This is a genomic window from Georgenia sp. AZ-5 (assembly GCF_043952095.1).
In the GTDB taxonomy this organism is placed as follows: Bacteria; Actinomycetota; Actinomycetes; order Actinomycetales; family Actinomycetaceae; genus Georgenia.
In genome coordinates, this window is record NZ_JBINOU010000001.1 from 782,343 (window position 1) to 836,578 (window position 54,236).

Genomic DNA, 54,236 nt, shown 5'->3' on the forward strand with positions numbered 1-54,236 from the left:
TTCTTCGGTTGCGCGGGGCAGAGGCCCAAGCGGCGCAGAGGGGTCAAAATTCACCCGGCGTTGACAGAGGCTGCGTGGTGGCGCAGCGATCCGGAAGCGCTGGCTGGCCTACCGCCACCGCGTTCGTTCACTCGGTCCGGTGACGGCAGTGCTGACGGTCCGGAACGAGGCCAGCTGGCTCTGCTCGGGGTTCTTCTCGGGGGAGCCGGGCTGGTCGTCGCCCTCCGGTAGGTTCGCTCAGCAATCTCGGTCGCTCCGTGCGTCAAGGAACGTAGCCGGCCCCTCGGCAGGGCCGGCACTGGGACTGCGCCTGGACGGTACCGAGCCCTCAAAGCCGAAGCATCCGGGCGCCGGCGGCCCGCGTGGGGGGCCGGCGGGCGCCCACAGGGTCAGTCGTGCTGAGAACGTGAGCCCTTGGCTTGCACGGTATGAGTCAGTGTCATGAGCAGGATGCCTCCGGTGAGATTGCCCGCGGCCGCGATCGCAACGTTGGCGGCCACGTCCCCGTACGCCACCGGCCCCCCCAGCCACACGCCGAAGAGGAGCTGCAGACCCGAGACGACGACGTGGTCGAACGGGCCCAGGGCGAGAAAGAAACCGACGAGGTAGGCCAGGACGATCCGGCTGCCGGCCGACCCGACCGCGTGCAGCAGGTAAGAAAGCAGGGTCAACAGGGTGCCCGCCGCGACGCCTCGGGTGAATGTCGCCAGGCCACCCTTCGCGGCGGTTTCCTGGGCCACGGTGACGAGCGTGTCATGGGCCCCGGCGGGCAGGGTGCCCGGCACGGTGAAGACGACCGCCATCACTGCTCCGCCGACGAAATTGAGCACCAGGACAAGGACCCACAGTCGCGCCAACCGACCCCATGCCGATGCCTGGCGGCGGTCGATCGCGCTGGCGACGGGGTCGAAGAAGTTCTCGGTGAACAGCTCCGACCGGCCGATCACCAGGAAGACAAGGCCGATGCCGAACGCCAGCGCTCCGGCCAGCTTGCCGGGCCCCGTGCCAAGAGCAGGCTCAATCAGTTCTCTGGCCATGGCCAGAGCGACGATGCCGAACACGATGGTGACCCCGGCGATGAAGCCGGTCGAGACCTGTTCCAGCGGAGACATGAACAGCCGGCGCGCGCCTTCGTCCTTGGCGCGCGCGTAGATCTCGTCCGGGGCGGGTGCGGAGGCCATGAGGGACTTGTACCCCAGGCGACGCGGCCACACATCCGGGGTCATCCAGGTAGGAGTGGGGTGGCCCCGGTACTGACATCCGTCGCTCCCGCGCCCATCTGGTGAGCCGCTCGATGCCCTGCGAGGCTGTCCTGTCCTGTCCTGTCCTGTCCTGTCCTGTGCTGTCCTGTCCTCAGCCCGTGGATCTTTCCCGCCGGTGTTCCCCCGGCGGCCCCACCGGAAATGTACGGGGGCGCCTGACCGTTGAATATACGATCGGCCCGGTTCGTGGCCCAGGGGCCGCTCGCAGCGGCCAGCCGTCGAGTGGCGGCTGTCGAGCCGGTCCCTGCGGCAAGGAGCGCCGCAGTTGGTGCCGCGCCGCCGCGGCACTTTCCCACTACCGCTCATCTCAACGCTGAGACCACACCACATCCGGAGGAACCGTGGCCATCGACTACGACGCCCCCCGCAAGCACGAAGAAGACCTCAACGAGGACTCCCTCGAGGAACTGACCACCACACCACCTGACACCGTGGCCTCGAGCACAATCGACGCCGAGGACGAGGCCAACGAGGGCTTCGAGCTGCCCGGTGCCGATCTCTCCGGTGAAGAACTCACCGTCAAGGTCATCCCCCGGCAGGACGACGAGTTCACCTGCTCGGCCTGTTTCCTCGTTCACCACCGCAGCCAGATCGCCTACCTGAACAACGGCCAACCGGTGTGCACCGAGTGCGCTGCCTGACCTCCCGCCCGGCCGTGGGACGCCAGGAGTGCCGGTTCGTTACCCCGGCCGTGGGACCCCGGTTGCCGGCTGGCTCCTGCACCCGCCGTCAGACCCGGGAGCGCCGTTTCCCGGCCAGCCGCTCGCCCGGCCGTCTTCCACCGGACACCTGTTCGGCTTACCGTCCCGGCGCCGTCGGCCCTACGGTCTGCACATACGCGCCTACGCGGCGCGCCGAGCGCGAGGGGGAACGATGGCCGACCGGGTCGACCCGTTCATCGGCACCGAGCCGGCCGCCCTGCCGGCCCCCACCGGGCTCGCGGCGACCTGGTGGTGGCCCAAGCCGCAGGTCGGCAACACCCACCCCGGCGCGTGCTATCCCCTCGGCATGGTCTCCGCGTGCGCCTACTCCGGCGCGTACCCAACGGGGTATGGGCGCTTCGACCTGAGCACCGAGGGCATCCCGACGGCGATGCACGAGCGGCAGGTCGCCTCCGGCTTCACCCACTTCCAGCAGTCCGGCACCGGCGCGATCCGCAAGTACTACAACTACTTCCGCGTCACCCCGATGCTCGAGCCGCTCGACGCGCTCGGGACCCTGTGGGAGCTGGACGCCGAGCGGGCCGAGCCGGGCTGGTACGCCGCCACGCTGGACTCGGGCATCCGCTGCGAGGTCACGGTCGGCCCCAAGAGCGCCGTCCACCGCTACACCTTCCCGCGGCACCGCGACGCCCGCCTCGTCGTCGACTTCTCCCTCGGCGGGCTCGCCATCCCTTTCGGCAGCACGGTCCCGCTTCGGGCCCACCTGCAGACCCTCGCCCCGGGGGTGGCGCAGGGCGAGGTGGTGGTCGAGGGCGCGCCGCTCGCCGTCCACGTCGAGTGCGACACCGAGCAGTGGCGCCAGCTGCTCTGGTACGACCGGCGGCTCATGCCGGGTGGCACGCGGCTCGACTTCGACTACATCCGCCCCACCACGCTGCGTCCGTTCGGGCTCATGTGGGCCGGCCCGACCGAGGCGGGCCAGGTGGTGGAGCTGCGCTTCGGCTTCTCGCTGCGCGGGGTGGAGCAGGCGCGCGCGAACCTCTACCGCGACTGCGGGGAGGGGCCGTCGAGCTTCGGGTCCCGCCGCGCCGCCACGGCCGGGGCCTGGCGCGAGGAGCTCGGGAAGGTCGAGGTCGACACCCCCTCGGCGGACCGCGAGACGGTCTTCTCCACCGCGCTGTACCACTCGCTGATCAAGCCGTGCCTGGCGCGCGGCGAGAGCCCCTTCTGGCCCGCCAGCGGCCCGTTCGCCTTCGACATCAGCACGATGTGGGACATCTACCGCACACAGCTGCCGCTGCTGACCACCCTCGTGCCGGAGCGGGCCGTCGAGCTCGCGCAGGCGCTGCTGTACATCTGCGAGGAGGAGGGGAACCTGCCGATCGGCTACCGCATGGCGCGCGGCGCCGACCGGTTCGAGCGCCAGGGCAGCGCCCTGGCCCACACGTTCCTCGCGGACCTGTGCCAGCTCGGGCTGCCGGGCATCGACTGGGACTGGGCGCTGGTGCACATGCACAACGACCTGCGTCGCACGTACGGCGAGGACTTCCTGCTGCGCGGCCTGGCGCACCCGATCAGCCACACCCTCGACCTGGCGTTCGGGTACTGGTGCACCGCGAAGGTCGCCCAGCACGTGGGCGACCGGGCGCTGGTGCAGGCGTTCGAGCCGCTGGCCGCGCGCTGGGCGAACGCGTTCGACCCGGCGACCGGCCTGCTGCGGGACTCGACCTTCTACGAGGGCGGCCCGTGGAACTACTCCTTCCGGCTCGTGCACGACATGGCTGCCCGGATCGCCCTGGCCGGCGGCGACGACGCCTTCGTGGAGCTGCTCGACAGGTTCTTCGGCTTCGGTGCGCCGCCGGTGGCGCAGCTCGGGGTGCGGCCGTCGGCCGAGGAAGTGGCGCGCGGCTACGCCCTGAACCGGTTCGAGGGGCTGAACAACGAGCCCGACATGGACGCGCCGTGGGCGTACCAGTACGCCGGCCGGCCGGACCGCACCGCCGAGGTCGTCCATGCCGCCGTGCACCACCAGTTCGGCACCGGGCGCGGCGGGCTGCCGGGCAACGACGACTCCGGGGCCCTGAGCTCCTGGTACGTCTGGGCGTCCCTGGGCCTGTTCCCCGTCGCCGGGCAGAACCTCTTCCTCCTCAACGCGCCGGCGTTCCGCGAGGCCCGCATCGCCGTGGCAGACTCCACGCTGGCGATCGAGACCGCCGGCTTCACCGAGCCCGGTCCCGGCGAGCCGGTCCAGCACGTCCAGTCCGTCCGACTCAACGGCGAGCCCCTCGAGCGGAGCTGGCTGAGCGGTGACGAACTGCACCGGGGCGGCCGGCTCGTCGTCGAGCTGGGGCCTGTTCCCGGCGGGTGGGGGACCGCGCAGCGGCCGCCGTCCGCCTCCGTCCGACCCCACGCCCGCACCCGCTGACCGCGCGCCACGCGCCGAACGACCCGAAGGGGACGCCATGACACCGCCACCCAACAACCGCCTGGTGATCGTCGTGCGGGCCGACCCGGTCATCTGCGGGCACTCCGGCGAGGCGCGCAACCTCGCCGAGGCGGCGCTGGACCGCGGCTTCGACGAGGTCCGCATCGTCACGTGGCCCATCGACCGGCTCCAGGCCAGCGGGCTGCCCCTCAAGCCGCTGGACAGCGTGCTGCCCTACCGCGGGGGCATCGTCGTGGAGCGCCCGGCGCCGGTGGGGGACTACAAGGTCCCGGACGGCCGCTACGTCGCCGGCCTGACCGGCCGGCTGGTGGAGCTGTTCACCGACGGCGTGCCGACCGTGTGCCTGTCGCTGTACCTGAGCCCGCACACCACCGCCGTCGCCGAGGCGGTGCGCGTGGCCACCAGCACCGGGCTGCCGGTGAAGGTGACGACGATCGCCGAGGCGGTCGGCTCCGACGTCACCAACGTGGTGCGCGCCTGCGTGGAGGAGGACCGGTTCGGCGCCGCGGCGCACGTGCTGTCCGCCTACCTCGGCAGCGACGTGTGCGTGGCGGTGTCGGAGTACACCCGTGACCTCATCGTCGCCGAGGCGGAGGCGATCGACGCGAAGCACGGCACGACCTTCGCCGAGCGCTGCCGCGAGCGGATCGGCGTCTCCTACCCGGCCATCGACACGAGCGCCTACCTCGACCTCGACGAGGCGGAGCTGGCCCGCGCGCTCGCCCGCCGCGGCCTCGAGCGGGACGGCTACGCGCTGTTCCTCTCGCGGCTCAGCGCCGCCAAGGGCGTCGACGACCTCATCGAGGGGTACGCGGCGAGCGGCGCCCGCGGGCGCGTGCGCCTGGTCATCGCCGGGGACGGGCCAGAGGCGGGCCGGCTGCGCGCGCAGGCGGCCGCCTCGCCCGTCGCTGACCGGATCACCTTCCTCGACGACGTCCCCGACGCCGAGAAGCCGTACCTCATGGCGGGCAGCGCCGCGTACGTGCTGCCCAGCAAGCCGCTGCCCGAGTTCGTCGAAACCTTCGGGATCGCCCTGGTGGAGAAGATGCTCGCCGGCGGCGGGCCGGTGATCACCACCGCGACCGGCGGCATCCCGGAGGCCGTCGGTGACTGCGCCCTGCTGGTGCCGGCCGAGGACCCGGCCGCCATCGCCGCAGCCCTGGACCGGGCCGTCGCCATGCCGCCCGAGGAGCGGCGTCGCTGGGAGGTGCGGGCCCGCGAGCACGCCCGGCAGTTCGACCGTGGGGTGGTCTTCGACCGGCTGTTCGAGCGGCTCGAGCCGGCGCCGGAGCCGGTGACGGCGGCCGAGCTGTCCTGAGCGTGGACGTCGGGTTCGCCCTGCCGGTCTCCGGCGCCTGGGCCACCCCCGCCAACGTCGCGGCGGTGGCGCGCCGCGCCGAGGCCCTCGGGTACGCCTCGCTGTGGACATTCCAGCGCCTGCTGTTCCCCGAGCCCGGCTCGCTGCCCCCCGTCTACGCGAGCGTGCTCGACCCCGTGGTCGCGCTGGGCTACGCCGCGGCGGTCACCGACCGGATCCGCCTGGGCACCGCGATCGTGAACATGCCGTACCTGGCGCCGGCGGTCCTGGCCAAGCAGATGGCGACGCTGGACGTGCTCTCGGGCGGCCGCCTCGACGTCGGGCTGGGCCTGGGCTGGTCGCGGGAGGAGTTCGCCGCCGTGGGGGTCTCGTACGAGCGGCGCGGGGCGCGGGCCGAGGAGTACCTCGCCTGCCTGCGCGCCCTGTGGGGGCCGGACCCGGTGGCCTTCGACGGCGAGTTCTATCGGGTGCCGCCCTCCCGAGCGCAGCCCAAGCCCGTGCAGAGACCCGGGCCGCCGGTCCTCCTCGGCGGGGACGCGCCGCGGGCGCTGCGCCGGGTGGGCCGGCTTGCCGACGGCTGGATCAGCAGCAGCCGGGCGGACCTGACAGCGCTCGCGGAACGGATCGGGACGGTGCGGGCCGCCGCCCGGGCCGCCGGCCGCGATCCCGACATCCTGCGCTTCGTGTGCCGCGGGGTGGTCCGGGGCGGAGACCGTACCGGGCCGCTGACCGGCTCGCTGGAGGAGGTGGCCGCCGACCTGGCGGGGCTCGCCGCGCAGGGGGTCACCGAGGTGTTCGTCGACCTCAACTTCGACCCTCTGGTGGGCCGCCCCGACGCCGACCCCGAGGCGGCGATGCGCCGCGCGTCGGCGGTCCTGGAGGCGCTCGCGCCCGCGTAGCGACTCACGCGGCACGGCGCGCGCGTCAGGCGCCGACGTGCTGGTCAGCCCCTTCTCTGCACGCGATGAGCGCCCGAGCGGAACAGGTGCCCGACGCTTCCGGTTGAGCCAGGCAGACTCAAGTTTCGTCTCCCGGGTTGAACATAGCCCGGGCGTAGCGCAGACTTGAGTGCATACGACTCAAGATGGAGCGGGCGGGAAGTCGGCTCCCGGCAGAGACGAAGGAGCACACAGCATGGCACGAGCAGTCGGGATCGACCTGGGCACCACCAACTCCGTGGTGGCCGTCCTGGAGGGCGGCGAGCCCACGGTCATCGCCAACGCCGAGGGTGCTCGCACCACCCCGTCGGTGGTGGCCTTCAGCAAGTCCGGCGAGGTCCTGGTCGGCGAGGTCGCCAAGCGGCAGGCCGTCACCAACGTGGACCGCACCATCACCTCCGTCAAGCGCCACATGGGCACTGACTGGAAGAAGCAGATCGACGACAAGACCTACACGCCGCAGGAGATCTCCGCGCGCGTGCTCGGCAAGCTGAAGAAGGACGCCGAGGCGTACCTGGGGGAGCCCGTCACCGACGCCGTCGTGACCGTCCCCGCCTACTTCAACGACGCCCAGCGCCAGGCGACCAAGGACGCCGGCCAGATCGCGGGCCTGAACGTCCTGCGCATCATCAACGAGCCGACCGCCGCCGCCCTCGCCTACGGCCTGGAGAAGGGCAGGGAGGACGAGCTCATCCTCGTCTTCGACCTCGGTGGCGGCACGTTCGACGTCTCCCTGCTCGAGGTGGGCAAGGACGACGACGGCTTCTCCACCATCCAGGTGCGCGCCACCAACGGCGACAACAAGCTGGGCGGTGACGACTGGGACCAGCGCATCGTCGACTGGCTGGTCAAGCAGGTGAAGAACAAGGACGGCGTCGACCTGTCCAAGGACCGCATCGCGCTGCAGCGGCTGCGTGAGGCCGCCGAGCAGGCCAAGAAGGAGCTGTCCTCGGCGACGACCACCAACATCTCGCTGCAGTACCTGTCGATGAGCGAGGCGGGCCCCATCCACCTGGACGAGAAGCTCACCCGGGCGGCGTTCGAGGACATGACCTCGGACCTGCTGGAGCGGACGAAGGCCCCGTTCCACAACGTCATCAAGGACGCCGGCATCCAGCTCAGCGAGATCGACCACGTCGTGCTCGTGGGTGGCTCCACCCGCATGCCCGCCGTGAGCGAGGTCGTGCGCGAGCTCACCGGCGGCAAGGAGCCCAACAAGGGCGTCAACCCGGACGAGGTCGTGGCGGTCGGCGCGGCGCTGCAGGCCGGCGTCATCAAGGGCGACCGCAAGGACGTCCTGCTGATCGACGTGACCCCGCTGTCCCTGGGCATCGAGACCAAGGGCGGCGTGATGACCAAGCTCATCGAGCGCAACACCGCCATCCCGACCAAGCGGTCCGAGGTGTTCTCCACCGCCGAGGACAACCAGCCGAGCGTGCTGATCCAGGTGTTCCAGGGCGAGCGTGAGTTCGCCCGGGACAACAAGCCGCTGGGCACCTTCGAGCTGACCGGCATCGCCCCGGCCCCGCGAGGCATGCCGCAGATCGAGGTCACCTTCGACATCGACGCGAACGGCATCGTGCACGTCTCCGCCAAGGACCGTGGCACGGGCAAGGAGCAGTCGATGACGATCACCGGCGGCTCGGCCCTGCCCAAGGACGAGATCGACCGCATGATCAAGGAGGCCGAGGCCCACGCCGCCGAGGACGCCAAGCGTCGCGAGGAGGCGGAGACCCGCAACACCGCCGAGCAGCAGGTGTACTCCACGGAGAAGCTGCTCACGGACAACGCGGACAAGCTGCCCGAGGCGGTGTCCTCCGAGGTGCGCGAGGCCGTCGACGCCCTGAAGAAGGCGCTCGAGGGCCAGGACATCGAGGCGGTCAAGTCCGCCCAGGCCGACCTCACCACCAAGAGCCAGAAGATCGGCGAGGCGCTCTACGCCCAGCAGTCGGCGGAGAGCACCAACCCCGGCCCGCAGGGTGCACCCGGCTTCGACGGCGCCACCCGTGGCTCGGCCGCCGACGACGACGTCGTCGACGCCGAGATCGTGGATGACGAGGAGTCCAAGTGACGGCCGGGGACAACCAGCGCGACGAGGAGGCGGGCGTCGAGAAGCCGGTGGTGACCGACAAGCGCCGGATCGATCCCGAGACCGGCAGGGCTCGCCACCGCGAGGAGGCCGCTCCGCAGGGCACGGCGGAAGCCGGTTCGGCGCAGGGCGAGCCGGCATCCGCCCCGGCCGACGCCACCGCCGCCGACGGTGCGCCCGCCGGCTCGGCGACGGCCGAGGCGCCGTCCGCGGCGCCGGCGGAGGGGGACGAGCTGGCCAAGGCCCAGGCCGAGGCGCTCGACCTCGCCGACCAGCTGGCCCGGCGCAACGCCGACGTCTACAACCTGCAGCAGGAGTACAACGCCTACGTCCGCCGGTCGAAGAACGACGCGGCGGGGCAGCGGCAGGCCGGGGCGTACGACGTCATCGAGGCGCTGCTGAGCGTGCTGGACGAGATCGAGCTCGCGCGCCAGCACGGCGACCTCACCGGCCCCTTCGCGTCGATCGCGGAGAAGCTCGAGGGGGCGCTTGCGCAGCGCTTCTCGGTGGAGCGCTACGGCACGCCGGGCGAGGAGTTCGACCCGGCGGTGCACGAGGCGCTCATGCACACCACGGACCCCGAGGCGACGGGCACGACGGTCAGCCAGGTGCTGCAGCCTGGCTACCGGGCCGGTGACCGGGTGCTGCGGGCCGCGCGTGTGGCGGTCACGAGCCCGGAATGACGGGCCGGGTGGACAACGGATGGTGCCGCGGCGGGTTTCCCGCCGCGGCACCGCACGATCGAGGAGGTGAGGCGTGATGACCGGCCAGGACTGGCTCGAGAAGGACTTCTACGCCACTCTCGGCGTCGCGAAGGACGCCGACGCCGACGCGATCAAGAAGGCGTACCGCAAGCTCGCCCGCAAGTACCACCCGGACCAGAACCCCGGTGACACCGCCGCGGAGGAGCGGTTCAAGTCCGTCGGGGAGGCCTACGCGGTCCTCTCCGACCCCGAGCAGCGCAAGCAGTACGACGCCCTGCGGGCCATGGCCGGCGGCGGCGCCCGGTTCTCCGCCGGGTCCGGGGCGGGCGGCACCGGGGGCTTCGAGGACCTCTTCGGAGGGATGTTCGGCCAGGGCGCGCCCGGCGGCACGCGGGTGCGCTACTCCACGCAGGGCCCGACGTCGACCGGGGCCGGCGGCTTCGAGGACATCCTCTCCGGCATGTTCGGCGGCGGCACGTTCGGCTCGCGGCGCCGGCCCCAGCGGGGCGCGGACATCGCGGCGACCACGCGGCTGCCGTTCCGCCAGGCCGTGACCGGGTCCACGGTGCAGCTGACGGTGGACGGGCGGACGGTGACCACCCGCATCCCGCCCGGGGTGCAGGACGGTCAGAAGATCCGCATCCGGGGCAAGGGGATGCCCGGCGCGAACGGGGGCGAGCCCGGCGACCTCATCGTCACCGTGCACGTCGAGCCTCACCCGGTGTTCTCGCTGGACGGAAAGAACCTGCGCATCACGGTGCCGATCACGTTCGACGAGGCGGCGCTGGGCGCCACCATCGACGTGCCGACGCTGGACGGGCGCACGGTGAAGGTGAAGATCCCGGCCGGTACGCCTTCGGGCCGCACCCTGCGGGTGCGGCGCAAGGGCCTGGACCTGCCGATGGCGCCCGACGGCGACCTGCTGGTCACCGTCAACGTGGTGGTCCCGAACCGGCTGTCCTCGGCGGCCAAGGCCGCGGTTAAGGCGTTCGCCGACGCCAACGCCGGCGCGAACCCCCGCGAGGGCCTCACGGAGCTCGCCGCGCAGTAGCACGTGGGGGGCGGCCGCCACGGCGGCCGCCCACCAGCAGCAGGGACGACGCAAGCGAAGGAGGGGACATGGGACAGGTGACCGGGCGGGAGGACGCGCCGATCCTCACCATCTCGGTGGCCGCCGAGCTCGCCGGCATGCACCCGCAGACGCTGCGCCAGTACGACCGGCTCGGCCTCGTGGAGCCGCAGCGCACCCGTGGGCGCGGGCGGCGCTACTCGCTGCGGGACGTGGCGCTGCTCCGGGAGGTGCAGCGCCTCAGCCAGGAGGAGGGCATCAATCTCGCGGGCATCAAGCGCATCCTCGACCTCCAGCGCGAGCTGACGCGTGTGAGGTCCGACCTGGAGTACCTGCGGGCGACGCTCGACCCAGGTCACCGCATCTTCGCCGCCGGCCCGACCGGCGACGTCGTGGCGGTGCCGCGCGGCACCCGCGTGCGGCGCGTACGGACCACGACGGGGGGCGGCGCGCTGGTGCTGTGGCGCCCGCAGGAGCGCTGAGCGCCTCCGACCGTGCTGGCCCGTGCCGGGGGCGTCGTCCAGCGCCGTGCCGCCAGCTAGGACGTCCCGGCCGAGATAGACCTCCCTCGAGTTCTATCTCGGCCGGGACGTTCTATGTCGACGGCGAACGGCGGCGGCGCGCCGCGCCCCGGGCGCGTCCCTCAGCGGCCAGCACCTCCCGCAGCCGGGTCGCGACGTCGTCCAGGGCCGCGCGTGGCGGCCGCTCGGGGCGGTCGTCGATGACGCGCAGCCCGTCGCCGCTGAACCGGGGGATGACGTGCATGTGCAGGTGGAAGACGTGCTGACCCGCCGCGGCGCCGTCCGACAGATGGAGGTTGACGCCCTCGGACCAGGCCGGGTCACGGCGGAGCGCGACGGCGACCCGGTGCGTCAGCCGCCACAGCGCCTCGCCGGTCGCCGCCGACAGGTCGTCGAGGCCGACGGCGTGCGCGCGGGGGACGACCAGCACATGGCCGGGGTTGATCGGAGCGGTGGTGAGGAAGGCGACAACGTCGTCCTCGGTATGGACGACGCTCCCCGGCTCGGTGCCGGCGACGATCCCGCAGAAGACACAGCCCGGCGCACTCACCGTGGCCGCCGTACCCGGCTGGGTCCCGTCTCCGCCGTCGGGCGCCGGGGCCGCGTCCGGCCCGCTCACCCGAGCCGCTGCCACAGGAACTCGAACGACAGCGCCTGCATGAAGGCCGCCTGCTCGTTCGTCGCGGCGCCCCCGTGCCCGCCCTCGATGTTCTCGTAGTACGTGACGTCCTTGCCGGCGTCGCCCATCAGCGCCGCCATCTTCCGCGCGTGCCCGGGATGGACCCGGTCGTCACGCGTGGAGGTGGTGAGCAGGACCGGCGGATAGTCCCGCTCGGGGTCGAACAGGTGGTACGGCGAGAACGTCCGGATGAACTCCCACTGGGCCGGGTCGTCCGGGTCGCCGTACTCGGCCATCCACGACGCGCCGGCCAGCAGGTGCGAGTACCGCCTCATGTCCAGCAGCGGCACCTGGCAGACGATGGCCCCGAAGAGCTCCGGGTACCGGGTGAGCATGTTGCCCACGAGCAGCCCGCCGTTCGAGCCGCCCTGCGCGGCGAGGTGCGCCGGGTCGGTGACCCCGCGGGCCACGAGGTCGCGCGCCACCGCGGCGAAGTCCTCGAAGGCCTTGTGCCGGTTCTCCTTCAGCGCCGCCTGGTGCCATGCGGGCCCGTACTCCCCGCCGCCGCGGATGTTGGCGACGACGTACACGCCGCCGCGCTCGAGCCAGGACCGCCCGATGGTGCCCGAGTAGGCCGGCAGCCGCGGGATCTCGAAGCCGCCGTAGCCCGAGAGCAGCGTCGGGGCGGGGAGCACCTCGCAGTCGTCCGTCGCCGGCTGCGGCGAGACCTGAAAGTACGGCACGCGCGTGCCGTCGGCGGAGGCGACGAAGTGCTGCTCCACGTGCAGGCCCGTCGCGTCGAAGAACGCCGGCAGGGACTTGAGCCGCTCGATCGTCACGGTCGCGCCGTCACCGTCCAGGTCGAGCCTGGAGAGCGTGGTGGGGGAGAGGAACCCCGAGGTGGTCAGCCACAGGGCGTCCTCCTCGTCGGGATCGATGGCGCCGACGGCGATGGTCGCGAAGGCGGGGACGTCGTCGCCGTGCCCGGCCAGGTCGAGCGGACGACGGCGCCAGCCACCGTCCGCGGCGCCAGCCGGCGGCGTGAGCACCTCGAGCCGGTTGCTCACGTCGTCGAGGATGTTCAGCACCAGGTGGTGGCGTGTCCAGCTGGCGCCGGCGAGCGACGTGGTCTGGGTCGGCTCGTGCAGGACGGCGAAGTCCCGGCCGCCCGCGAGGAAGTCGTCGAAGCCCGTGGCAAGGAGCGCCCCGGCCGGGTAGGTGCGGCCGGCGACGTCCCAGTCCTCGCGGAGCTCGACGGTCAGCCACTCCCGGTGCACGCCGGGCTCGCTGGAGGCGGGCACGTCCAGGCGGGTGAGGGTGTCGCCGTCGCCGAGCAGGTACGTCTCGGAGTCGTAGAAGGCCCGGGCCCGCACGACGAAGTCCCGCTCGAAGCCCGGCGTCGCGTCGTGGGTGGCGGCGATGGACATGTCGGTGGCCTCGCCCGCGAAGACCTCCGGCGCCTCCGCCAGCGGCGTCCCCCGGCGCCACCTGCGGACCGTGCGGGGATATCCCGACGTCGTCATGGACCCGTCGCCGAAGTCGGTGTAGACGAAGACCTCGTCGCCCGAGGCGTCCGCCCAGCCCATGCCGCCCTTGGACTCCTCGCGCGCGAGGCCGCCCTCCACGAACGTCTTGGTGGTCAGGTCGAACTCGCGGGTGACGTCGGCGTCGGCGCCGCCGCGGGAGAGCTCGACGAGCGCCTTGTCGAAGGACGGGCGCAGCACCCGCGCGCCGTGCCAGACCCAGCTGACGCCCTCGGCGGCGCCGAGCGCGTCGACGTCGATGAGCACCTCCCACTCCGGCGCGTCCGTGCGGTAGGACTCCCAGGTGGTGCGCCGCCAGACGCCGCGGACGTGTTCGGCGTCGGTCCAGAAGTTGTACAGGTACTCCCCGCGCTGGGTGACGGCGGGAATCTTCGCCGTCGAGTCGAGCACCTCGAGCACGCCGGCGCGCAGCTTCTCGAACCGCGCGGTGCCCAGCGCCGCCTGCGCCTCCGCGTTGCGCTCCCGGACCCAGGCCAGCGGCTCGGCACCCTCCACGTCCTCCAGCCAGCCGTACCGGTCGGGCTCCGCGGTGGCCTCCCGTGCCTCGGCGCGGACGGTGGTCGTGGGGTTACCGGGAGTGCCGCTCGTCATGGCGCTATCCCATCACGGCGCAAGCCCGGGGGGCGGGGTAAGGCGGCGGGCCGGTGCCGCTCAGCGGGCGCCGTCGAGCGTGCGGACGCCGGCCGCCAACGCCGCGGCGGCGCGCTCGACGTCCTCCGGCCCCGTCCACCGGCCGACCGACAGGCGCACGGCGCCGAGCGCGTCCCCGGGCGCCAGGCCCATCGCGGTCAGGACCGGGGAGGGCTCGTGGGTGCCGGAGTGGCACGCCGACCCGGTGGAGGCGGCGACCGACGGCGCGGCGGCGAGCACCTCGTGCCCGGCGACGCCGTCGATCCGCACGTTCAGCGTGTTCGGCAGGCGCTCGGAGGGGTGCCCGTGCAGGTGGACGCGCCGCGGCAGCAGCTCGGCCAGCCGCCGGTGCAGCAGGTCCCGCACGGCTGCGAGCCGCTCCGCCTCGCCGTCCTCCAGGGCCGCGGCGGCGATCTCGGCGGCCGCCCCGAGCGCGACGGCGAACGCGACGTTCTCCGTTCCTGCACGCAGCCCCCGTTCCTGTCCGCCGCCGCCCACGAGCGGGACCAGCGGCACGCCGTCCCGCACGTACAGCGCGGCGATGCCCTTGGGGGCGTACATCTTGTGCCCGACGACGGTGAGCAGGTCGGCGCCGAGCTCGCCGACGTCCACGGGCAGCTTGCCGGCGCTCTGCGCGGCGTCGCAGTGCAGCAGCACGCCGCGTGCGTGCGTCACCCGCGCGATCTCCCGGATCGGCTGCACCGTCCCGGTCTCGTTGTTGGCATGCATGACCGTGACCAGCACGGTCTCCCCGGTGATGGCGGCCTCGACGTCGGCGGGGTCAACCCGTCCGTGGCGGTCCACCGGCAGGTACGTGGTCTCGACGCCGTGCGCCTCCAGCGCTCGGCACGCCGCCAGGACGGCGGGGTGCTCGGTCACCTGGGTGACGACGTGCGGCCGGTCGACCCCGCGGGCGACGGCGGCCAGCGCGGCGCCGCGGATGGCGAGGGCGTCCGCCTCCGAGCCGCTCCCCGTGAAGACCACCTCCTCGGGTCGGGCACCCAGCAACCCCGCGACCTGGCGGCGGGCCTTCGCAAGGGCGGCGCGCGGGAGGTCGCCGAAGGCGTGGTCGCTGGAGGGGTTGCCGAACCCCTCCCGCAGGACGGGCAGCAGCGCGTCCAGGACCCGGGGGTCGACCGGGGTGGTGGCGTTGTGGTCGAGGTAGACGGGCCTGCCTGGCAGGCCCGTCCGTGCTGAGATGCTCGTCGTCTGCTCGATCGGCACGGTGCCGTCCTTCCTGCCCACGGGTCGAGTCTCAGCGTCGCTCGCCCTCGACCCCATGGTCGCCGCGCAGCACCCCGAGCGCCAGGACCGCTCCCACGAGGAACACCGCGGTGGCAAGGTAGATCAGCCCCAGGTGGCCGATGGTGGCAAGGCCGTAGGGATAGTGCGCCGGAAGCGCGATGCCCAGCCCCACGACAGGCGCGGCCACGGCGGCGAGGTATGCCCACCGCTGCCCGCGCCGGACGCCGAACCACGCGAGCGCGGCGGTTGCCAGCCCGGTGGCGGCGATGAAGCCGGAGACGGCGATGTGCAGGTGCGACACGTACTCGTACAGGTCCTGGCTGAACGCCCGGATCTCGTCGCGTCCGACGTCGACCTCGGTGTGGCTGATACCGAGTTCGAGGAATGCGTCGGTGAAGTTGCGGACGAGGAAGATCCCCGCGTACCCGATGAACGCGAGGCCGCCGACGGCCATGAGGACGCTGCCGAGACGAGTTGCCGCCGTGGTTGACACGTGCAGCGGCTCCGGCCGGTGCGCAAGTGTTGACATCTGGATCGCCTCCTGTCGATGGATGGTGGACGAGGCTCAACGGAACTTGATGGCAAGAAGGGAGATGCTGCGGACGCCGTACCGGGCGCTTGCGCTTCTGGCGCGGTCTGACAGGAACTCGTAGGGATTCGTGCGAGTGGCGGTGACCACGAGCCCGGCGCGCTCGATCGCCTCCCGGTAGTCGTCCCACTGCTCGGCGCCGCCGATGCACGCGGCCCAGAGAGTGACGTCGCAGACGATCGCCTGCTTCAGCGGGCGCTCGCTGACGATGTCGGCCAACGCCAGCCTGCCGCCGGGACGCAGCACCCGAGCCGCCTCCTGGAACACGCGAGACTTGTCCGGGCAGAGGTTGATCACGCCGTTCGAGATGAGGCAGTCGACCGTCTCGTTCTCGAGGGGCAGGTCCTCGATCCGGCCTTCCCGGAACGCGACGTTGCCGATCCCGGCCGCCGCAGCGAGGCGGCGCGCGTTGTCCAGCTGCTCGGGGGTCATGTCGATGCCCAGGACCTTCCCGTCCGGCCCCACCCGCCGGGCGGCACAGAACGCGTCCATGCCGGAGCCGCAGCCGAGGTCGACCACGACCTCCCCGGGTGCCAGAGCCGCGAGGTCGAAGAAGTAGCCGACGCCCGCAAAGGAGGCGACGGCGCCGGCGGGCATTTCTGCCAGCTCGTCGGCGGCGTAGCCGAGCAGCTCGGCCGGCGCCCGCCCCGTGGGGAAGTGGAAGGGGCCCTGAGGGTCTCGGGCCACGCTGCGGTACAGGTCCTTGACCATGGTCTCGAGGAGACCGGTGTCGACAGTCCCGTGCGCGGGCCCGGCCGATGTGGTGCTCATACCCTGAAGACGACACGGGGATGCTGTGGTATTGCGCGACGGGGCATGCAATACCGCGAGGCCCCGCAACGTCTCAAGGGTGTGACCACCGTGAGCGACCCGACGCAGCCCGTCAGGAGCCCGCTCGTGACCGCGCGTCCGGCCCGGCCCCGGGTGCCCGAGACCCCTGCGGGAGGCCGTGCCGGCCGTGCCGAGGGGCGTGAGCCGGCGGGCGCCGCCGGCGCGGCGACCCGCGGGGTCGCGACCGGCACGGGGTCCCCCGCCGTCGGGGTCGGTGAAGAACAACCGACGACGCCGCCGGAGCTGGCGGAGGCATTCCGGGTGCTTGCCCACGCCCAGCTTCCCCGGCTGCTCTCGATTGCGCGTCGGCTCGTCGGGACCGACGCCGAGGACGCGGTACAGGAGTGCCTGCTCAAGGCGTTCCAGCACTTCGGCGAGCTGCACGACCCGCGCGCCGGCCCGGGATGGCTCACGAGCATCCTCGTGAACTGCTGCCACGACGTCGGGCGGGCGCGGGCGCGGCGGGCGGAGGTGGACGTCGACGGCGTCGAGGAGTTCTCGCTCTTCAAGCAGATCGCCTATGAGGATCCGTTCCCTTACTCCGAGGAGCTCCATCTGGACTTCCTCCGGGAGTTCGGTGCGGAGGACGTCCGCGAGGTCGTGCGACGTCTCCCGCTGCGGTACCGGACACCCCTCGTCCTGGTGTACATGGACGGGTACCTCGTGAAGGAGGTCGCGCAGATGCTGGACGCGCCCCTCGGCACGGTGCTCTCGCGCCTGCACCGGGCCCGCAGGCTCTTCGAGAGACAGATGTGGGAGTACGCCGAAGAGCGCGGTCTGCTCCTGGGGGAGGGACGACCATGATGAGCTGCGCGCAGGCCGTCGCACGCCTGTGGGAGTACCTCGACGGCACGCTCGACGTCGAGCAGCGCGCGGGGGTGGACGAGCACCTGGCGCACTGCCTCATGTGCTGCGGGGAGCTGGAGTTCGCCAAGGAGCTGAGGAGGCTGCTCGCGCGCTCCGCGGTCGAGGACCTCCCCGACGGCGTGATGGAGCGCCTGCGCCGCACGATCGAGGAGCTGGGAGCATGACGCGCGACCTCCTGCAGATGGAAGAGGTCAAGAGGCTGGTCCGGGATGCCTACCGCGACGTGCCGGCCTCCACCGCGGCCGTGGCGCGCCGGCTCTATGCTGCGGACGAGCTGGCCGCGGTACCCGAGGTGGCCGTGAACCGCTCGCTCGGGGTGGCGAACCACCTGCGCCATGCAGACATCCGGCCCGGCGAGACGGTGCTCGACATCGGCTGCGGTGCGGGCATCGACACCATCCTCGCCGCCCGGCGCACCGGCCCGGACGGGCTCGTCATCGCCCTGGACTTCCTCCCCGAGATGCTCGAGCGCACCCAGGAGGCCGTGCGGGCCGCCGGGCTGGCCAACGTCAGGCTCGTGGAGGGGGAGATGGAGGCGCTCCCGTTGGCGGACGACAGCGTGGACCTCGTGATCTCCAACGGCGTCGTGAACCTGTCCGCGCGTAAGGCGCGGGTCATGGCTGAATGTGCCCGGGTGCTGCGGCCCGGCGGGCGCCTGTGCATCGCCGATCTCACCGTCGAGCAGGACGATCTCCCGCCCCGGATCGCCACCCACCCCACTGCCTGGGCCGGCTGCCTCGCCGGTGCGCTCTCGGAGGCCGCCATGATCCACAAGCTCAGCCGGGCTGGCTTCCGTGCCGTCCGCGTCGTCCACCGGGAGCCACTCGGCGTCGACGAGTGCGCCCTGTACCCGCTTTTCTCCGCCGAGGTGCTCGGCCTGATGAGGGACCTGCCCCCGGAGCGGCGTCGCAGGCTCGCGGTCGCCATCGTGGTGACCGCCGAGCTACCGGCAGCGGACGACCGCGCCCCCTGACGGCACACGGCCGTCGGAGCGACCCGCCGCGGACCGGTCCGAATCGTCCCTCCAGCCTCCCCGTGTCCCCCTAGGGTGCTGCCCACAGGCGGCAAGGACGCCGCCGCGAGGGCAGGAGGGAAGACATGGCGCGCCATGTTGTCCAGTTCGACGTCGCAACGGACCGCGGGCAGGTGCACGTCCGCGCGACCGCACCGCGCGGCGCGACGCAGGCAGCCGGCACGGGCGGCCGCGGCGCCGTGGTGCCGAGTGCGGCGGATGCCGCCGGATGGGGCCGCGCCACGGCCGACGAGCCCGCCGTGCTCCTGGTGCACGGCAACTGCTCGTCGTCGGCGTTCTTCCAGCGGGTGCTGGCGCGCCTGCCCGACGGCTACCGCGGGGTCGCCCTGGACCTGCGCGGCTTCGGCGAGTCCGAGCCTCTGCCGATCGACGCCACCAACGGGATGCGGGACTTCGCCGACGACGTGCTGGCCCTCATGGTCGCCCTGGGGATCGACCGGGCCGACTTCGTCGCCCACTCCGCCGGCGCGGGCGTCGTCATGCAGCTGGCCATCGACCATCCCGAGCGGGTCGGCGCCGTGGTGCTCGAGGCGCCCATGTCGCCGTACGGCTTCGGCGGCACCCGCGGCCCCGAGGGTGCGCCCGTCTGGGACGACCACGCCGGCTCCGGCGGAGGGACGGCGAATCCCGACTTCGCGGCGGCCGTCGCGGCGGGGGACCGCAGCACCGACCATCCGCACTCGCCGCTCAACGTCTTTCGCGCGTTCTACGTCGCCCCCGGCTTCGCCGGTGACGACGAGGACCTGCTGCTCGACTCGGTGCTGTCCACCCGCATCGGCGACGACCACTACCCGGGCACCACGGTGCCCAGCCCGAACTGGCCGGGCGTCGCGCCGGGCGCCACCGGCATGAACAACGCCATCTCGCCGGCGTTCTTCGACGTGAGCGACTTCGCCGAGGCCCCCGGGGTGGGCCCGGTGACCTGGGTGCGCGGGGACCTCGACGCGATCATCTCCGACACCTCGATGCTGGACCTCGGCCACCTCGGGGCACTGGGCGTGGTGCCCGGCTGGCCGGGCGAGGACGTCTACCCGGCACAGCCGATGGTCTCCCAGATGCGCTCCGTCCTGGACCGCTTCGCGGCCAACGGCGGCACCTACACCGAGGTCGTCCTCGAGGGGGTCGGGCACAGCCCGCACCTGGAGGCGCCCGAGCGGTTCCTCGACATCCTCGCCGCCGCGCTGACCGGCGCTCCCGAGGAGGTCCCCGCGGAGCGGTAGGGCGGGACGCCGCGCGCGGCCCCTCGGATCGCTCCGAGGGGCCGCGCCCGGGCTGTCAGGCCTCGAGGAGGAGGGCCTCGCCCTGGCCGCCGCCGCCGCACAGGCCGACGGCGGCCTTGCCGCCGCCGTTGGCGGCGAGGTGGTGGGCGGCGCGCACGACGAGCCGGGCGCCGGAGGCGCCGATGGGGTGGCCCAGGGCGATGCCGCCGCCGTGCGGGTTGACCCTGGCCTCGTCCAGGCCGAGCTCGGTGATGGACTGGGCGACGACGGCGCCGAAGGCCTCGTTGATCTCCACCAGGTCCAGCTCGCCGGCCTCCCAGCCCTGCCGGGCGAGAGCCTGCTCGATGGCCCGGGCGGGCTGGGCGTGCAGGGAGGTGTCCGGCCCGGCCACCTGCCCGGGGGCGCGCAGGGTGGCCATCACCGTCCACCCCTCCGCCTCGGCGCGCTCGCGGGTGGTCAGGACCACCGCGGCCGCGCCGTCGGAGATGGGTGAGGCGTTGCCGGCGGTGATGGACCCGCCCTCGGTGAACGCCGGCCGCAGCCTGGCGAGGGTCTCCGGGGTGGTGTCGGGCCGGATGCCCTCGTCCTCTGTGACCTCGGTGGTGCCCCTGCGGGTGGTCACCGTGAGCGGGACGACCTCGGCGGCGAAGACGCCGTCGGCCCACGCCTTCGCTGCGCCCCGGTGGGAGCGGACCGCGACGGCGTCCTGGACCTCGCGGGTGAGCGGGTAGCGCTCGGTGGTGTACCGCTCGGTCGAGGCGCCCATGGCCTCGCGGGAGAAGGCGTCGGTCAGCCCGTCGTGGGCGGTGTGGTCGACAACCTCCACCGACCCGTACGCCCACCCGGCGCGCGAGCCGGGCAGCAGGTGCGGGGCGTTGGTCATCGACTCCATCCCGCCGGCGACGACGACGCCCGCCTCACCGGCGCGCAGCAGCCGGGCGGCGTCGATCACCGCGGTCAGGCCGGACAGGCACACCTTGTTGACCGTGGTGGTGTGGGCGTGCCAGCCGATCCCGGCGCCGATGGCGGCCTGCCGGGCGGGGTTCTGCCCGGCCCCGGCCTGCAGCACCTGGCCGATGATCACCGCGTCCACCGCGCCCGGGTCGACCCCGCCGCGCTCCAGGGCACCGGCGATGGCGGCCGTGCCCAGCTCGGTGGCGGCGAACGGGGCGAGCTGCCCGCGCAGCCGGCCCTGCGGGGTGCGGGCGGCGCCCACGATCACCACGTCGGTGGGCGCGAAGCCGTTCTGGTTGGCGTTCATGCCCGCACCTCCACGGCGGCGAGCTCCTCGGCGACGGCCAGGTCGGCCCCGGTGCGGGCGCGGACCTCGTCCACGTTGACGCCGGGGGCGACCTCGGTGAGCACCAGCCCGGCGCCGGTGACGTCGATGACGGCGATGTCGGTGATGATCCGGTCGACCACGCCCCGGCCGGTCAGCGGCAGCGAGCACTCCCGCACGATCTTCGCCGAGCCGTCCTTGGCGTTGTGCTCCATCAGCACGATGACCTTCCCGGCGCCGTGAACGAGGTCCATCGCCCCGCCCGGGCCCTTGACCATCTTGCCCGGGATCATCCAGTTGGCCAGGTCCCCGCGCTCGGAGACCTGCATGCCGCCCAGGATCGCCACGTCGATCTTCCCGCCGCGGATCATCCCGAAGGACAGGGCGGAGTCGAAGAACGCCGCCCCCGGCAGGGCCGTGACCGTCTCCTTGCCGGCGTTGATCAGGTCCGGGTCCACGGCGTCCTCGGTCGGGTACGGGCCCACGCCCAGGATGCCGTTCTCCGACTGCAGCACCACCTGGCGGCCCTGGGGCACGTAGTTGGGCACCAGCGTGGGCAGCCCGATGCCCAGGTTCACGTAGGAGCCGTCGGTCAGCTCCTGGGCCGCCCGGGCGGCCATCTGCTGACGGGTCAGTGCCATGGGAGAACTCCTTCGTCGTTGGCCATCTCAGGCCTCCTTGCCTGTCGCCGCGGCGCCCACCGCGCCGTCGGAGCCGGCGCCCCCCGCGCCGTCGGAACCCGCGCAGGCCTCCTCGGCCGGGCGGACGGTGCGCTTCTCGATGCGCTTCTCGACGCCGGTGCCCACCGCCACGACGCGGTGGACGTAGATGCCCGGCAGGTGGACCTCGTCGGGGTCCAGCTCACCGGGTTCGACGAGCTCCTCGACCTGGGCGATGCACACCCGCCCGGCCATCGCCGCCAGCGGCGAGAAGTTCCGGGCCGCCTTGTTGAACACCAGGTTCCCGTGCCGGTCCCCCCGCGCCGCGTGGACCAGGGCGAAGTCGGTGGTGATCGCCTCCTCCAGGACGAACTCCCGCTCCGCCCCGCCCACCGTGAAGGTGCGCACCTCCTTGACCGGCGAGGCCACCGCGACCCCGCCCGCGCCGTCGTACCGGCGCGGCAGCCCGCCCTCGGCGACCTGGGTGCCGACCCCGGTGGGGGTGAAGAACGCCGCGATCCCCGACCCGCCGGCGCGCAGCTTCTCCGCCAGCGTGCCCTGCGGGGTCAGCTCGACCTCGAGCTCGCCGGAGAGGAACTGCCGCTCGAACTCCTTGTTCTCCCCCACGTACGAGGCGGTCATCTTGGCGATCCGGCCGGCCCCGAGCAGCACGCCGAGGCCCCAGTCGTCCACGCCGCAGTTGTTCGACACCACCCGCAGCCCCCCGGTGCCCTGGGCGAGCAGGGCCTCGATGAGGGCCACCGGGTTCCCGGACAGGCCGAACCCGCCCACCGCCAGCGACGCCCCCTCGAACACGTCGGCGACCGCCTCCGCCGCCGAGCCCACCACCTTGTCCAGCCCCGTGCTCACGGTGCCCGCGCCGCCGCGCAGGCCGTCGTCCGATCCGTTCATCTGCCGTCCCTTCGTCGGTCCCGGCGCACGGTGCGGTGCGCCGTCTGGTACCCTCAGTCCTGTCGTGCCCGGACCCCCGCCGGGCGTGGTGCCGCCGCCTCTGGAGGGGCGTCGTCCTCGAGCGCGGCCGTGAGCTCGCGCGCCACCGCGGCGGCGCCCTCCGGGCTCATCACGACCGTGTAGTGGTTGACCTCCGGCACCTCGTGCCACCGCAGCGAGGGCAGCCGCTCCGCCCACGCCGTCACGTCCGCCGGGGCGTACAGCGGGTCGCCGGCCAGCAGGCCGTACGGGGCCCGCAGGAAGGTCGTCGGCACCGCCAGCGCGTCCAGCGCCGGCAGCAGCGACTCGCCGGTGAACAGCTCGCGCTGGTCGCCGGTCATCGCCTCGAGCCGGGCGGAGGAGCGGAACACGCCGTCGACGGGCTCGAGGTCGTAGTCGAAGTACTCGCCGACGTCCTCGCCCCAGGCGGTGAAGGCGGGGTGGCGCTGCCAGAAGCTCCGGTAGGCGCCGGGGTCGGGGAACGTCATGGCGAGCCGCTCGGCCGCGGGGCCGAGCACGGCGGCCATCGCCGCGTCGGCGTCCAGCCCGGCGGGCAGGGACAGCGGCAGGCCGCCGTCGACGAGGACGAGGGCCCGGACCAGGGCGGGATGCCGGTGGGCGAGGACGACGGCGACGAACCCGCCCATGGAGTGGCCGGCGACGACCACATCGCGGGCGCCGACGGCCGCGGCCAGGGCGGCGACGTCGTCGGCGTGGCGGGCCATGCCGTAGGGCCCCGGCAGGGCGTTGGACCGCCCCCGCCCCCGCAGGTCGGGCGCGACCACCCGCACGCCGGGCAGCTCGGGGACCAGCCAGGCCCAGGCGCGGTGCGTCGCGGTGATGCCGTGGATCGCGACGACGGTCGGGGCGGCCGCGGGCGCCCCGGCGGGCTCCCAGACGCCGGCGTGCAGCGTGCCGCCGTCGACCGGCGTCTCGATCTCGGTGTAGGTGTGCGTGCTCATCGGGCGTGCCATCCCCCGTCCAGGGTGTAGGAGCTTCCGGTCGCCATGGCCGAGCGGGGGCCGGTCAGCCACACCACGAGGTCGGCCACCTCCTCGGGCTCGACCAGCCGCTTGATCGACTGCTCGGTGAGCAGGACCTTCTCGAGGACCTCCTCCTCCGCGATGCCGTGCACCCTGGCCTGGTCGGCGATCTGCCGCTCCACCAGGGCCGTGCGCACGTACGCGGGATTGATGCAGTTGCTCGTGACCCCCCGGGCGGCGCCCTCCAGCGCGGTGACCTTGCTCAGCCCCTCCAGGGCGTGCTTGGCCGCGACGTAGGCCGACTTGTACGGGGAGGCGACCAGCCCGTGCACCGAGGAGATGTTGACGACCCGGCCCCAGCCGCGGGCGTACATGTGCGGCAGGCACGCGCGGACCAGCAGGAACGGGGCCTCGACCATGATGCGCTGGATGCGGCGGAAGTCTGCCGGCTCGAACTCCTCGATGGGGCGCACCACCTGGATCCCGGCGTTGTTGACGAGGACGTCGGCCTCCAGGGTCAGGTCGTCCAGCGCCTCGGTGTCGTCCAGGTCGACGGCCCACGCCTCGCCGCCCACCTCCGCCGCCACGGCGGCGGCGGCCGGCTCGTCCCGGTCGGCGACGACGACGTGGGCGCCCTGGGTGGCCAGCGCCCGCGCGCAGGCGGCGCCGATGCCGGCGCCGCCTCCGGTGACGACGGCGCGGCGCCCGGTCAGTGGTGTGCTGGTCATCGGTGCGGTCCTCCCGGGGTCAGGGCGCGCTCGACGAGGCGCAGGGTGGCTTCGAAGACGCGGGCCGGGACGCCGTCCGTGGGCGGCCCGGCGGGCACGCCGTCCGCCGGGGACGGGCCGGCGCGGTCCTGGCGCTCCCACAGCACCCAGCGCAGGCCGACCAGCTCGCCGATGCCCATCAGAGCCCAGGCGGCGATCTCCGGGTCGACCGCCTCGTCGAGCTCGCCGCGGGCCTGGGCGGCGCGCAGGCCCGCGACGTACCCGGCGGCGATGCGGTCGTAGTGCTCGCGCAGCACGTGCGGCGCCACGGACTCCGCCTGCCGCATGATCCGGTACAGCTCGGGGTGCTGCGCGGTGAACCGGAAGTACGCGCGAAACCCGGCCCGTTCGGCGGCCAGCCGGTCCGGCTGGGCGCTGGAGGCGGCGAACATGGCCTGCCGCACCCGGGAGTTCAGGTCGCGCACGACCTCCTCGAACACCTCCTGCTTGGAGGAGTAGTAGAGGTAGAAGGTGCCCTGCGCCACCTGCGCGGCCTCGGTGATCTTGACGATGGAGGCGTCGTGGTAGCCGCGCTCGGCGAAGACCGTGGCGGCGACGTCGAGGATCCTGCGGCGCGTGCGGGTGCCGCGCTCGGTGCGGGGCGGGGCGCTCACAGCCGCGCCTCCCGGCCGAGGGCGTCGTCGTCCTCGCCGTCCGCGGCGCCCACCACCCGCAGCAGCGGCGCCTCGGGCGGGGACGGGACGGACGGCGCGCTGGACGCGTCGGGGCGCGGCAGCGCGGCGCGGCGCAGCTTGTGCAGCGCCGTGCGGGGCAGCCGGTCCACGAACGTCACGGTCCGCGGCGCCTTGAACGCCGCCAGCCGCGTCCGGCTGTGCGCGAGCAGCTCCTCGGCGGTCAGGGACGCGCCCGGGGCGGGGACCACGTACGCGTGCCCGACCTCGCCCCAGCGCCGGTCCGGCACCCCCACCACGGCGGCCTCAAGCACGCCCGGGTGCGTGGTCAGCGCGGCCTCCACCTCGGCGGGGGAGATGTTCTCGCCGCCGGAGATGTACATGTCGCCCAGCCGGTCCACGACCCGGAAGAAGCCGTCGGCGTCGCGCTCGACGAGGTCGCCCGTCCGCAGCCACCCGTCGGCGAAGACCGCGGCGGTCGCGTCCGGGTCGCGGAAGTACCCGGCGAAGACCGCCGGGCCGCGCACGAGCAGCTCGCCGCGGGCCGGGCCGTGCAGGTGCTCCCCGGTGGTCGGGTCGGCGACGGCGACGTCGAGATGCGGGTACGGCTTGCCGACCGAGCCGACGTGGTCGGGCGCGTCCGCCGCGGGCAGCAGCAGCACGTTGGGCGCGGCCTCGGTCAGGCCGTAGCCCTGGGTGACCCGTACGCCGCGGGCGTGCCAGGCGTCCAGCAGCGGCTCGGGCATCGGCGCGCCGCCGACGAGGGCATGCGTCAGGCGCGCCAGGTCCGCGGTGGCGAAGCCGGGATGCTCGGCGAGCACCTGGTAGGTGGTGGGGACGCCCATCATGGTGGTCACACCCGAGCCGGCGATGAGCTCGAGGGTCCGGCCGGCGTCGAACTCCGGCTCGAGGATCACGGTGGCGCCCGTCTGCCAGGCCAGCAGGGGCTGGATGTTCCAGCCGCCCACGTGGAACTGGGGGAGCACGGCGAGCACCACGTCGTCCGCGGTCATCGCGGAGGCGCCGGCGAGGGACAGGTTCGTCCAGAAGCAGTTGGCGTGGCTGAGCAGCACCCCCTTCGGGGCGCGCGCGGTGCCCGAGGTGTACACGAGCAGCAGCGGGTCGTCGTCGGCCACGCACCGCTCGGGCCCGGCGGGGGCGGGGTCCGTGCGCACCGGGTAGGGCACGTGCTGCTCCACCCCGTCGGGCCCGAGCAGCTCCAGCGCCGGGGCGAGCTCGAGGCCGGCCAGGCCGGCGCGGGCGAGGTCGGCGAACGGCGGCTGCACGAGGAGCAGCGCGGGCCGGGCGTGGCGCAGCTGGTAGGCCAGCTCCTCGGGCGCCAGGCGCCACGAGAGCGGCGTGAGCACCAGGCCGGCCTTCGCGCAGGCGAAGAACAGCACCACGTGGTCGGTGCCGTTGCGGCTCAGCGTGGCGATCCGGTCGCCGCGGACGTAGCCCGCCCGCACCAGGCGGCCCGCCAGCGCGCTCGCCCGTTCCTCGAGCTCGGCGTAGGTGGTGGCGCGGCCGCGCTCGTCGATGGCGACCCGGCCCGGCGCGAGCCGGGCGCGGTCGGCGGTCCACCGCCCGAGCGTGTGCCAGCCGGGCCGGTCGGGCGGTGACGTCATGCCAGCTCCTCGAGCCGGCGGCGCTCGTCGGCCGCGGCGGCGCTCTCGGGGCGGGCGCCCGCGGCGCGGGGCGCGGGCCCGGCGCCACGGGTGCGGAGCCGGTGCACGGCGCCGGCGATGCCGCCGGGCATGAACAGCACGACGAGGATGAACAGCGTCCCGAGGATGAACAGCGGCTCGCTCAGCGGCACCCGCAGCACGGCCGGCAGGGAGTCGACGAACGCGGAGGACGCGAACGCGCTGAGGCGCTGGTCGAGCACGGTGTAGACGACGGCGCCCACCACCGCCCCCCACCGCGAGCCCACCCCGCCGAGGACCACCATGACCAGCACGGTGATGGTGAAGTCGGCGGAGGTGATCTGCGGGACCGCCTGGGACTGCAGCACCAGGTACGCCATGCCGATGACCGCGGCGAGCGCGGCGGCGATGACGAAGGTGAGCAGCCGGATGAGGTACGGCTGCTGGCCGATGACCCGCACCCGCATCTCGTTCTCCCGGGTGGCCTCGACGACGTGCCCGGCGCGGGAGCGCTGCACCCACGTCACGACGACGTACACGAGGACCAGCACGGCGAGGGCGACCCAGTACATGTTCCGGGTGTTGAGGACCCCGACCAGGGCGTCGGGCACGTTGTCCGTGCGCAGCGAGACGCCCTCCTCCCCGCCGGTGAGGCCCCCGGTGTCGCGGCGCGCGAGCACGTTCCCGGCCTGGGCGAAGGCGAGGGTGACCATCGCGAAGGAGACGCCGCTGACCCGCAGCGAGATCGCCCCGACGACGTGCGCGAGGACGATCGCGCCGGCCAGCACCAGCGCCGCGGCGGGCAGCAGGGACAGCTCCGTGCGCTCCAGGAGGATGCCCACCCCGTACGCGCCGGCCGCGAAGTACAGGGCGTGCCCGAAGCTCAGCATGCCGGCCACCCCGTAGAGCAGGTGGTAGCTCAGCGCGAGCGCGGCGAAGAGCAGGCACAGCGCCATCAGGTGCATGGCGCCGGGGGTGTAGGTCGGCCCGGGCAGCACGCCGGGGACGTGCAGGTTCAGCAGCGGCAGGCTGAAGAGGACGACGATCGCGACCACGCCGCCGATCCAGGGGGCCACCGCGCCGCGGCCGCGGCCGTCGGAGCCGGCGCGTGTGCCGGCGGGGCGGCGCCGGGTGGGCGCGGGAGCCTTCGTGGAGGTGCTCATGCCTTGGCTCCCATCAGCCCGGAGGGTCGCAGCAGCAGGACGACGGCGAGGGCGAGGACCGCGATGAGGTCGCCGACGCCCCAGTAGTAGTTGGCGAGCTGCTGCGGCACGGCCACCAGCACGGCCGCCACCGCGGCGCCGCCGAGGGAGCCCAGGCCCCCGATGACGGTGACGATGAAGGCGAAGATCAGCAGCGTGGCGCCCAGGTGCGCCGAGACGTAGCCGAAGTACTGGGAGGCCAGCACCCCGCCCAGCCCGGCGGCGGCGCCGCCGATGGAGAAGACCAGCGTGAAGGAGCGGCGCACGTCGATGCCCAGCGCGGTGACCATCGAGCGGTTCTCCACGCCGGCGCGGATGACCAGGCCGTAGCGGGTGCGCTTGAGGAACAGCACCAGGCCGGCGAGGACGGCGACGGCGATGACCACCGTGAGGAAGCTGTCGTTGGGCACCCGTGCGCCCAGCACCGACGTCGTCGCGTCCAGCCACTCCGGGCCGGCGATGAAGACGGCGTCGGTGCCCCACACGCCCTCGAAGAGGGCGACGGTGACGAGCCCGAGCCCGACGGTGACGAGCACCTGCTCGATGTGCCGGTTGTACAGCGGGCGGATCAGCAGCAGCTCGGTGACCGCGGCGATGGCGGCGCCGGCCACGGCGCCGACGAGCATCGCGAGGACGAAGCCGGACCAGGAGGTGGGCGACATGCGCCGGGCGACCTCCCACCCGGCGAACGCGCCGAGGGTGAGGAAGGAGCCGTGGGCGAAGTTGAGCACGCCCATCAGCCCGTAGATGAGGGACAGGCCGGAGGCGACCAGGAAGTACAGGGCGCCGAGCCCCAGGCCGGTGACGAGCAGCAGGACGATGGTGCTCACTTCGCGCCCTCCTGGGCAGGTGCGGCGGCGGTCCCGCCGGGGTGGGTGGCCCCGCCCGCGTCTGCGGCGGTGCCGGCGTGCGCCGGGGTGCCGGCCGCGGAGGCGACCGTGCCGGCGGTCTCCGCGTGGACGCCCAGGAGGCGCTGGACGGCCTCGGCGTCGGCGAGCAGGTCGCGGGCGTTGCCGGTGTGGATCACGCGGCCGGAGTCGATGACGACGACGTCGGAGGCGAGGCGCTCGATGACCGGCAGGTTCTGCTCGACCAGCAGGACCGGCACGGTGCGGGCGGCCTCCTCGAGGGCCGCGGCGACCTCCGTGACGATCTTGGGCGCCAGGCCCTTGGTGGGCTCGTCCACGAGCAGCAGCCGGTTGGTGTTGAGCAGCGCGCGGGCGAGGGAGAGCATCTGCTGCTGGCCGCCGGAGAGCGTGCCGGCGCGCTGCCCGGAGCGCCTCACCAGGTCCGGGAAGAGCTGCTCGACGAGCTCTCGGCGGGGGCGGGCGTCCCGCTCCGCGAGGCGCAGGTTCTCCGCCACCGTGAGCGAGCCGAAGACCTCCCGGTCCTCGGGCACGTACCCGATGCCGCGCCGGACGATGCGGTGGGTGTCCTCCTTGTCGATGCGCCTGCCGTCGAAGACGACCTTCCCGGAGCGGGCGATGAGCCCGAGGACGGCCTTGATCGTGGAGGTCTTGCCCACCCCGTTGCGGCCCAGGACGGCGGTGACGCCGGTGGCCGGGACGGTGAGGGTGATGTCCTCGACGACCTGCTGGCCGTTGATCGCGGCGGAGAGGTGCTCGACCTCGAGGATGGCGTTCATGCGGCGGCTCCCAGGTAGGCGCTCTGCACCAGCGGGTCGGCCATGATGGCGCCCGGCTCGTCCAGGGCCAGGACGGTGCCCTGGTGCAGCACCGCGACGCGCTCGACCAGGCCGAGGACGACGTCGATGTGGTGCTCGACCATCAGCACGGTGCAGGCGTGGTCGCGGTGCAGGCGGCGGATGACCTCGGTCAGACCCGGCACGTCGGCGCGGGCGACGCCGGCCATGGGCTCGTCCAGCAGGATCACCTTGGGGTCCATGGCGAGCAGGACGGCGATCTCGAGCTTGCGCTTGTCGCCGTGGGACAGCCCGCCCGCCGGGGCGTCGGCGAGGTCGGTGAGCCCGACCTCGGCGAGGTGACCGGCGGCGAGGGTGGAGGCGTCGTCGCCCCGGCGGGGGAACTTCAGGACCGAGAGGTTTCCGCCGAGCCGGCGCTGCGCGGCCAGGCGGACGTTCTCCAGAGCGCTCAGCCCGGGGAAGAGGTTCGAGGTCTGGAACGTGCGGCCCAGGCCGGCCTTGGCGCGGCGGTGCACCGGCTCGTGCGTGATGTCGTTGCCCTCGAGGAGCACCCTGCCCGTCGTGGGGGCGTGGATGCCGGAGATCATGTTGAACAACGTGGTCTTGCCGGCCCCGTTGGGCCCGATCACGCCGATCATCTCCCCGGGCGCCACCTTGAGCTCGACGTCGTGGAGGATCGTCGCGCCGCCGACCTGGAACCCCAGGTTCTCGACGGTGAGCGCGGCAGGGCTGGTGGGCATGGTGTCCTCTCGGTGGTGCGGGGCGGTGCCTCGGGCGCCGACGGGCACGGGGAGGGTGGGCCGTCGGCGCCCACGATCCGGGCGTCGGCGAGCCTGGCGCAGGGCCGGGCTCTCCGGGCGTGGCGGGTCCTGGCTCATGAGCCGGCCCGGCGCCGGTAAGTCAGCCGGCCTCCGGCGGGGCGACGTCCTCGGGTGCCGCCTCGGAGACGAGTTCGGGCACCCAGCCGCCGCTGCCGTCGGAGACGAGCTTGGCCTGGAACATCGGCTGGATCAGGGCGTGGTCGCTCTCGCGGATGGTGTAGCTGCCCTTGGGGCCGTCGAACTCCCAGCCCTCGAGCGCCGAGATCATCGCGTCGACGTCCTCGGCGCCCCCGGCCTCCTCGATGGCGCGCACGATCATCTGCGCGGCGACGAATCCGTCGGGCGTGAACAGGTCGGGCGTGCCGCCGGCGGCCTCGACGTGCTCGATCATCGCCTGGTTGATCTCGTTGCCGGTGGCGCCGGGGAAGTAGTGGTTGAGGAAGTCGATCTTCTCGGAGGCCGCGCCGTAGGCGTTGTACGTGGAGGTGTCGCCGAGGCCGGTGACGACGGTGATGTCGTCGAGGACGCCCTGCTGGTCAAGCGCCTGCCACATGGCGCCGGAAGTGGCGCCCGCCCACGCGACGAAGACCATCGTCGGGGCGGCGTCGAGGACCTGCGCGGCGAACGGCGTGAACTCGGTGACGTCCTCGGGCACCATTACCGAGGTCACCTCGGCGCCCTTGGCGCCGAGGACCGCCTCGACGGCCGCGAGGTTGCCCTGCCCGAAGGCGTTGTCCTGGGCGAAGACCAGGACCTGCTGGCCCGCCACGTCGACGAAGCTGCCGGCGGTGGCGACGTCCTGCAGCGACTGGCGCCCGGAGCGGAACGTGTAGTCGTTGATGCCGGTGATGGCGTCGGTGGCGGCCGGCCCGGAGATGTACAGGACCTGGTTCTGCTCGGCCTGCTCCGCCAGCGACAGCGCGATCCCGGAGGAGGCGGTGCCGCCGAGGACCTTGTAGCCCTGGCCGATGAGGTCACGGGCGATGGTCACGGCGCGGTCGGTGTCGCCGCCGTCGTCCTCGAAGGTGACGTTGAGCTCGCCGCCGTTCACCTCACCGGTGCCGTCCGTGGCGTAGTCCAGGCCAGCCTCGAACCCGTCGATGAACGTCTCGCCGTACGCGGCCAGCGGGCCGGTCGTCGAGGTGATGATGCCGACGTTGATGGGCTCACCGCTGGGTGCGTGCTCGGAGGCGTTCTGGCTCTCCGTGGTGGATCCGTTCTCGCTGCCGCCTCCGGTGGAGGGGGCGCACGCGGCGACGGCCAGCATCGTGGCAACGCCGAGTGTCATTGCGAGTGACTTCTTCGTGGCTCGCATGAGACCAGCCTTCCTTGGTGGTCCACCTCCCAACCTGAGAGGTGATTCAGGTTGCATAGTGGACAGACCCGGAAGGCATGTCGATGTCCGTCAAGCCCATAACCGGACGGCTGGCGGTGTGGTCGGGGCACATGTAGGCCACCGGGGCGGTGCGGGGACAGGGGAGCGGCCGGACCTTCCGGTCCGGCCGCTCCTCTGTCGGTGCTTGCCCGGCTCAGGGCTCGCGGTACGTCGTGGTGTCGGGGCCCTCGGCCTGCCCCTCGTCGAACCGGCCCTCGACGCCCTCCTCGACGTCCAGCGTGACGTCGCTGGCCTGGCCCTCGTCGAAGCGGCCGTGGACCTCCTCCTCGGCGTCGAGCGTGACGTCGCTGGCCTGGCCCTCGTCGAAGCGGCCGTGGACCTCCTCCTCGGCGTCCACGGTCTCCTCCGTCGCCTGACCCTCGTCGTAGCGGCCCGCGTCGTCGTCGGGCCCCCCCGCGGTCGGGTTCCCGCCGTAGGCGGGCCCGCTGTCCCGGTCGAGGGGCTCCCGCGGCTGGTCGCTGCTCGTGGCTCCGCTCATGGCGTCCTCTTTCGATCGCGTCGTCGTTGACTCACCCAGAGTGTCGGCCGGTGGGAGAGGGGCCGCAAGGTGGCCGTGCGTGCGGGCGCCGGCCGTCGGCCGGCGCCCGCACGTATGGCGCTACCGACCGGTCTCCTCCGTGGTGTCACCCGTGGTGCCGATGCGGTCGTCCGCGGCGTCCACGCCCTTGTCGAGGCGCTCGTCGTACTTGCCGCCCGTTTTGTCGCTGACGAAGTCCGAGCCCTTCTCGAGGGCGTCGTCGCTCTTCTGCTCGCCCTTGTCGGTGCTCAGGAAGTCCTTGGCCTTGTCGCCGATGCCCATGTCCCAGCTCCTTGTCAGCCGGCCGCGCCCGGGTGGCACAACCACCTCGACCATCGCCCCGCCCCCGACCGCCCGCAACCGCAGCCCGCGGGCGCGTGATGACGACGGTGCCCGTCGCGAGGCCCCCGGCCCGACGGCGTGCACGGTGCAGGGCCCGTCGTCGCCGGGCCGGTCTAGCCTCGGGTCATGACCGAGATCCACGAGCTGTCCGCACTGGACCTCGCCGCGGCCGTGCGGGCCGGGGACGTCTCGCCCACCGAGGTCGTGGAGCACACGACGGCGCGCGCGCAGCGGGTGGGACCCCAGGTGGGCGCGTTCGTGCACCTCGCAGCGGACCGCGCGCTGGCGCAGGCGGCGGAGGCGGAGGAGCAGCTCGCCGCCGTCGGGCCCGCCCGCGGCGGCGACGCCCTCCCCCCGTTGCTGGGCGTCCCCGTGCCGATCAAGGACCTGACGATGGTTGCCGGGCTGCCGTTCGAGCGCGGCTCGGCGGCCTACGCGGGAGAGGTCGCACCAGCCGACGACGGCGTCGTCACCCTGCTCCGGGCCGCCGGCACGCTCATGGTCGGCAAGACGACCGTGCCGGAGCTCGGGCTGCCGCCATACACCGAGCCAGACGTGGCGGCGCCCGCCCGCAACCCTTGGGACACCACCCGCACAGCGGGAGGGTCGAGCGGAGGCGCGGCGGCCGCCGTCGCCGCCGGCATCGTCCCGGCCGCGCACGGCAGCGACGGCGGCGGCTCGCTGCGCATCCCCGCCGCGGCCACCGGGCTGGTGGGGCTCAAGGTGACCCGCGGGCGCATCTCCCGCGGTCCATACGGGGTGGACGGGCCGGGGCTCGGCACCGAGGGCGTGCTCACCCGGACGGTGCGGGACACCGCCGCCTTCCTCGACGTCCTCGCGCAGCCGTGGCCCGGGGACCACTACGTACTGCCCGGCCCGCGCACGACGTTCCTCGACGCCTGCGCCGGCGACCTGCCGCCCCTGCGAGTGGGCGTGCTGACCGAGCCGGTGAACGTGGCCGACGCGCCCGTCCATCCCGGCGCCCGGGCCGCCGTCGAGCGGGCGGCCCGGCTGCTGGAGGGGATGGGGCACCATCTCGCCCCGGCCCCGGTGCCGTTCTCTCCCGAGCAGTGGGAGGCCTTCATGCCGCTGTGGGCGGTGGGGACGCTGTCCGCGCCCGTCCCGGAGGACCGCGAGGAGCTCCTCGTGCCGCTCACGCGGTGGCTGCGCGAGCTCGGCCGGGCGGTGAGCGGGGTGGGCTACGCGCAGGCGGTGGCGGACGCGCAGCGGCTGGCCCGCCAGACGGCCCTGGCGTGGTCCGGCCTCGACGTCATCCTCAGCCCGACGCTGGCGCAGCCGCCCGGGCGGGTGGGGTGGATGCGCGACGACGGCGACCCGGCCGGTGACTTCCGCGCCCAGAAGGCCTTCACGCCGTGGACGTCCGGCTGGAACCTCACGGGCGCGCCCGCGATCTCGGTGCCGCTCCACCGCGAGGTCGTCGACGACGGTGCCGGGCCGGTCGAGCTGCCCTTCGGCGTCATGCTCGGCGCCCGGACGGGCCAGGAGGAGACGCTCCTGGCGCTGGCGGCCCGGCTGGAGGAGGCGGACCCGTGGCCGCTTGTGGCGCCCGCCTACCGGTGAGGCTGGTGGCGCGCGCGTAGCGGTGACGAGGGAGCGCGTGCCGCCGGAGGCCCGGCGGCACGCGCTGCACAGCCGCCCGTTCCTAGGCGGTCAGGCCGTCGGCGCGGACGAGCTCGGCCACGGTGGGCACGTGCACGGCGTCCTGCGCGGCGGACGTGCCCAGGCCGTCCGCGCGGAGGAGCTCCGCGAGAGTCACCTCCGACGGCGCCGCGTCGCGCGTCGCGGCGCTCAGGCCGTCGGCGCGGACCAGCTCCACCACCGTGGCCGGACGGGCGTCGTGCTGCCGGGGGGACGTGCCGAGCCCGTCGGCGCGCATGAGCTGGGCGAGCGTCGGGGCGGCGAGCGGGTGCTGCCCCGCGGCGCGGTCCTGGGGGCGGTCGAGAACGGCGGTCTGCATCAGATCTGCTCCTTTGGGCCGGTCGGCTGACGGCGTCAGCCCGCACCGGCCGGCAGCCGGTGTGGGCTGCTCCGCCGTTGTCGGCGCCGCCTCCCGGGGTGCGGATCTGCCGGCCGTGGGGCACCGAGTGGTGCGACGTGTCGTCGGCAGCGGCTCGGTGAGGGGCCGGCGGTCAGGCGGAGCTATCCGCCAGGCGTCGCCGAAAGCCACTCTACCGGCGGGCTCGGCCGTACCAGCCGTACCCGCTGTGGCCTTGGCCTCACTCGGCGGCCCCAGGCGAGCGGGCGTCGAGCGGGGGCGCGGGCGCTCAGCCCGCCGCCAGGGGCTGCGTCCGGAGGCTCTCCGCGGCGCGGGCGTCCCTGGCGCGCCAGGCCATCCACACCCCGCTGACGGCGACGAGGCCGGCGCCGACCAGCACCGTGGGCGGGGTCGCCCCGGTGGTCAGCGCCCCCAGCACGATGCCGAAGGGGTACAGCAGGGCGGCGACGACCCACAGCGCGCCCGCCCACCTGGGCAGCGCCCGCGAGCGCCAGACGGCGATCCCGAGCAGGACGTTGCCGACGAAGGCCACCACGATCGCCGCCAGCATGACGGCGGTCTGCATGTCCGTCGCGGCGCTGTCGGGCAGCTCGTCGAGGTTCATCCCCGCCAGGAAGGCCTGCCCCTCCATCGGGGCACCGAAGGCCACCTCAATGGTGACGGCCCCGGCTCCCGCGGGGAAGACTGGGCAAGTGGCTCAGCGGCGGGGGAGAACGGCCGCGAAGGGGCGCTCCACGGCGGCGGAGAACACCGGGAAGGCGCTCCACGGCGGCGGAAGACGCTGGGCGCCCGCGCACGTGGGCCCGGCCCCGGGGCCCGGGGAGCTCTACCGGCATCCCAAACTGGGGTTGAGTGGAATAGACTCAACTTTGCGACGGTTGATCCGAGCAGTATCAGTTCCAGCTGACCGGAGGTCCCATGGACACCAAGCTCACCACCAAGTCCCAGGAAGCGATCGCCGAGGCGCTCCGGGCGGCGTCCGCCGCGGGCAACCCGCAGCTCGAGCCGGTCCACGTCCTGGCGGCGCTCGTCGAGCAGGAAGGCGGTGTCGCCGTCGCGCTGCTCGACGCCGTCGGGGCGGACCGCGGCGCCATCGCCCAGCGCGTCAAGGCCGCGCTGGCCACGCTGCCGGGTGCCTCCGGCAGCTCCGTCGCGCAGCCGCAGACGTCCCGCTCGACGATGACCATGATCACCGACGCCGGCAACGAGGCCCGGACGCTCGGCGACGAGTACGTCTCCACCGAGCACCTGCTCGTCGCCCTGGCGGGGTCCACCAGCCCGGCGGGGGAGATCCTCCGCGCCGCGGGCGCCAACCGCGACGCGCTGCTCGCCGCGCTGCCGAGCGTGCGCGGCTCCGCCAAGGTCACCTCGCCGGACCCGGAGGGCACCTTCAAGGCGCTGGAGAAGTACGGCAACGACCTCACCGCCGCGGCCCGCGAGGGCAAGCTGGACCCCGTCATCGGCCGCGACAGCGAGATCCGGCGCGTGGTGCAGGTGCTCTCGCGCCGCACCAAGAACAACCCGGTGCTGATCGGTGAGCCCGGCGTCGGCAAGACCGCCGTCGTGGAGGGGCTGGCCCAGCGCATCGTCGCGGGCGACGTGCCCGAGTCGCTGCGGGGCAAGCGCCTCATCGCGCTCGACCTGGCCGCCATGGTGGCCGGCGCCAAGTACCGCGGCGAGTTCGAGGAGCGGCTCAAGGCCGTGCTCGAGGAGATCAAGAGCTCCGACGGCCAGGTCGTCACCTTCATCGACGAGCTGCACACCGTCGTCGGTGCGGGCGCCTCCGAGGGCTCCATGGACGCCGGCAACATGCTCAAGCCCATGCTGGCCCGCGGCGAGCTGCGGATGGTCGGCGCCACGACGCTCGACGAGTACCGCGAGCGCATCGAGAAGGACCCGGCGCTGGAGCGCCGCTTCCAGCAGGTGTTCGTCGGCGAGCCCTCGGTGGAGGACACCGTCGCGATCCTGCGCGGCATCGCCCCGCGGTACGAGGCCCACCACAAGGTGCGTATCTCCGACGGCGCCCTGGTGGCGGCCGCGACCCTGTCCAACCGGTACATCACCGGCCGGCAGCTGCCGGACAAGGCGATCGACCTGGTGGACGAGGCCGCGTCCCGGCTGCGGATGGAGCTCGACTCCTCGCCGGTGGAGATCGACGAGCTCCGCCGCGCCGTCGACCGGCTGAAGATGGAGGAGCTGGCCCTGGAGAAGTCCGAGGACCCCGCCTCCCGCGAGCGGCTGGAGCGGCTGCGCGCCGACCTTGCCGACCGCCAGGAGGAGCTGGCCAGCCTGACCGCCCGGTGGGAGGCCGAGAAGGCCGGGCACAACCGGGTCGGCGACATCAAGGCCCGCCTCGACGAGCTGCGCACCGAGTCCGAGCGTGCCCAGCGCGAGGGCGACCTGGAGACGGCGTCGCGGCTGCTGTACGGGGAGATCCCGACGCTGGAGCGCGAGCTCGCGGCGGCCGAGCGGGAGGAGGCCGACGAGGGGGCCGACGGGCAGGAGCAGGCCCCGATGGTCACCGACCACGTCGGTCCCGACGAGGTCGCCGAGGTGGTGTCCTCCTGGACCGGGATCCCCGTGGGCCGGCTGCTGCAGGGCGAGACCGAGAAGCTCCTGCGCATGGAGGACTACATCGGCCAGCGCCTCATCGGCCAGCGCACGGCTGTCCGCGCGGTGGCCGACGCCGTGCGGCGCTCGCGGGCGGGCGTGTCCGACCCCGACCGGCCGACCGGCTCGTTCCTGTTCCTCGGTCCCACCGGAGTCGGCAAGACCGAGCTGGCGAAGTCCCTGGCGGACTTCCTCTTCGACGACGAGCGCGCGATGGTCCGCATCGACATGTCGGAGTACTCCGAGAAGCACTCGGTGGCCCGGCTCGTCGGGGCCCCTCCGGGGTACGTCGGGTACGAGGAGGGCGGCCAGCTCACCGAGGCGGTCCGGCGCCGGCCCTACTCCGTCGTCCTGCTCGACGAGGTGGAGAAGGCCCACCCGGAGGTCTTCGACATCCTGCTGCAGGTGCTCGACGACGGCCGCCTGACCGACGGGCAGGGGCGCACGGTGGACTTCCGCAACACCATCCTCGTGCTGACCTCGAACCTCGGCTCCCACTTCCTGGTCGACCAGACGCTGGACGAGAAGGCCAAGCGCGAGGCGGTCATGAGCGCCGTGCGGGCCAGCTTCAAGCCGGAGTTCCTCAACCGGCTCGACGACGTCGTCGTCTTCGACGCGCTGAGCCTGGAGGAGCTGGGATCGATCGTGGACCTGCAGGTCGACCGCCTGGCCAAGCGGCTGGCGGACCGCAGGCTGCGCCTGGAGGTCACCGACGGCGCCCGCGAGTGGCTCGCGCTGGAGGGCTACGACCCCGCCTACGGCGCGCGGCCGCTGCGCCGGCTCGTCCAGACCGAGATCGGCGACCAGCTGGCCAAGATGCTGCTCGCCGGGGAGGTCCACGACGGCGACACCGTGGTGGTGGACCGCGCCGACATTGACCCCGCGGCGGCCCTCGCCGAGACCGGCACGCTCGGCGCGCCGCAGCAGCGGCTCGTGCTCAGCGTGGTGGCGGAGGAGCCGGCCACCCGCGCGGCCTGATCGGGGCACACGGGAGGCCCGCCAGGAGCGCCTGGCGGGCCTCCGTCGCGGGAGGGCGCGGCGGGTCCGTGGGCCCGGGCTCGGGCGAGTTCGCTCAGCCGGTCCGCGGGGCGGGACGCTGGGACGGTCCCGGCGGGTCGCCCACGTGGCCGCGCGGCGCGCTGACCGCGACGAGCGAGGCCCCGACGGCGAGCAGCCCGGCGAGCACGAGCATCAGGGCGGGGAACGGCAGCAGGCCGGCAACGAGCGGCCCGAGGGAGGCGCCGGCGAACAGCATGAGACCGCCCAGGCCGAGCGCGCCCCCGCGGTTCGGGCCGGCCCGGCCCGCGACGACGGCGATGAGCGCCGGCACGACCGTCGCGATGCCGGCGACATAGACGGCGCTGGCGGCGACCAGCGCCCACAGCGCGCCCGCGAGGAGGGCCTCCACCGCCAGCCCGGCGGCCGCGACGAGGAACCCCGCGACGGCCACCCGCACCGCGCCGAGACGGCCGACCAGCCACCCGGCGAGCGGGGCCAGGGCCATACCGGGAAGCCCGGCCAGCCGCACCAGCAGCACCTCGGCGTCCGAGAGCCCGTACCGGGTGCGCAGCAGCGGGCCCAGGGCCGCGTACATCGTCACGAAGCTCAGCAGGGTGGTGCCCGCGGCCACGTAGGGCAGCGCCAGCTCCCGCCGGACCGCGAGCGCGCCGAGCGCCCGGTACTCGGCCGCGACGCTGACGGGCCGGTCCGGGCGCACGGGTTCGACGAGCACCACGGCGAGCGCCGCCGCCGTCAGGGCGAGGGCCGGCGCGGCGAGGCCGAACACCCACCGCCAGCCGAGCCCCAGCGCCACCGCGCCGGCGTAGACCTGGCCGGCGATCCCGGCCACGAGGAAGGCGGTGGTGACGGCGCCCACGCCGGCGGAGCGCCAGTGCGGCGGGAACGCCTCGCCGATGTACGCCAGCGCGATCGAGGCGAAGCTCGCTGCCACGAGGCCCTGGACCGCCCGGAGCGCGCCGAGGGCGGGGAGCGACGACGCCGTGGCCACGAGCGCGGTGGCGACGGCGAGGCCCGCCACGCCCGGGACGAGCACCACCTTGCGGCCGAAGCGGTCGGACAGGGGCGGGAAGACGAGGAAGCCCAGCGCGTACGCGATGCTGTAGGCCGTCCCCAGCGTCGCCGCGGCGGGCGGTCCGCCGAGCGCCCTGCCCACCACCGGTGCGAGGGGGATGGCCACGTACAGCTGCATCAGCACGAGCAGCCCGCACAGCACGAGCACCGTCAGCGGGACAACGACCGAGGCGCGCTCGACGTCGGGGCGCTCGACGCCAGAACCCATGCGTCACACCTCCGGCCTCGGGCCGGCCCTGGCCGGGCGGCCGGCCGGGACGGCGTCCCGGAGGAGGTGGTTTTCCGGGGCCGTGCCGGCACCCGTCCATGATGCGCCGGGCCCGGAGCCGCCGACCAGTGCCGCGGGGCCCGCTCATGCTGCGGCCGGGCGGGCCGTGGCAGGCTGGGCGGGTGGACAACCCCTTCGCCCCGCTGTCGGACCTGGACTTCCCCGTCGGCGTCGTGGTGACCGACGCCGAGGGCGTCGTCGCCACCCATGGCGACACCACCTCGACGTTCCGGTGGGCGTCGGTCACGAAGCTGGTGTCGGCCATGGCGAGCCTCGTCGCGGTGCAGCGCGGCCTGGTCGACCTGGACGCGCCGGCCGGCCCGCCCGGGTCGACGGTGCGCCACCTCCTCGCCCACGCCTCGGGAGTCCCGTTCGACTCGGGCGCCGTGCTGTCGGCGCCCGGGCGCCGCCGCGTGTACTCCAACCACGGCATCGAGCTCCTCGCCGAGCACGTCGCCGAGCACGTGGGGACGGACTTCACCAGCTGGGCCGAGGAGACGGTCATCGACCCGCTGGGGATGTCCACGGTGCTCATCGAGGGCTCGGCCGCCCACGCCGCCACCGGTTCCACCGAGGACCTCGCCCGGCTGGGCCGGGAGCTGCTCGCCCCGACGCTGCTCGAGCCGGCCCTGTTCGCCGAGGCGACCGACGTCGTGTTTCCCGGGCTGTCCGGCGTGCTCCCCGGCTTCGGCCGTCAGGAGCACAACGACTGGGGGCTCGGCTTCGAGATCCGCGACCACAAGTCGCCGCACTGGACGGGCGGGCAGTCCTCGCCGCGCACGTTCGGCCACTTCGGCCAGTCCGGCAGCTTCCTGTGGGTCGACCCCGACGCGCGCCTGGCCACGGCCTTCCTGGGGGCCAAGCCGTTCGGCGGGTGGGCCGCGAAGGCGTGGCCGCCGCTGACGGACGGCATCCTGGCCGCGTACGCGGGGCGCTGACCGGCGTGAGCGCCCTCGGCGCCGCGGCGCCGCTCGTCGTCGCCCATCGCGGCAACTCCTCCGTCGCGCCGGAGAACACGCTCGCGGCGCTGGAGTCGGCGTGGCGGGCGGGCGCCGACCTGGTCGAGGTGGACCTCCAGCTCACCGCGGACGGCGTCGCCGTCGTCATCCACGACGACGAGGTGGACCGCACCACGACCGGCACCGGGCGGGTCGACGCGCTCACCGCCACCGAGCTGGACGCCCTGGACGCCGGGAGCTGGTTCTCCGCCCACTTCGCCGGCCAGCGGGTGCCGACCGCGCAGGACCTGCTGACCTTCGTCGTCGCCCGTCCGGGCCTCGGGCTGCTCGCCGAGCTCAAGGGCTCCTGGGCCGCCGGCGACGTGCGCCGGGTGACGGCGGCGGTCGAGGACGCCGGCCTCGCGGGCCGGGTCGTCGTCCAGAGCTTCGACGTCGGCACCGTCGAGGCGCTCGGGGACGTCGCTCCCTCCCTGCCCCGCGGGCTCCTGCTCGAGACCCTCCCGGCGGACCTGCTCGAGCTGTGCGCCGGGCTGGACGTGAGCGCGTGCAACCCGGCGGGCCCCCTGCTCCGCCAGGAGCCGGGGCTGGTGGGGGCGCTGCACGGGCGGGGCGTCCGCGTCCTGCCGTGGACCCTCAACGAGCCCGCCCACTGGGCCGCCGCGGCGGGCGCCGGGGTCGACGGGATGATCACCGACCGGCCTGACCGGCTGCGGGGCTGGCTCGCGGCGCGCTGAGCCGGGGAACTGCCTCTGCGGAGCCGCTGAGGCGCGGCTCCGGAACGGCGGCCGGGCAGCCCGAGGGCTCGCCCCTCCCGCGCGCCGGCACGCTGTCGTTCCCTCGATCGTCCTTTCGGATGACCAGGTCCGGCCCGACGGCGGATCCGGGCACACCTCGACGTTCCCTAGCGTGGCGGGCATGACCAGATCCCGGCCGGTCGCCCGGCCGCAGCCGGCCCGCGCATCCCCGCGGCGCCCGCCGTGCCCGTCCACCGGCCGGCGCCCGCCGGAATGCGGTCCGTGCCCCTCACGCCCCCGCCGCTGGGCTGGTGGCAGCGCACCTGGCGCTACCTCCTGGCGGGCGGCGCGGGACTCGTCCTCTGGGTGTTCACGGTCGTGGAGTACATGCCCGCCGCCCGCCCAGCTCGTCGAGGCCGTCCACCGGGTCGCGGCCGGCCAGCCGATCCTCTCGCCCAGCGTGACGGCACAGCTGATCGCCGCGGTCACCCGCGGGGACGACACCCCGCGGCGGCAGGCGCAGGCGGTGCTGGGCCGGCTCACCGACCGCGAGCGGGAGGTCGCCGAGGCGATCGGCCGGGGACTGTCCAACGCGGACATCGCCCGGGAGCTGTACCTGAGCGTGGCCACCGTGAAGACGCACGTGGCGCACCTGTTCGCGAAGCTCGACGTGACGAACCGGGTGCAGATCGCCAAGTACGTGCACGACGCGGGGAGCTGACCGGTGCCGGGCAGGCGCGCCTGGCCCGGTGGCGGCCGGGCGTGGCTGCTCCTCGCGGCGTTCGCGCTGCACAACGTCGACGAGCCGGGCGGCGGCGCCGCCGGGGCCCCGCCGGTCAGTCGATGTCGACGACGACGGGGACGTGGTCGCTCGGCGCCTTGCCCTTGCGCTCGTCCCGCTCGATCCCGGCGCCGGTCACGTGCGCGGCCAGCTCAGGGGAAGCCTGGACGAAGTCGATCCGCATGCCCTCGTTGCGGGGGAAGCGCAGCTGCTTGTAGTCCCAGTACGTGTACTGCTGGACGTACCGGCGGGTCACCTCGCTGAAGCCCGCCTCATCGAGGGCGCGGAAGGCGGCGCGCTCGGGCTCGGAGACGTGCGTGGCGCCCTCGAAGGCCGCCATGTCCCACACGTCCTCGTCGCGCGGCGCGATGTTCCAGTCGCCGACCAGCGCGATCCTCGCCGCCGGGTCCTCCGCGAGCCAGCCGCCCGCCGCCTCCTTCAGGGCGGCCAGCCACTGGAGCTTGTAGAGGTAGTGCGGGTCCTCGAGGGTGCGGCCGTTGGGGACGTACAGGCTCCACACCCGCACCCCGTCGCAGGTGACGCCCAGCGCCCGGGCCTCAGCCGCGGCGGGGTCGCCCCACGTGGGCATGCCCGGGAAGCCCACCTCGACGTCGGAGTAACCCACGCGGGTGGCGACCGCGACGCCGTTCCACTGGTTGAGGCCGTGGTGCACCACCTCGTAGCCGGCCGCCTCGAACGCCAGGTGGGGGAACTGATCCTCCCGGCACTTGGTCTCCTGCATAGCGAGCACGTCGGTGCCCGACCGCTCCAGGAATGCCACCACCCGGTCCACCCGGGTCCGGATGGAGTTCACGTTCCACGTCGCCAGCCTCATGGGGCTGACGCTACCGGGCGCCTCGTGCCCGACAGCGCGGGGCCCGCCCCGGCCGGCATCGGACCGGGTGGGCCCTGCAGCCAGGCCATACGCTGCGACCATGGGAACCGCATGTATCGTCGGGTCTGACCTGCGGAGATACCCGTCCCGGACTGTCCTACCAACAGCCCTCACCAACACCTAACGACACTCACCCGCACGGAGAGGCCCGGACTCGTGGCCGCGAACCCCATCCCCAAGAAGCGCCGCGACGGCACCACCGCGTGGTCGTTGCCCTTCCGCCTCCACAAGGGCGGGAAGGTCACGTCCGAGACGTTCGACAGCCGCGACGAGGCCGTGAAGTTCGGCAGGCTCGTGGACCGCTACGGCGGCGAGGAGGCCCGGCGGCGGCGCACCCTGCACACCGAGAGCCCGGCGGAGATCCCCACCCTGACCGAGGCGCTGGCCGCGCACCTGACCCGGCTGGGCGCGTCCGCCACGCCGGGCACCATCTATGGCTACGACGGCATGGCCCGCCGGACCTTCCTGCCCCGGCTGGGCGACCTGCCGGTGGACGCGATCACCGAGGACGACGTCGCCGGATGGATCGCCTGGCAGCGCCAGCAGGAGACGGTGCATTCCCAGCGCGCCCGCGCCCGGGCCCGCGCCGAGACGCGCCCGGAGCCCGCCCCCGTGCTCTACGCCGACCGGAGCCTGCAGAAGGCCCAGAGCCTGCTCAGCTCAGTCCTGGAGGGGTGCGTGCGCCGCTACGGCCTGTCCGTGAACCCGGCCAAGGGCGCGAAACTTCCCCACGACCGGCCCGGTGAGGAGATGGTCTTCCTCAGCCCGGAGGAGTTCACCCGCCTGCACGCGCACATCCCGGCCCGGCACCAGCCGTTCGTGCTGTTCCTGTACGCCACCGGGGCGCGGTGGGGCGAGGCGACCGCGCTGACCGTGGGCGACGTCGACCTCGACGCGGCCCAGCCGGTGGTCCACATCGCCAAGGCGTGGAAGAAGGACGCCCGCGGCCGCGTCTACCTCGGCACCGTCAAGGGCGGCGGCAGGGGCCGTACCGTCACGCTGCCCCCGGCGCTGGTGCCGGTGCTGCGCCCGCTGCTGGACCGTCCCGCCGACGCGCTGCTGTTCCCTGCGCCACACGGCGGGCGGCTCGGTTCCGACTTCCACAAGCGTGTGTGGAACCCGGCGGTGACCGCCGCGAACCTGGGGAAGCGGCCACCGAGGATTCACGACCTGCGGCACAGCCACGTCGCCGGGCTGATCGGCCACGGCGTGCCGCTGACGGTGATCCAGCGGCGGCTCGGCCACAAGAGCATCAGCATTACCAGCGACACCTACGGCCATTTGCTGCCCGAGGTGTCCGCCGGGGCGGCGCTCGCCGCCGGGGCGCTGCTGGCCCAGGCCCTCCCCGAGATCGAGCCCGCCGCCTAGTGCCCACTCGCCCGTAACACACGCCGGGTCGCTTGTCACGCACATCCCCCGGCGTGTCGGCGTGTTGGTCCAACGGATCGCCGTTGCGCGCAGTTACGGTCCGCGTCGCCAGAGCACCCGCGACGACAGGAACCGCCCGATGCCCAGCCCCGCCGGGGCACTGACCCCGTACCTGACCGCCCAAGACGTCGCCGACCTCCACCACGTGTCCGTGCGGACCGTCTACGTGTGGATCGCCACCGGCGTCCTGCGCGCCGAGCGTGTCGGCCCGCGCCTGGTCCGCATCCGCCCCGAGGACGTCGAGGCGATGGGGCGGCCCATCGAGCCCACCGCGCCCGCACCGGTGAGCTCGGACCGGATCGCCCCGCGGAGCGCCCGCTCCCAGGCCCGCCTCGACCGGCGGACCGCGTGACCCCGGACCAGCGGCGCGCCGCCATCGACCGCGGGCTGCGGCTCGTGGACGACCTTCGCCGCCTCAGCGACGAACAGGTCACGCTCGCGCTCCAAGTGGTCCAGGACGCCCGCCGGATCTCGCCCCGGTCCGCCCGCTCACAGGCCCGCCTTGACGCCATCGAGCGCCGCAAGTTGACCGGGGGTGCCCGGTGAGCGACCCCATCATCCCGACCGGCCCCGACACGTACGCCGCCGAGTGCCCGATGGGTGACGGCCGAGCCTGGCCGAGCATCATCCGCGAGTTCGTCCGCGTCGATGCCGTCCACGGCTGCGCCTGCCGAGCGTGCGCCCCGCACGAGCAGGTCGACGACCCCCGACACGCTTGGACGTGGCGACACACTGACGGCCCCACAAGCGCCGACGACCGGAAGCGGCGGGGGGTGTCCACATGACCTGGACGAAACTCTCCGACGACTTCACCGACGACTGCTGGACGTTGAGCGACGCGGCGTTCCGTATGCACGCCGAGGCGCTGGTGTGGTCCAACCGGAAGTTGCTCGACCTGCGCATCCCCAAGGACGACTTCGTCCGGGCGGTCCGGCACCCCGACGACGTCGACGCACTGGACGAGCTGCTGCGCGACGGGCTGTGGCGCGACGACGGCGACGTCTACGTGATCTTGCACCAGTCGCAGTACCAGCGGACGAGGGAGGCCGTTATCGCTCAGCACGAGGCGAACGTGGAGAACGGGAAGAAGGGTGGCCGTCCGCCGAAGCCTCGCCGTGAGCAGGTGGCTGACCTCCGAGAAGCCACCAAAACCCAGTCGCTAAGCAAGTCGCTAGGCGAGTCGCCAACCGAAAGGGACAGGACAGGACAGGCAGCAGTTAAGGGAAGCCAGGACGAAACTGTGGACGAGAGCGTTCCGGAAAAGCCGTGGCTACCGAAGACGGAAGCCGGACAGTCCGTTCCGAAACCCCAGCGTCAGCCGGAGCCGGAGGCGTCTTTGGGTGGCATTTCGGAAGACGAGTTCCGGTCACCGCGTCTCGCGCTGTGTGAGTTGTGCGGCGAGCCGTTGAGTCCGGGCCTCGCGGTCAACGGGTACACGGCGCACCCGAACTGCACGGCGGTGGCTGCTCGATGACCGGCCCGAACATTCACGCGGTCGACACCCACCGCGGCACCGATTACCTGACGCTCAACGACTTAATCCTCGAGGATTCTCCCTGGCGAACAACGGAGTGGCCCGACGTGGACGAAACGCACGCGGCGGCGCACAGCGCGCTGCTGGACATCATCGGCAGCCTGGAGGCGGCAGGCTTCACGATCCCGTGCAGGAACCCGCTGACCGGGCACCTCTGGACGCTAGACGACGATTACGGCGAGGGCAGCGGCGCACGGATCGCCGCCCAGCAGTGCCGCGCCTGCCCCCTGATGTCCCGGAGCGCGTGCAGCGCCTACATCAGCGCCCACCCGGAGCCCGCCGGAGTCTGGGCGGCGACGACCGCCGCCGACCGCCGCCGCGACGCCATCCGAGCTCGCGACCGAGACCGAAAGCGCCGAACCAACGCCCGCCGAAAGGAACAGCAGCCATGACCCCCAACCGCCCCCACCGCTCCCTCGTCATCGCCAGGGAAGTCGACCGCCGCCGAGCCCGGGACTTCCTGACCGCCGCCCTCGACGCCGACAGCCTCACCGCCGACTGCGTAATCCACGAGGTCAGCAGCGACCCCCATCCCGAGAGGAGCGTCATCGGCCTGTTCGCCGCCCTGGGCGACGTCATGCGGGACGCCTGCGAGCACCTGCGCCCCGGCGTCCGGGAGTCGCTGCGCGCCATGCTGATGGTGGTGGTCCCCGATGAGTGAGCGGGTGAAGACCTGCGCCCGGTGCGGGGAGGAGAAGCCGCTGACGGAGTTCCACAACGACCGGTCAAAGCCCGACGGCCACGTAACGACCTGCAAGGCGTGTGTGGCCGAGCGGGGCCGGGCCTGGCGCGCCGCGGGCAACGGCGAGCGCCGGAACGCGGAAGGGCGACGTCGGACCGCGGAGAAGCGAGGTCGCGTGCGACCGTGCGCGTGGTGCGGCCAGCCTTTCAGTGGTGGTCGACGTTCGGATGCCCGCTACTGCTCCGAGCGGTGCCGGGATGCCCGGCGGCAGGCGTCAAAGATTCGCTACGCGCCGAGGCCGCATCCGTGCTCGGTGCCGGGCTGTGAGAAGCCCGCCGCCGATGCCGCTATGTGCCCGATGCACCGGGCGCGGCGGGAGCGTCACGGCGACCCGAATATCGTTCTCGGGGCGGGGGTGCCGCGCACCGACGAACCGTCGTACTTCACGGCACACAGTCGCCTCAAGCGGTGGCGGGGGTCTGCTACGGAGCACCCCTGTGTCGAGTGCGGGAGGCCCGCCGAACATTGGGCGTACGACCACGCCGACCCCGCCGAGTGCGTCAGCCCGCAGGGGTACCGGTACAGCACCGACCCGTCCCACTACCAGCCAATGTGCCAGCCCTGCCATGCCGCTTTCGACGCCGCCGAGCGCGGAGCCCGAAGGGAATACAGCCATGTCTGACCAAAAATGCCCTGAATGTGGGCAAGAGCGCATCAGGGACCACCCGGCCGGACTCGTGATCAAGCACACGATGCAATGTTCGGTCGGAGCCGCCGAGGACAGCTGCCGCGCCGCGGATACCGAGCGTTGGTATCTCACCCACGTGTGGCCGGGCCAGGAGCCCGCGGCGGCCACCGGCTGGACTGCGTGGCTTCGCCCCGGCCACACCGACCGCCAGCGCCGCACCGTGACGGCGACCGAGCGGCTGCTGCTCGCCCACCTGTTCGACGTCGTCGTGCCCGCGGACGGCTGGACGTACGTCCGCTTCGTGACGACCGGTGTCCGCCGCCGCGAGTGGGACGAGTTCTCGTGGTCCGACGTCGACGCCATCGCCCCGCTCGGCACCCCGTCCGCCGAGACGTTCGGCACCCCCACCGAGGAGTGAACATCCCAATGTCGACCGATACGCCCGCACCCGACGCCCAGAACCCTCCCGAATCGCCCCCGGACCGCCCCGCCGCCGGGCGAACCGACCCCCAGACGGGAACCGGGCCATCCGAGCACCCAGAGGGCGACACAGAGCCCCACAGCGAACCGGACGGCGAGGGCAAGGGCAAAGACGAAGCCCGCCGCTACCGCCAGCGCGCCCAACGCGCCGAGCAAGAGCGCGACACCCTCCGCCAGCGCGTCACCACCATGCAACGGCGCGAGGCCGAACGCGAAGCCTCCCGCACCCTCGCCGCCCCCGGCGACCTGTGGACAGTCGGCGGCGTCAAGTTGGAAGACGTGCTGGGCGACGACGGCGAAGTCGACCCCACCAAGGTCGACGAAGCGGTAGCTGGCATCATCGCCGTCCGCCCCGGCCTCCGCCGCACCCGCTGGCCCGACACCGGGCAAACTCACCGCGGCGAGCCACCCGCACAGAGCGTCGGCTGGGACGACGTCCTCCGCCACAAGATGCGCACCCCAGGCCCCGGCCACTGAGAGGGCCACGGCATACCGCATAGGCATGCAGGGCTCTTCATCGCAGGGGTTCCGGGGAAGCGTAGGCACTTAATTGTGCGGAGCGCGGTGGTGGCCGAGTCCGGGGGGAGGGGGTCGACCCCCAGGGGTTGGATATTCATGCACCGTGCCGACGGCCTGGTCTCCAAAACCGGGGCCGACCGTGCGGTATTTACAACCTAGGTTGTGAATCGAGTCGACGTTCGTCCGTGACGCCACACTGCCAACCGCGCGGTCCTGACACCCATGGGTGTCAGCCGGTGCGCTGTGTGGTGAGGTGCCCGGCGCGCAGGTCCGCCGCCTTCCCCTGCCCGGAGTGGACGGGTTGCCCGCGGGTCCGCGATGGGATGGCACGGACCGCGAGGCTGGGCGAGCCTTCCTGTCCCTGTCGGACGCCGTCGGTGTCAGCGTCCGGTGGGTGAGGTTGACGCGCCGGGTGCCTCTTGCCCGGGTGCGTGAGGGGAGGGGAGAAGCGGGAACCCCCACCCTCGACCCCCGCGCACCCGAGTGTGGGGGGGCACCCCGCGCGGCCCTCCCCCGCGCGGGAACCTGGCCCCAGGGTAGCCCCCCCTGGGTTGACCCCGTGGGGAACATCCTCCCCGCGGGGACCCCGGCGGTAACCCCCGGGGGATATCGAGGTGCCCCTGGGGGTCTCGAGGCGCACCCCGGGGGTCTTCGGGGCACCCCCGGGGGTCTCAGAGGACACCCCCAGGGGGTCTCGAGGCACCGGGGGTGTCTCAGGGCACCCGGGGGCACCCTTGGATGATGGGCTGGGGGGCGGAGTGCCGGGGAGAGGGGGCTACGCCCCCCCCGGGGGTTACCGGTCCGCGCCCAGGACGACGCCTTCCGCCCCCTGGGGTTACACAGCCCTGGTGATCTTGACGACGCTGGCGGGGTGGGTGAAGCCGAATCCGACGCGCATGGTGGCCTTGACGGCTAGCCGGTCGCTCGTGAAGAACACGCTGGAGTCGGTCTCCACCTTGGCGTCGTCGCGGACGACGAGGAGTACGCGCGTCCTGTCAACGCCGTAGACCACGCCGGTGGCGAGGTAGGACGAGACGTAGATCGGCGTGCCGAACACGGTTGTGGCTCCGCCGACGGTCGGGTCCGGTCCCAGGAGGGGCTTGTTGGAGCCGGAGCCTTCCTTCAGTTGGGTGAGGGCCAGCAGCTCGCTGGGGTGCATGAGAAAGGCGGTGATCCTGGCCCCGACGTCGGCGGCGTTGCTGACCGCGCGGGCGAAGGCGTCGAGGTTGGTCCAGGTCGCTGCGCCGGAGTTGAAGTTGGTGGTGCCGGTGAGGTCGGCGATGCCGTCGGGGGCGTCGGGGTCGGTCACCACGGAGAGGAATGCGGTGTCGAGCTTTCTCGCCATGTCGCGGGCGAGCCCTTCGCCCACGGCCCGCCGGGCGTCGGGGCTGGAGTCGTCCGCCAGCTCCCTGGTAATGATGCTCAGTCCCGCGAGCTTCTTGGGCGTGATGTTGACCTCGGCGAGGGTCATGTCCGTGGGCGTGATTTCCTGGCCCTCGGCGACCCATTCGGCGGTGGGGTCGGCGGTGACGAGCGGCACCCGGTAGGTGGTGCTGTTGGTGCGGACGAGGGTGCTGACGCGCTCCTGGCCGACGACGGCCATGTTGAGTGCTGGGCGGACGAGTAGTTCGTGGACGTCCTCGGGCCGCAGGATCGCGGACGCGGACGAGGTGGTGTTGGTCATGGAAGTTCCGCCTCCAAGGGCGAACGAAGGAATGGGGGTGAGCCCGTCCTTCGGACCGCGCTGGGCGAGAACTGCCTCAGCAGAAGCGGTCAACCTTGGGGCGAAACTTGGCGCACGGACGCAGTGCCGTGACGCCGATTACATTCTACGACCGACCCATGTCCGGATCGAGGACATGGAGCAGCCCCGGCCTCCTGGGGTCTAGGGGGTCGGGGCTGTCTAGCCGGCGGGCTACTTCCCGCCGCACCCGTCGTGGGGGTGCTTAGCGTGAGCGGCGGCCGCCTCGGGCGGCAGGTGCAGCACCTTGAACTGCTCGGATTCTCCGGACCGGTGACACACGAACACCCACTTTGAGCGGTCCGGTGGTGCGGCGTCGGCCGCGCTGACGATGGCGAACGTGGAGCCGAGGGTGGCGGCGATACCGGCGAGGTATACCGCCAACGTGCGACGCATTTCGCGCCTCCTGTCATTCCAGGTCGGCTGTGGGGGTGATCCACCAGGAGAAGGGCACGACCAGCTTGAATGGGGTGCCCTCGTTGTCGACGGCGGTGAGGCGCGCCTGGGGGCTCGACCTGGTCGATCTCTACGCCGACGAGATAGGCGCGGGTGTGCATGATGTCGCCGTCGGTCACGGCCTCGACCTCGACCCAGTCCCCGAGGTTGAAGATGCCCAGGCCGTGGACTGTGACCCGCGCCCCGCCTGACTTCTCTGCCTACGCTTCGGGGAACTCGGCGATTGCTTAACGCCACCTAGTTCTGAGAGGCCTCGCCGTCGAGCCAGGCGACGAACTCATCAGCCCTCCAGTACTCGATAGCAAGACGGTTGCAAGCGGTGGCTAGTGCTTCCTTGACTGGCATGCGGTCGACGAAGTCATTCGTCGCGACAACAACTCTCGATTGTGGGTGAGTCTCGCGAATTTGCCATGCCATGGCTGCGACGTAAGGGTCTGCGACTTCAGTGTCGTCCTCAGCTTCGAGATCCACTAATTGCGCCACAGCGAGGACCTCGGCGATCGCTTCGTCGCGTGGTGCGGGATGTCGGCACTGGCCGTCATTCGCGACCGCCCATGCGCCGGGTGCATCCGGGTGTTTTCCAGCGGCCATCTCCCGTCTCACCTGTCGCGGATAGCAGAGGTGGCCGCCGTCCACCAGTTCGGACATTAGGTTGAGGGTTGGCCACTGGCGCGCAATAGGTACAAGCCGTTTGAGTTGAATGAGCGCACTGGTGTCAACGACGACGACGAGACCTGGCGGAAAGCCGTCGCTACCGTCAGAAGGAGGTCTGGACACTTGGCACCTCCTCCGAAATCCGCCGGACGTCCTCCACTGTCACCCTCAACACGGAGAGCGCGTCTCGAGGGGGCAGTTCATTGAGCACAATGTCGAGTGCGCGGGGGCCGAACTCGCGCACGCGTGCGGTAGCGCGCGCCGGACGCCGGAAGCTATTTGACGGCTTCGCTGGGGGCTTCGGCCTGAAAATTGCGAGGACGTCGGCGTACAACGAGCGCTCAGCAAGACCCATGTCTATCAGCCGCAAAGCGGCCGCGCGGTGGCTCACGCGGAAGGCCTTAGCAACCGCTTTAACGTCGTCAATGTCGCCTGCGCCAGCGGTGATATTTCTGGCAGACGCTAGGCGCTCCATCGGCTGGGAAGGCATAAGGAACGCCGCGCCGAATCGTTCACACCAGCGTTCGACGGCCGCACCTGTTAAAAACCCGCGCTGCTCGACGCATGCAGCGTCTTGCCTTGTCACCAGGTGGCCCAGTTCGTGGGCAAGGGTGTATGAGCGAGCGGCCGGGCTTACGCCGCTTGTATTGGCCACAATCAGGGGCGCTCGGTCATCCCAGGCCGAGAACCCCCGCACGTCGTCACGCCCGATCTCAAGCGCGAAGACAAGGATGCCGCACTGGTCGAATGCGTCGCGCCAGGCACGGAGAGCCTCGTAATCGTCTCGCCAGGAGGCTTGATCAGCGTCTGACACGCCCACCCAACGGCGGAGTTCTTCCGCAGCGGCTTCAGGGATCGAGGCGACAGGCCACCGGGGCATGTCGAACGGGTCGTCGTCGCGCATCGCCCACGATATTGCGTGCTGTACACGGCGAGCTTGACGGACTTTACGGCGCGCCTGTGCGCCCACCTCTCGACCCTCGTCGCCAGGGGGGTGCCGGAAAGAGGCGGGCAGACTCGCCTGCGACGGTGGACGCGGCAGGAAGAACATCGCACGCGGTCGCTGCAGCACTTCCGCCAAGCGGGATACCTGCCCGGTGCTCGGGCGGGAGTCGCCGCTAATCCAGTCGCTGAGGGTGTCTGGGCTCAGCTTGAGGGCGTCAGCGAGGTCCTCCAAAGCGCGTCCATCTTCAAAGACGGCCCACGCCAAGACATCCGCCTTGACGGGTGCAGGCTTCGTTGGCATCCCGTGACCTCCTCCCGAGGTGGCGTTGTAGCAATCGCAAGCATGGCACGATCTTCTGATGCCATCTTCCGGACTCTGGCGTGGTTGCCGTAGAGGATCGGCTCTGGGGGCTCTCGTTTAAGTGCTCGCTGAGCCTGGCCTTGGCTGGCAGGCAGGTACCTACCTCTTAGAGGCCGCACTTGTTCTCGAAGTACGCTCCGATCACGTCGGAAGTGAAGCCGGAATCCGATCCCCCCGCTTCCAGTAGGAACCACTCTGACGCCACTGCAGTCCCCATGCCCTCGAACGCATCACACAGCGCTGCTTGATCGGCTGAGCTGGACTGGCCCCATGCGACGTCCAGGGCCATCTCCTGCAGCTCAGGAGAATCACGAAGTACTTCCGTGGAGTCCTCTGCCGTTGCAGGAGGTGACTCAGGGGCGAAGTCCACATCGGGTAGCTCACCCTCAACGAACTCACCGCCAAGGTCGCCTTGGACCTCGCGAAGGGTTTCTGGAGGAGAGTTGATCAGCCAGTTCTGGCCAACGAGAATGTCGGTGCCCATCTGGGTAAGTGTCTCCATCTGCTCTGCCTTTTGCCCTTGGTCGTCGAACAGCATTAGCACCGTGGTGTCTGAGCAGTTCGCCGATTCGGACGCAAGTGTGACGGCGTTGTCTGGGGTGTAGGCGGGGCAGGAGCCGCCTGCTGCTGTGAAGTCCGTACGGAGATCGCCGACATCTTCGTATGCCAGAGAGCCGTCAGCGGCGCGTGATTCGCTGGGCTCATCATTCTGTGAGTCGGTCGCGGAACCTTGGGGCGCAGCTTCCGAATCGGCCGCACATGCGCCGAGACTCACGGCGGCGGCTGCGAGGATGATGAGAGCGGAGCGGGGGAGTTGCATCGCGGTATCCTTCTATAGGTGTCCGCAATCTACTCGCGGTAGTGGGTGGACGTGGGCTTTTCATGGTCACAGTTGCGCAACCGGTCCTGGGCAGCACGCGGCGCACAGCGCCCTACGCCCTACGCCCCCCGCTCTCGGGGACTTCGAGGGGGCATGGACCCGTTGGTGTACCTACAGACAAGCGCCATCTTCCTTCGTCCTAAAGGAGTCTGTATCACATGGCGATTCGCAGAACTCCGCCGAAAGTGGCTGTACGACGCCGGTTTGTAATAGGGGGCTAGACGAACATGGGAACCGCACTCGTCACGGGGGCCACGTCGGGCATCGGCCTGGAGCTGGCCTGGCAGCTCGCCGCCGCCCGCCACCGGCTCGTGCTGGTCGCGCGCGACGGCGAGCGGCTCGAGAAGGTGGCGCACCAGATCCGCTCGGCGGCCGCCGTCGCCGTCGAGGTGCTCCCTGCCGACCTCGCCACCGCGGAGGGGCGCGACGCCGTCCGTGACCGGCTGGGCGGGGGCGCCACCCCTGTGGGGCTGCTCGTCAACAACGCCGGCTTCGGCCTGGGCCAGCCCTTCCTCGGCGGTGACCTGGCGCGCGAGGACCAGGCCCTGGAGGTGATGGTCCGGTCGGTCCTCGTGCTGTCGAAGGCGGCGGCCGAGTCCATGGTGCCGCGGGGTCGCGGCGCGATCCTCAACGTCTCCTCGATGGCCGCGCTCACCGCCATGGGCACGTACGCCGCCCACAAGGCCTGGGTGCTCACGTTCACCGAGGCGCTCGCGGCCGAGCTGGCCGGCACGGGCGTCACCGCCACCGCCCTGTGCCCCGGGCTGGTGCGCACCGAGTTCCACGAGCGGGCCGGGCTGGAGGCGGCGACGTGGCCGGCGCCGGCCTGGGTCGACGTCGAGAAGGTCGCGTCCGCCGCCCTGACCGCGGTGCGGCGCGGGCAGGTCGTCGTGACGCCGTCCCTGCGCTACACCGCCGCGGCCGCGGCGCTGCGGCTCACGCCCCGCTGGCTGGTGCGGCGCGCCGTCGGACCCGCCGCCAGCGCCCGGGCCATGACGCGCTGACCTCCGGCGACGTCCCGGACGCCCGGCACGGGGAGGGCGGCCGCCGCCGTTACGCTGGTGGCGTGAC

57 protein-coding genes and 1 pseudogene (1 of these 58 only partly in view) are annotated in these 54,236 nt (G+C 72.8%); 28 read left to right on the forward strand and 30 right to left on the reverse strand.

Annotation, left to right across the window (positions count from 1 at the left end):
- Window positions 1-389: 389 nt before the first annotated feature.
- On the reverse strand, window positions 390-1,181 hold the full coding sequence (locus tag ACF0H8_RS03755) for a formate/nitrite transporter family protein (RefSeq protein WP_395287652.1): 792 nt from the start codon (window positions 1,179-1,181) through the stop codon (window positions 390-392).
- A gap of 422 nt (window positions 1,182-1,603) precedes the next feature.
- Between ACF0H8_RS03755 and ACF0H8_RS03760 the strand changes: the two genes are divergently transcribed.
- From ACF0H8_RS03760 to ACF0H8_RS03795, 8 genes are all read left to right on the forward strand, one after another.
- Window positions 1,604-1,903, forward strand: a complete 300-nt coding sequence (locus ACF0H8_RS03760; RefSeq protein ID WP_395287653.1) for a DUF4193 domain-containing protein — start codon at window positions 1,604-1,606, stop codon at window positions 1,901-1,903.
- Window positions 1,904-2,135: 232 nt separating this feature from the next.
- Window positions 2,136-4,349, forward strand: a complete 2,214-nt coding sequence (locus ACF0H8_RS03765; RefSeq protein WP_395287654.1) for a glycoside hydrolase domain-containing protein — start codon at window positions 2,136-2,138, stop codon at window positions 4,347-4,349.
- Window positions 4,350-4,386: 37 nt separating this feature from the next.
- Window positions 4,387-5,688, forward strand: a complete 1,302-nt coding sequence (locus ACF0H8_RS03770) for a glycosyltransferase (RefSeq protein WP_395287655.1) — start codon at window positions 4,387-4,389, stop codon at window positions 5,686-5,688.
- 2 nt (window positions 5,689-5,690) lie between these two features.
- Complete coding sequence (locus ACF0H8_RS03775; protein ID WP_395287656.1) at window positions 5,691-6,587, forward strand: TIGR03619 family F420-dependent LLM class oxidoreductase; 897 nt, start codon at window positions 5,691-5,693, stop codon at window positions 6,585-6,587.
- A 235-nt stretch (window positions 6,588-6,822) separates the two neighbouring features.
- Window positions 6,823-8,697 (forward strand): molecular chaperone DnaK, encoded by a 1,875-nt coding sequence (dnaK, locus tag ACF0H8_RS03780; RefSeq protein ID WP_395287657.1) that lies wholly within the window; start codon window positions 6,823-6,825, stop codon window positions 8,695-8,697.
- Window positions 8,694-9,398 carry a nucleotide exchange factor GrpE gene (locus ACF0H8_RS03785; protein ID WP_395287658.1) on the forward strand — a complete coding sequence of 235 codons (705 nt, stop codon included), beginning with the start codon at window positions 8,694-8,696 and terminating at the stop codon, window positions 9,396-9,398. The genes dnaK and ACF0H8_RS03785 overlap by 4 nt, the downstream gene beginning before the upstream one ends.
- A 76-nt stretch (window positions 9,399-9,474) precedes the next feature.
- Complete coding sequence (locus ACF0H8_RS03790; protein WP_395287659.1) at window positions 9,475-10,470, forward strand: DnaJ C-terminal domain-containing protein; 996 nt, start codon at window positions 9,475-9,477, stop codon at window positions 10,468-10,470.
- Window positions 10,471-10,538: 68 nt separating this feature from the next.
- Window positions 10,539-10,970 (forward strand): heat shock protein transcriptional repressor HspR, encoded by a 432-nt coding sequence (locus ACF0H8_RS03795; RefSeq protein WP_395287660.1) that lies wholly within the window; start codon window positions 10,539-10,541, stop codon window positions 10,968-10,970.
- Between the two features lie 112 nt (window positions 10,971-11,082).
- Here the strand turns inward: ACF0H8_RS03795 and ACF0H8_RS03800 are convergent, their stop codons facing one another.
- The 5 genes from ACF0H8_RS03800 to ACF0H8_RS03820 all read right to left on the reverse strand — a co-directional run bounded on the left by ACF0H8_RS03800 (window position 11,083) and on the right by ACF0H8_RS03820 (window position 16,407).
- Complete coding sequence (locus ACF0H8_RS03800) at window positions 11,083-11,559, reverse strand: HIT family protein (protein ID WP_395287661.1); 477 nt, start codon at window positions 11,557-11,559, stop codon at window positions 11,083-11,085.
- 65 nt (window positions 11,560-11,624) lie between these two features.
- Window positions 11,625-13,763: a prolyl oligopeptidase family protein gene (locus ACF0H8_RS03805; protein WP_395287662.1), complete on the reverse strand. Its 2,139-nt coding sequence runs from the start codon at window positions 13,761-13,763 to the stop codon at window positions 11,625-11,627.
- A 60-nt stretch (window positions 13,764-13,823) separates the two neighbouring features.
- On the reverse strand, window positions 13,824-15,047 hold the full coding sequence (locus tag ACF0H8_RS03810; RefSeq protein ID WP_395287663.1) for a cysteine desulfurase family protein: 1,224 nt from the start codon (window positions 15,045-15,047) through the stop codon (window positions 13,824-13,826).
- A gap of 10 nt (window positions 15,048-15,057) precedes the next feature.
- Window positions 15,058-15,576 carry a hypothetical protein gene (locus tag ACF0H8_RS03815; RefSeq protein ID WP_395287664.1) on the reverse strand — a complete coding sequence of 173 codons (519 nt, stop codon included), beginning with the start codon at window positions 15,574-15,576 and terminating at the stop codon, window positions 15,058-15,060.
- Window positions 15,577-15,612: 36 nt separating this feature from the next.
- Window positions 15,613-16,407, reverse strand: a complete 795-nt coding sequence (locus tag ACF0H8_RS03820) for a methyltransferase domain-containing protein (protein WP_395287665.1) — start codon at window positions 16,405-16,407, stop codon at window positions 15,613-15,615.
- Window positions 16,408-16,533: 126 nt separating this feature from the next.
- On the opposite strand from ACF0H8_RS03820, the gene ACF0H8_RS03825 reads away from it, so the two are divergent.
- The 4 genes from ACF0H8_RS03825 (at window position 16,534) to ACF0H8_RS03840 (ending at window position 19,587) form a co-directional block, all read left to right on the forward strand.
- Entirely contained in the window at window positions 16,534-17,271 is a 738-nt protein-coding gene (locus tag ACF0H8_RS03825; protein ID WP_395287666.1) for an RNA polymerase sigma factor, read from the forward strand.
- Window positions 17,271-17,498, forward strand: a complete 228-nt coding sequence (locus ACF0H8_RS03830; protein WP_395287667.1) for an anti-sigma factor family protein — start codon at window positions 17,271-17,273, stop codon at window positions 17,496-17,498. The genes ACF0H8_RS03825 and ACF0H8_RS03830 overlap by 1 nt, the downstream gene beginning before the upstream one ends.
- Window positions 17,495-18,307, forward strand: coding sequence for a methyltransferase domain-containing protein (locus tag ACF0H8_RS03835; protein ID WP_395287668.1), 813 nt, complete (start codon window positions 17,495-17,497; stop codon window positions 18,305-18,307). Before ACF0H8_RS03830 ends, ACF0H8_RS03835 begins: the two co-directional genes overlap by 4 nt.
- Window positions 18,308-18,432: 125 nt before the next feature.
- Entirely contained in the window at window positions 18,433-19,587 is a 1,155-nt protein-coding gene (locus tag ACF0H8_RS03840; protein WP_395287669.1) for an alpha/beta hydrolase, read from the forward strand.
- 55 nt (window positions 19,588-19,642) lie between these two features.
- Here ACF0H8_RS03840 and ACF0H8_RS03845 read toward each other — a convergent pair whose 3' ends face one another.
- The 14 genes from ACF0H8_RS03845 to ACF0H8_RS03910 all read right to left on the reverse strand — a co-directional run bounded on the left by ACF0H8_RS03845 (window position 19,643) and on the right by ACF0H8_RS03910 (window position 32,382).
- Window positions 19,643-20,848, reverse strand: coding sequence for an acetyl-CoA C-acyltransferase (locus ACF0H8_RS03845; protein ID WP_395287670.1), 1,206 nt, complete (start codon window positions 20,846-20,848; stop codon window positions 19,643-19,645).
- The gene (locus ACF0H8_RS03850; protein WP_395287671.1) at window positions 20,845-21,507 is read right to left on the reverse strand and encodes a CoA transferase subunit B; all 663 of its coding nucleotides are present in this window, start codon (window positions 21,505-21,507) and stop codon (window positions 20,845-20,847) included. The genes ACF0H8_RS03845 and ACF0H8_RS03850 overlap by 4 nt, the downstream gene beginning before the upstream one ends.
- A gap of 27 nt (window positions 21,508-21,534) precedes the next feature.
- Complete coding sequence (locus ACF0H8_RS03855; RefSeq protein WP_395287672.1) at window positions 21,535-22,437, reverse strand: CoA transferase subunit A; 903 nt, start codon at window positions 22,435-22,437, stop codon at window positions 21,535-21,537.
- A 53-nt stretch (window positions 22,438-22,490) separates the two neighbouring features.
- Window positions 22,491-23,438, reverse strand: coding sequence for an alpha/beta fold hydrolase (locus tag ACF0H8_RS03860; protein WP_395287673.1), 948 nt, complete (start codon window positions 23,436-23,438; stop codon window positions 22,491-22,493).
- Entirely contained in the window at window positions 23,435-24,187 is a 753-nt protein-coding gene (locus ACF0H8_RS03865; protein ID WP_395287674.1) for a 3-hydroxybutyrate dehydrogenase, read from the reverse strand. Before ACF0H8_RS03865 ends, ACF0H8_RS03860 begins: the two co-directional genes overlap by 4 nt.
- Window positions 24,184-24,840 (reverse strand): TetR/AcrR family transcriptional regulator, encoded by a 657-nt coding sequence (locus tag ACF0H8_RS03870; protein ID WP_395287675.1) that lies wholly within the window; start codon window positions 24,838-24,840, stop codon window positions 24,184-24,186. The genes ACF0H8_RS03865 and ACF0H8_RS03870 overlap by 4 nt, the downstream gene beginning before the upstream one ends.
- Window positions 24,837-26,483 carry a class I adenylate-forming enzyme family protein gene (locus ACF0H8_RS03875; protein WP_395287676.1) on the reverse strand — a complete coding sequence of 549 codons (1,647 nt, stop codon included), beginning with the start codon at window positions 26,481-26,483 and terminating at the stop codon, window positions 24,837-24,839. Before ACF0H8_RS03875 ends, ACF0H8_RS03870 begins: the two co-directional genes overlap by 4 nt.
- Window positions 26,480-27,664, reverse strand: a complete 1,185-nt coding sequence (locus tag ACF0H8_RS03880; RefSeq protein ID WP_395287677.1) for a branched-chain amino acid ABC transporter permease — start codon at window positions 27,662-27,664, stop codon at window positions 26,480-26,482. Before ACF0H8_RS03880 ends, ACF0H8_RS03875 begins: the two co-directional genes overlap by 4 nt.
- A complete protein-coding gene (locus ACF0H8_RS03885; RefSeq protein WP_395287678.1) occupies window positions 27,661-28,533 on the reverse strand; it encodes a branched-chain amino acid ABC transporter permease in 873 nt (290 codons plus the stop codon). The genes ACF0H8_RS03880 and ACF0H8_RS03885 overlap by 4 nt, the downstream gene beginning before the upstream one ends.
- Window positions 28,530-29,348 (reverse strand): ABC transporter ATP-binding protein, encoded by an 819-nt coding sequence (locus tag ACF0H8_RS03890; protein ID WP_395287679.1) that lies wholly within the window; start codon window positions 29,346-29,348, stop codon window positions 28,530-28,532. Before ACF0H8_RS03890 ends, ACF0H8_RS03885 begins: the two co-directional genes overlap by 4 nt.
- Window positions 29,345-30,106 carry an ABC transporter ATP-binding protein gene (locus ACF0H8_RS03895; RefSeq protein WP_395287680.1) on the reverse strand — a complete coding sequence of 254 codons (762 nt, stop codon included), beginning with the start codon at window positions 30,104-30,106 and terminating at the stop codon, window positions 29,345-29,347. The genes ACF0H8_RS03890 and ACF0H8_RS03895 overlap by 4 nt, the downstream gene beginning before the upstream one ends.
- Before the next feature lie 160 nt (window positions 30,107-30,266).
- A complete protein-coding gene (locus tag ACF0H8_RS03900; RefSeq protein ID WP_395287681.1) occupies window positions 30,267-31,502 on the reverse strand; it encodes a substrate-binding domain-containing protein in 1,236 nt (411 codons plus the stop codon).
- 214 nt (window positions 31,503-31,716) lie between these two features.
- Window positions 31,717-32,061, reverse strand: a complete 345-nt coding sequence (locus ACF0H8_RS03905) for a hypothetical protein (RefSeq protein WP_395287682.1) — start codon at window positions 32,059-32,061, stop codon at window positions 31,717-31,719.
- A gap of 120 nt (window positions 32,062-32,181) precedes the next feature.
- Complete coding sequence (locus ACF0H8_RS03910; RefSeq protein WP_395287683.1) at window positions 32,182-32,382, reverse strand: antitoxin; 201 nt, start codon at window positions 32,380-32,382, stop codon at window positions 32,182-32,184.
- A gap of 186 nt (window positions 32,383-32,568) precedes the next feature.
- Between ACF0H8_RS03910 and ACF0H8_RS03915 the strand changes: the two genes are divergently transcribed.
- Entirely contained in the window at window positions 32,569-34,023 is a 1,455-nt protein-coding gene (locus tag ACF0H8_RS03915; RefSeq protein ID WP_395287684.1) for an amidase, read from the forward strand.
- 82 nt (window positions 34,024-34,105) lie between these two features.
- Here the strand turns inward: ACF0H8_RS03915 and ACF0H8_RS03920 are convergent, their stop codons facing one another.
- Both ACF0H8_RS03920 and ACF0H8_RS03925 read right to left on the reverse strand, forming a co-directional pair.
- Window positions 34,106-34,420 (reverse strand): hypothetical protein, encoded by a 315-nt coding sequence (locus ACF0H8_RS03920; RefSeq protein WP_395287685.1) that lies wholly within the window; start codon window positions 34,418-34,420, stop codon window positions 34,106-34,108.
- Between the two features lie 307 nt (window positions 34,421-34,727).
- A complete protein-coding gene (locus ACF0H8_RS03925) occupies window positions 34,728-35,108 on the reverse strand; it encodes a hypothetical protein (protein ID WP_395287686.1) in 381 nt (126 codons plus the stop codon).
- Between the two features lie 269 nt (window positions 35,109-35,377).
- On the opposite strand from ACF0H8_RS03925, the gene clpB reads away from it, so the two are divergent.
- The gene (gene clpB / locus ACF0H8_RS03930; protein ID WP_395287687.1) at window positions 35,378-38,047 is read left to right on the forward strand and encodes an ATP-dependent chaperone ClpB; all 2,670 of its coding nucleotides are present in this window, start codon (window positions 35,378-35,380) and stop codon (window positions 38,045-38,047) included.
- A gap of 94 nt (window positions 38,048-38,141) precedes the next feature.
- On the opposite strand, the gene ACF0H8_RS03935 is transcribed toward clpB, so the two are convergent.
- Window positions 38,142-39,368 (reverse strand): MFS transporter, encoded by a 1,227-nt coding sequence (locus tag ACF0H8_RS03935; protein WP_395287688.1) that lies wholly within the window; start codon window positions 39,366-39,368, stop codon window positions 38,142-38,144.
- A 182-nt stretch (window positions 39,369-39,550) separates the two neighbouring features.
- Between ACF0H8_RS03935 and ACF0H8_RS03940 the strand changes: the two genes are divergently transcribed.
- From ACF0H8_RS03940 to ACF0H8_RS03950, 3 genes are all read left to right on the forward strand, one after another.
- Window positions 39,551-40,366 (forward strand): serine hydrolase domain-containing protein, encoded by an 816-nt coding sequence (locus ACF0H8_RS03940; protein WP_395287689.1) that lies wholly within the window; start codon window positions 39,551-39,553, stop codon window positions 40,364-40,366.
- A gap of 5 nt (window positions 40,367-40,371) precedes the next feature.
- Window positions 40,372-41,121 (forward strand): glycerophosphodiester phosphodiesterase, encoded by a 750-nt coding sequence (locus ACF0H8_RS03945; protein WP_395287690.1) that lies wholly within the window; start codon window positions 40,372-40,374, stop codon window positions 41,119-41,121.
- Between the two features lie 460 nt (window positions 41,122-41,581).
- The gene (locus ACF0H8_RS03950) at window positions 41,582-41,842 is read left to right on the forward strand and encodes a response regulator transcription factor (RefSeq protein ID WP_395287691.1); all 261 of its coding nucleotides are present in this window, start codon (window positions 41,582-41,584) and stop codon (window positions 41,840-41,842) included.
- Window positions 41,843-41,957: 115 nt separating this feature from the next.
- Here the strand turns inward: ACF0H8_RS03950 and ACF0H8_RS03955 are convergent, their stop codons facing one another.
- Window positions 41,958-42,737, reverse strand: a complete 780-nt coding sequence (locus ACF0H8_RS03955; RefSeq protein WP_395287692.1) for an exodeoxyribonuclease III — start codon at window positions 42,735-42,737, stop codon at window positions 41,958-41,960.
- A gap of 216 nt (window positions 42,738-42,953) precedes the next feature.
- Between ACF0H8_RS03955 and ACF0H8_RS03960 the strand changes: the two genes are divergently transcribed.
- The 8 genes from ACF0H8_RS03960 (at window position 42,954) to ACF0H8_RS03995 (ending at window position 48,086) form a co-directional block, all read left to right on the forward strand.
- The gene (locus tag ACF0H8_RS03960) at window positions 42,954-44,165 is read left to right on the forward strand and encodes a tyrosine-type recombinase/integrase (RefSeq protein WP_395287693.1); all 1,212 of its coding nucleotides are present in this window, start codon (window positions 42,954-42,956) and stop codon (window positions 44,163-44,165) included.
- Between the two features lie 139 nt (window positions 44,166-44,304).
- On the forward strand, window positions 44,305-44,577 hold the full coding sequence (locus tag ACF0H8_RS03965) for a helix-turn-helix domain-containing protein (RefSeq protein ID WP_395287694.1): 273 nt from the start codon (window positions 44,305-44,307) through the stop codon (window positions 44,575-44,577).
- Entirely contained in the window at window positions 44,574-44,771 is a 198-nt protein-coding gene (locus ACF0H8_RS03970; RefSeq protein ID WP_395287695.1) for a hypothetical protein, read from the forward strand. The genes ACF0H8_RS03965 and ACF0H8_RS03970 overlap by 4 nt, the downstream gene beginning before the upstream one ends.
- Before the next feature lie 235 nt (window positions 44,772-45,006).
- On the forward strand, window positions 45,007-45,699 hold the full coding sequence (locus tag ACF0H8_RS03975) for a hypothetical protein (RefSeq protein ID WP_395287696.1): 693 nt from the start codon (window positions 45,007-45,009) through the stop codon (window positions 45,697-45,699).
- Window positions 45,696-46,151 carry a WhiB family transcriptional regulator gene (locus ACF0H8_RS03980; protein ID WP_395287697.1) on the forward strand — a complete coding sequence of 152 codons (456 nt, stop codon included), beginning with the start codon at window positions 45,696-45,698 and terminating at the stop codon, window positions 46,149-46,151. Before ACF0H8_RS03975 ends, ACF0H8_RS03980 begins: the two co-directional genes overlap by 4 nt.
- Complete coding sequence (locus ACF0H8_RS03985; protein ID WP_395287698.1) at window positions 46,148-46,420, forward strand: hypothetical protein; 273 nt, start codon at window positions 46,148-46,150, stop codon at window positions 46,418-46,420. The genes ACF0H8_RS03980 and ACF0H8_RS03985 overlap by 4 nt, the downstream gene beginning before the upstream one ends.
- Before the next feature lie 773 nt (window positions 46,421-47,193).
- Entirely contained in the window at window positions 47,194-47,547 is a 354-nt protein-coding gene (locus ACF0H8_RS03990) for a hypothetical protein (RefSeq protein WP_395287699.1), read from the forward strand.
- A gap of 8 nt (window positions 47,548-47,555) precedes the next feature.
- Entirely contained in the window at window positions 47,556-48,086 is a 531-nt protein-coding gene (locus ACF0H8_RS03995) for a hypothetical protein (RefSeq protein WP_395287700.1), read from the forward strand.
- 877 nt (window positions 48,087-48,963) lie between these two features.
- On the opposite strand, the gene ACF0H8_RS04000 is transcribed toward ACF0H8_RS03995, so the two are convergent.
- Both ACF0H8_RS04000 and ACF0H8_RS04005 read right to left on the reverse strand, forming a co-directional pair.
- Complete coding sequence (locus tag ACF0H8_RS04000; protein WP_395287701.1) at window positions 48,964-49,812, reverse strand: phage major capsid protein; 849 nt, start codon at window positions 49,810-49,812, stop codon at window positions 48,964-48,966.
- 231 nt (window positions 49,813-50,043) lie between these two features.
- Complete coding sequence (locus ACF0H8_RS04005) at window positions 50,044-50,265, reverse strand: hypothetical protein (protein ID WP_395287702.1); 222 nt, start codon at window positions 50,263-50,265, stop codon at window positions 50,044-50,046.
- Window positions 50,266-50,300: 35 nt separating this feature from the next.
- On the opposite strand from ACF0H8_RS04005, the gene ACF0H8_RS04010 reads away from it, so the two are divergent.
- A complete protein-coding gene (locus ACF0H8_RS04010) occupies window positions 50,301-50,516 on the forward strand; it encodes a hypothetical protein (RefSeq protein WP_395287703.1) in 216 nt (71 codons plus the stop codon).
- Between the two features lie 46 nt (window positions 50,517-50,562).
- Here the strand turns inward: ACF0H8_RS04010 and ACF0H8_RS04015 are convergent, their stop codons facing one another.
- From ACF0H8_RS04015 to ACF0H8_RS04030, 4 genes and pseudogenes are all read right to left on the reverse strand, one after another.
- Complete coding sequence (locus ACF0H8_RS04015; protein ID WP_395287704.1) at window positions 50,563-51,102, reverse strand: DUF4411 family protein; 540 nt, start codon at window positions 51,100-51,102, stop codon at window positions 50,563-50,565.
- Window positions 51,083-51,883: an ImmA/IrrE family metallo-endopeptidase gene (locus tag ACF0H8_RS04020; protein WP_395290801.1), complete on the reverse strand. Its 801-nt coding sequence runs from the start codon at window positions 51,881-51,883 to the stop codon at window positions 51,083-51,085. Before ACF0H8_RS04020 ends, ACF0H8_RS04015 begins: the two co-directional genes overlap by 20 nt.
- Before the next feature lie 165 nt (window positions 51,884-52,048).
- Window positions 52,049-52,225: pseudogene (locus tag ACF0H8_RS04025) on the reverse strand (helix-turn-helix domain-containing protein); the annotation flags it as partial.
- 166 nt (window positions 52,226-52,391) lie between these two features.
- Window positions 52,392-53,105, reverse strand: a complete 714-nt coding sequence (locus ACF0H8_RS04030) for a hypothetical protein (protein WP_395287705.1) — start codon at window positions 53,103-53,105, stop codon at window positions 52,392-52,394.
- Between the two features lie 287 nt (window positions 53,106-53,392).
- On the opposite strand from ACF0H8_RS04030, the gene ACF0H8_RS04035 reads away from it, so the two are divergent.
- Together ACF0H8_RS04035 and pyrE are read left to right on the forward strand one after the other, a co-directional pair.
- Complete coding sequence (locus ACF0H8_RS04035; RefSeq protein WP_395287706.1) at window positions 53,393-54,169, forward strand: SDR family NAD(P)-dependent oxidoreductase; 777 nt, start codon at window positions 53,393-53,395, stop codon at window positions 54,167-54,169.
- Between the two features lie 62 nt (window positions 54,170-54,231).
- Window positions 54,232-54,236, forward strand: partial view of an orotate phosphoribosyltransferase gene (pyrE, locus tag ACF0H8_RS04040; protein ID WP_395287707.1) — the start only. Its footprint extends 568 nt past the window's final position; only the first 5 of its 573 coding nucleotides appear in the window; it begins with the start codon at window positions 54,232-54,234; its stop codon lies beyond the right edge, outside the window.

Excerpts from the sequence above, each read along its gene's own strand:
- ACF0H8_RS03755 (WP_395287652.1), bottom strand. The coding sequence starts at position 1,181 with ATGGCCTCCGCACCCGCCCCGGACGAGATCTACGCGCGCGCCAAGGAC.
- ACF0H8_RS03765 (WP_395287654.1), top strand. The coding sequence starts at position 2,136 with ATGGCCGACCGGGTCGACCCGTTCATCGGCACCGAGCCGGCCGCCCTG.
- ACF0H8_RS03770 (WP_395287655.1), top strand. The coding sequence starts at position 4,387 with ATGACACCGCCACCCAACAACCGCCTGGTGATCGTCGTGCGGGCCGAC.
- dnaK (WP_395287657.1), top strand. The coding sequence starts at position 6,823 with ATGGCACGAGCAGTCGGGATCGACCTGGGCACCACCAACTCCGTGGTG.
- ACF0H8_RS03790 (WP_395287659.1), top strand. The coding sequence starts at position 9,475 with ATGACCGGCCAGGACTGGCTCGAGAAGGACTTCTACGCCACTCTCGGC.
- ACF0H8_RS03795 (WP_395287660.1), top strand. The coding sequence starts at position 10,539 with ATGGGACAGGTGACCGGGCGGGAGGACGCGCCGATCCTCACCATCTCG.
- ACF0H8_RS03805 (WP_395287662.1), bottom strand. The coding sequence starts at position 13,763 with ATGACGAGCGGCACTCCCGGTAACCCCACGACCACCGTCCGCGCCGAG.
- ACF0H8_RS03815 (WP_395287664.1), bottom strand. The coding sequence starts at position 15,576 with ATGTCAACACTTGCGCACCGGCCGGAGCCGCTGCACGTGTCAACCACG.
- ACF0H8_RS03820 (WP_395287665.1), bottom strand. The coding sequence starts at position 16,407 with ATGAGCACCACATCGGCCGGGCCCGCGCACGGGACTGTCGACACCGGT.
- ACF0H8_RS03830 (WP_395287667.1), top strand. The coding sequence starts at position 17,271 with ATGAGCTGCGCGCAGGCCGTCGCACGCCTGTGGGAGTACCTCGACGGC.
- ACF0H8_RS03835 (WP_395287668.1), top strand. The coding sequence starts at position 17,495 with ATGACGCGCGACCTCCTGCAGATGGAAGAGGTCAAGAGGCTGGTCCGG.
- ACF0H8_RS03840 (WP_395287669.1), top strand. The coding sequence starts at position 18,433 with ATGGCGCGCCATGTTGTCCAGTTCGACGTCGCAACGGACCGCGGGCAG.
- ACF0H8_RS03845 (WP_395287670.1), bottom strand. The coding sequence starts at position 20,848 with ATGAACGCCAACCAGAACGGCTTCGCGCCCACCGACGTGGTGATCGTG.
- ACF0H8_RS03850 (WP_395287671.1), bottom strand. The coding sequence starts at position 21,507 with ATGGCACTGACCCGTCAGCAGATGGCCGCCCGGGCGGCCCAGGAGCTG.
- ACF0H8_RS03855 (WP_395287672.1), bottom strand. The coding sequence starts at position 22,437 with ATGAACGGATCGGACGACGGCCTGCGCGGCGGCGCGGGCACCGTGAGC.
- ACF0H8_RS03860 (WP_395287673.1), bottom strand. The coding sequence starts at position 23,438 with ATGAGCACGCACACCTACACCGAGATCGAGACGCCGGTCGACGGCGGC.
- ACF0H8_RS03865 (WP_395287674.1), bottom strand. The coding sequence starts at position 24,187 with ATGACCAGCACACCACTGACCGGGCGCCGCGCCGTCGTCACCGGAGGC.
- ACF0H8_RS03875 (WP_395287676.1), bottom strand. The coding sequence starts at position 26,483 with ATGACGTCACCGCCCGACCGGCCCGGCTGGCACACGCTCGGGCGGTGG.
- ACF0H8_RS03880 (WP_395287677.1), bottom strand. The coding sequence starts at position 27,664 with ATGAGCACCTCCACGAAGGCTCCCGCGCCCACCCGGCGCCGCCCCGCC.
- ACF0H8_RS03890 (WP_395287679.1), bottom strand. The coding sequence starts at position 29,348 with ATGAACGCCATCCTCGAGGTCGAGCACCTCTCCGCCGCGATCAACGGC.
- ACF0H8_RS03895 (WP_395287680.1), bottom strand. The coding sequence starts at position 30,106 with ATGCCCACCAGCCCTGCCGCGCTCACCGTCGAGAACCTGGGGTTCCAG.
- ACF0H8_RS03900 (WP_395287681.1), bottom strand. The coding sequence starts at position 31,502 with ATGCGAGCCACGAAGAAGTCACTCGCAATGACACTCGGCGTTGCCACG.
- ACF0H8_RS03905 (WP_395287682.1), bottom strand. The coding sequence starts at position 32,061 with ATGAGCGGAGCCACGAGCAGCGACCAGCCGCGGGAGCCCCTCGACCGG.
- ACF0H8_RS03910 (WP_395287683.1), bottom strand. The coding sequence starts at position 32,382 with ATGGGCATCGGCGACAAGGCCAAGGACTTCCTGAGCACCGACAAGGGC.
- ACF0H8_RS03915 (WP_395287684.1), top strand. The coding sequence starts at position 32,569 with ATGACCGAGATCCACGAGCTGTCCGCACTGGACCTCGCCGCGGCCGTG.
- ACF0H8_RS03920 (WP_395287685.1), bottom strand. The coding sequence starts at position 34,420 with ATGCAGACCGCCGTTCTCGACCGCCCCCAGGACCGCGCCGCGGGGCAG.
- clpB (WP_395287687.1), top strand. The coding sequence starts at position 35,378 with ATGGACACCAAGCTCACCACCAAGTCCCAGGAAGCGATCGCCGAGGCG.
- ACF0H8_RS03935 (WP_395287688.1), bottom strand. The coding sequence starts at position 39,368 with ATGGGTTCTGGCGTCGAGCGCCCCGACGTCGAGCGCGCCTCGGTCGTT.
- ACF0H8_RS03955 (WP_395287692.1), bottom strand. The coding sequence starts at position 42,737 with ATGAGGCTGGCGACGTGGAACGTGAACTCCATCCGGACCCGGGTGGAC.
- ACF0H8_RS03965 (WP_395287694.1), top strand. The coding sequence starts at position 44,305 with ATGCCCAGCCCCGCCGGGGCACTGACCCCGTACCTGACCGCCCAAGAC.
- ACF0H8_RS03975 (WP_395287696.1), top strand. The coding sequence starts at position 45,007 with ATGACCTGGACGAAACTCTCCGACGACTTCACCGACGACTGCTGGACG.
- ACF0H8_RS03980 (WP_395287697.1), top strand. The coding sequence starts at position 45,696 with ATGACCGGCCCGAACATTCACGCGGTCGACACCCACCGCGGCACCGAT.
- ACF0H8_RS03985 (WP_395287698.1), top strand. The coding sequence starts at position 46,148 with ATGACCCCCAACCGCCCCCACCGCTCCCTCGTCATCGCCAGGGAAGTC.
- ACF0H8_RS03990 (WP_395287699.1), top strand. The coding sequence starts at position 47,194 with ATGCAATGTTCGGTCGGAGCCGCCGAGGACAGCTGCCGCGCCGCGGAT.
- ACF0H8_RS03995 (WP_395287700.1), top strand. The coding sequence starts at position 47,556 with ATGTCGACCGATACGCCCGCACCCGACGCCCAGAACCCTCCCGAATCG.
- ACF0H8_RS04000 (WP_395287701.1), bottom strand. The coding sequence starts at position 49,812 with ATGACCAACACCACCTCGTCCGCGTCCGCGATCCTGCGGCCCGAGGAC.
- ACF0H8_RS04005 (WP_395287702.1), bottom strand. The coding sequence starts at position 50,265 with ATGCGTCGCACGTTGGCGGTATACCTCGCCGGTATCGCCGCCACCCTC.
- ACF0H8_RS04020 (WP_395290801.1), bottom strand. The coding sequence starts at position 51,883 with ATGCGCGACGACGACCCGTTCGACATGCCCCGGTGGCCTGTCGCCTCG.
- ACF0H8_RS04030 (WP_395287705.1), bottom strand. The coding sequence starts at position 53,105 with ATGCAACTCCCCCGCTCCGCTCTCATCATCCTCGCAGCCGCCGCCGTG.
- ACF0H8_RS04035 (WP_395287706.1), top strand. The coding sequence starts at position 53,393 with ATGGGAACCGCACTCGTCACGGGGGCCACGTCGGGCATCGGCCTGGAG.